This window comes from Candidatus Rokuibacteriota bacterium (assembly GCA_030647435.1).
Lineage (GTDB): Bacteria > Methylomirabilota > Methylomirabilia > Rokubacteriales > CSP1-6 > AR37.
Genome location: JAUSJX010000129.1, coordinates 1 through 56,101, shown reverse-complemented (window position 1 = coordinate 56,101; position 56,101 = coordinate 1). Strand labels below are relative to the sequence as shown.

Genomic DNA, 56,101 nt, shown 5'->3' with positions numbered 1-56,101 from the left:
CCCACCTGACGGCCGCCCTGGGCGTCGCTGTCCGGCTCGTGCTCGAGGAAGGGCTCGAGGCCCGGTTCCGCCGCCACGCCGTGGCCGGCCGCGCCTTCCGCGCGGGCATCGAGGCCATGCGCCTCGAGATGTTCCCCGACACGTCCGTCCGGTCCGACACCGTCTCCTGCATCAAGACGCCGCCCGGCATCGAGCCCGCGGCCATCGTCAAGCGGATGCGCGAGATTTACGGGATTCTCATCGGCACCGGCCTCGACAAGATGCGGACGACGACGCTGCGCGTCGGCCACATGGGCATCACCGCGAGCCCGCTCTACATCCTGCCGACGCTGTCGGCGCTCGAGATGACCCTCCGCGAGCTCGGCTACAGAAGCGAGGCCGGGGCCTGCGTCGGCGCGGCGCAGACCATCTTCGCGGACGCCACCGCGTGATCGTCATCCCAGACGACTTCCCCTCGGTCTTCGAGGGCACCCCCGCTCACGAGCGGGCGAAGAAGCTCGGCGACGTCACGGTCTTCACCGAGCGCGGCGCCGACGCGGAGCAGGAACTGATCCGGCGCATCGGCCGCGCGGAGGTCGCCATCAACATCCGGGCCCACGCGCGGTTCAGCGAGGCCGTCTTCACCGCCTGCCCCGCCCTCAAGATGATCTCCGTCTGGGGCACGGGCACCGACAACGTGGACCTCAACACGGCCGGCATGCGCGGCGTCACCGTGTGCAACACGCCGGGCGTGAACGCCTTCGCCGTGGCCGAGCACGCGCTGGCGCTGATGCTGGCGGTGGCGCGGAAGATCACCACGCTGGACGCCGAAATGCGGAAGGGCAAGTGGCCGCGCGAGCTGCTGACCCAGCTGCTCGGCAAGACGCTCGGCGTCTTCGGCATGGGCACGATCGGCTCCCGCGTGGCGGCGCTCGGCAAGGCCATCGGCATGGACGTGCTCGGCTGGTCGGCGCTCGGCGAGGAGGCCCGCATCAGCAAAGCGGGGGCGACGCCTGCCTCCAAGGAGGAGATCCTGGCCCGGGCGGACGTCATCAGCCTGCACGTGCGCCTCGACCCCGAGACCCGCGGCTTCATCGGCCGGAAGGAGCTCGGCCTGATGAAGCCCACGGCCATCCTGGTCAACACGGGGCGCGGCGTGCTCGTGGACCGCGACGCGCTCCTCGCCGCACTCAAGGAGCGCAGGATCATGGGCGCGGGCCTCGACGTCTTCCACCAGGAGCCGCTGGCGCCGGACGACCCGATCCTCTCGCTGCCGAACGTGGTCTGCTCTCCGCACAATGCCGGGCAGACCCCGGAGGTCATCCGTGACGGTCTCCTTCGCGCCGTCGAGAACGTGGAGCACTTCCTCCGGGGCAAGCCCCGGGACGTGGTCGTCGCCCCGATCCGCTAGGCCGTTCGGCCCGGGAGGGACCGCAATGCGCAACGGGAGGGCGGTAACCTCCGCGCCCGGCCGGCGGATGGCAGGGTCCTGGCGGCTGCGATAGACTCGGACATCCGGGGCCGCGCTCCGGCACGTAGGAACCGAAGAGGAGCTCAGATGTCGCCGTCCTGCTCGCACACGAATCCGCCCGGGGCGAAATTCTGCTTCGAATGCGGCACGCGGCTCGAAGCGACGTGCGCCGCCTGCGGCGCGCCGCTCGCACCGGCCGCGAAGTTCTGCAGCCAGTGCGGCGCTCCCACCGCGGCCCCTGGCGTAGCCCCGTCGAGCCCGGAGCGGTTTACCTCGCCCGAGGCCTACACCCCGCGGTACCTCGCCGAGCGCATCCTCACCTCTCGCGCCGCGATGGAGGGCGAGCGCAAGCAGGTGACCGTGCTCTTCGCCGATCTGCGTGGCTCGATGGAGCTCCTCGCCGACCGCGATCCCGAGGAGGCACGCAAGCTGCTCGATACGGTGCTCGAGCGGATGATGGAGGCCGTCCACCGCTACGAGGGCACCGTGAACCAGGTGATGGGCGACGGCATCATGGCACTCTTCGGCGCGCCCCTCGCTCACGAGGACCACGCGGTGCGGGCCTGCTACGCGGCGCTTCGGATGCAGGAGTCAGTCGCGCAGTACGCGGAGGGTGTGTTCCGCTCGCACGGGGTGCCCATCCAGATCCGCGTGGGGCTCAACTCCGGCGAGGTGGTCGTCCGCGCCATCGGGTCCGATCTGCACATGGATTACACGGCGGTCGGTCAGACGACCCACCTGGCCGCCCGCATGGAGCAGATGGCGACGCCGGGAACGATCCTGCTCGCCCCCGCGACCCTCCAGCTCGCCGAAGGCTATGTTCAGGTCGCGGCCCGGGGACCGGTCGCCGTCAAGGGCCTGCCGGACCCGGTGGAAATCTACGCGCTCACCGGAGCGAGCGCGCAGCGGACCCGGCTCCACGCGGCCGCCGCGCGGGGACTGACGCGGTTCGTCGGCCGCGACGCCGAGATCGAGCAGCTCCGCCGGGCGCTGGCCCTCGCGCACAATGGCCACGGCCAGCTCGTCGCCCTCGTGGGGGAACCCGGCGTGGGGAAGTCCCGCCTCGTCTACGAGTTCACCCACTCCCACCGCACCCAGGAGTGGCTCATCCTGGAAGCGGGCTCGGTGTCCTACGGCAAGGCAACCAGCTACCTGCCCGTCATCGATCTCCTCAAGGCCTACTTCAACGTGCACGACCGCGAGACCCACCGCGAGGTACGAGAGAAGGTCACCGGCAAGCTCCTCACGCTGGACCGGACCCTCGAGCCGATCCTGCCAGCCCTACTGGCGCTCCTGGACGTGCCCGTCGAGGACACCGAGTGGCAGGCCCTCGATCCGCCGCAACGCCGCCGGAGAACCCTCGACGCCGTCAAGCGCCTCCTGCTGCGCGAGTGCCAGCTGCAGCCCCTCCTCGTGGTCTTCGAGGACCTCCACTGGATCGACTCCGAAACGCAGGCGCTCCTGGACAGCCTGGTCGAGAGCCTGCCGACCGCAAGACTTCTCCTCCTCGTCAACTACCGGCCCGAGTACCGCCACGGCTGGGGGAGCAAGACCTACTACACCCAGCTCCGTCTCGACGCCCTCCCTCCCGAGAGCGCGAACGAGCTGCTCCTGGCCTTGCTGGGCACCGACGCCACCGTCGAGATGCTCAAGCCCGTTCTCATCGCCCGGACCGGCGGCAATCCCCTCTTCCTCGAGGAGAGCGTGCGGACGCTGGTCGAGACGCACGCCCTCACGGGAGAGCGCGGGGCCCATCGCCTCGCCCGGCCCCTCGACACGATCGACGTGCCCGCCACGGTGCAGGCGATTCTCGCCTCGCGGATCGACCGGCTGGATCCTCAGGACAAGCAGCTCCTCCAGACCGCCTCCGTCATCGGCAAGGACGTGCCGTTCGCCCTCCTGCTCGCCATTGCCGAGCTCGGCGAGGAGGACCTGCGCCGCGGGCTTGCCGGCCTCCAGGCCGCCGAGTTCCTCTACGAGACGAGCCTCTTCCCCGACCTCGAATACACCTTCAAGCACGCGCTGACCCACGAGGTCGCATACGGGAGCCTGCTCGGCGACCGCCGCCGCGCGTCCCACGCTCGGATCGTGGAGGCCATCGAGGCCGCCCATCCCGACCGGCTCGCCGAGCACGTCGAGCGGCTGGGCCACCACGCCTCCAGAGGCGAGGTGTGGGACAAGGCGGTGGCCTATCTGCGCCAGGCCGGCGCCAAGGCGGTCGGGCACTCAGCGTATCGCGAGGCGCTGACGTTCTTCGAGCAGGCGCTCGAAGCCCTCCGTCACCTCCCCGATAGTCGCCACACCCGCGAGCAGACCATCGATCTGCGGCTCGACATGCGTTTCCCGCTCTCGGCGTTCGGCGAGTTCCGGCGGATCCTGACCCTGCTGCGCGAGGCCGACGCCCTTGCCACGACGCTCGACGACTCCCATCGACTGGGACGGATCGCTGCCTGGATGTCCCAGTATTTCGACTACGCGGGTGACTACGAGCATGCCGTTGCGGCGGGCCAGCGGGCGCTTGCCCTGACGACTATCACCGGCGACGTCCGCACCCGGCTCGACGCGACCATAATGATCGCGGGGGCCTACTTCAGCCTGGGCGACTATCGGCGGGCCCTCGACTGTTACAGGGAGAACGTGACCTATCTGACCGGCGACTCTGCTCGTGAGCGCTTCGGTGGGCACAGCTTGCCTGCCGCCCTCAACCGGAGTTGGTTGGCCTGGTGCCTTGCCGAAGTGGGCGAGTTTGTCGAGGCGACCGCCTGGGGCGAGGAAGGCGTCCGGCTCGCCGAGACGGTCGATCAGCCCTGGAGCCTGGTCCTCGCCTGTGGCGGAGCTGGCCTGGCGTCCCTCCGCCACGGGGACCTGTCGAAAGCCATCCCCGTGCTCGAACGCGGCCTGCGCCTCTGGCAGTCCGCGCAGCTCCCCCTCTTTTTTCCGAGGCTGGCCTCGGCCTTAGGACTTGCGTATGCGCAGTCCGGACGGCTGGCCGAGGGCCTGCCGCTCCTGGAGCAGGCGGTGGAGCAGTCCGCCGCCATGCAGATCGTGTTCCTGCATACCCTCTGGCTCATCCATCTCAGTGAGGGCCATCGGCTGGCTGGCCGGCTGGACGAGGCCGCCCACGGTGCCATACGTGCGCTTGAGCTGGCGCGCGCTCACCAGGAACGAGGCCACCAGGTCTATGCTCTGCGCCTCCTCGGCGAGGTCGCAGCGCATCGCGAACCCCCGGAGATCGAGCCTGCCGAAACCCATTACCGCCAGGCCACGGCGCTCGCTGAAGAGCTGGGTATGCGCCCGCTCGTCGCCCACTGCCACCTCGGCCTCGGCAAGCTCTTCCGGCGTTCCGGCAAACGCGAGCAGGCCCGTGAGCACCTCACGACCGCAATCACGATGTACCGCGAGATGGATATGCGGTTCTGGCTGGAGCAGGCGGAGGCGGAGATGCGGGAGCTGGCATGAGAGTCGTTGCGCTCACCGCCATCCTCGGACTCAAATGGCCGACGCCATGACCGCTCCGCGCTTCCACGGCGACCCGCCCACCCACTTCGTTTCGCAGTTGCTCGAAGGCGCGGGAGTGCCGCATCTCTTCACCACGCGCAACTTCCCGGGCGTGACGGCCTTCAGAGACCCGTTCCCGCCTCTCGGTCCCGACGCCACGCCCTTGCTCGCCGAGTGCGGCCTCGCTGCGGAGCCTGCGGCCTTTCTCAAGCAGGTCCACGGCGCTGATGTCCTCCGCGCGACCGTGGGTGGCCTGGCGGGGAACGCCGACGCTCTCATCACTGACAGGCCGGGGCTGCCTATCGCGGTCTTTTCCGCCGACTGCGTGCCGATCCTGATCTACGACGCCGACGGGCGGCGGCTCGCGGTCGTCCACGCGGGCTGGCGCGGCACCGCCCAGTCGGTGGCGCGGGTGGCCGTCCTGGCGCTGGTGGAGGCGGGTGGCCGGCCCGAAGGCTTCCTGGCGGCCGTCGGACCGTCTATAGGGCCCTGCTGCTACGAGGTGGACAAGCCGGTGATCGCGCGGCTCGACGCGGCCTTTCCGGGGCGCTGGGGCGCCTGGGTCAGGTCGGTGGGCCTCGGCAAGTGGATGCTCGATCTCTGGGCCGCCAACGAGGAGCAGCTGCGAGGCGCAGGGCTTCGCGGCGACAGGATAGATAACCCCCGGCTCTGCACGGGCTGCCGCACCGACCTTTTCTACTCCTACCGGCGCGGCCACAAGGGACGGCTGGTCAGCGTTGCAGCCGTGCCTCTTACGCCCCCTCACCCTACCCTCTCCCCCGCTGGGGGAGAGGGAGCCGAGAGCAACCCTCTCCCATTTGGGAAGAAGGGAGCCGAGAACAACCCTCTCCCCTCTGAGGACAGGGAGCCGAGAACAACCCTCTCCCCTCTGGGGAGCGGGCCGGGTGAGGGAGCCGAGGAGAACCCTCTCCCCTCTGGGGAGCGGGCAGGGTGAGGGAGCCGAGGAGAACCCTCTCCCCTCTGGGGAGCGGGCCGGGTGAGGGGGCCGAGGAGAACCCTCTCCCCTCTGGGGAGAGGGCAGGGTGAGGGGGAGTGCTGCGTGCTAGAATCGGCCAACCGGACAGGCATTTATGCTCGACATACGGGGCAACTTGGAGAGGGTCCAGCAGGCGGTTGAGCGCGCGTGCCTGCGCGCCGGGCGCAAGGCCGGTGACGTGCTGGTGATCGCCGTGTCCAAGACTGTGGAGATCGAGCGGATCACGCTCGCGCTCGAGGCGGGAGTCAAGGCGCTCGGCGAGAACCGCGTGCAGGAGGCGAAGGAGAAGGTCGCGGCGCTCGGGCGGCCCGTGCCCTGGCACCTGATCGGATCGCTCCAGACCAACAAGGCCAAGGAAGCCGTCCACTGCTTCGACTGGATCCACTCGGTGGACCGCGAGGAGCTGGCCCGGGAGCTCGACCGCCGCGCTCACCAGGCTGAGCGCGTGGTGCGGGTGCTGGTGCAGGTGAACGTCGGCGAGGAGCCGCAGAAGGGCGGTGTGCAGCCCGCCGAGCTCAAGCGGCTGCTCGACGCCATGACGGGCTGTCGCAATCTCGACGTGCGCGGGCTCATGTGCATCCCGCCCGCGGCGGACAGCGCGGAGGCGGCGCGTGTCTGGTTCAAGCGGCTGCGCGAGCTGCGGGACGCGTCGGGCCTCGAGCACTGCTCCATGGGGATGAGCGGCGATTTCGAAGTGGCGATAGAGGAGGGGGCGACCATGGTGCGCGTGGGCACGGCGATCTTCGGCCCCCGCGCGCCGAGGGCGGCCGTCACGGAGGGCGGGGCGTGAGCATCAAGGGCAAGCGGGTCGCGTTCCTCGGCGCGGGCAACATGGGCGAGGCGCTGATCAAGGGCCTGACCCAGACGGGCCTCGTGCCCGCAGGCTCCATCACCGCCGCGGACCCCCGAGCGGATCACCTGGGACAGGTCGCGACGCGCTACGGGATCCGGGCCGTCACGGACAATTCCGCGCTCGTGAGCGGCGCCGACGTGATCATCCTGGCGGTCAAGCCGCAGATCATGGCCGCCGTCCTCAAGGAAGTCGCCTCCGCCGTCGACGAGGGCAAGCTCCTGATCTCGATCGCCGCGGGCGTGGCAACGCGCAAGCTCCGGGACCAGCTGGGCAAGCCCGCGCGCCTGATCCGGGTCATGCCGAACACCCCGGCCCTCGTGCTGGAAGGCGTCACGGCCATCGCGCGCGCCGAGGGCCTCCGTCCCGGTGACCTCGAGGCCGCGCAGGAGCTCTTCGCCGCCGTCGGCAAGGTCGTGGTGCTCGACGAGAGCGCCATGGACGCCGTCACGGGACTCTCCGGCTCCGGCCCGGCCTACGTCGCCATCGCGATCGAGGCGCTGGCTGACGGCGGGGTCAAGATGGGGCTCGACCGCGCCACGGCGACGCTGCTCGCGGCGCAGACCGTGCTCGGCTCCGCGCGCTTGATCCTCGAGACGGGCGTGCACCCCGCCCAGCTCAAGGACATGGTCTCTTCGCCGGGCGGCACCACCATCGCCGGCATCGCCGCGCTCGAGGACGGCGGGCTCCGCCGCGCCTTGATCCAGGCCGTCGAGCGCGCCACGCTGCGCTCGCGCGAGCTGGGGGCAGGGTAGCCGTGCTGTCGCTGCAGCCTGCCGATCTGATCATGGATGTGCTGAACATTTACACCTGGATCATCATCGCGGCGGCCGTCATCTCCTGGGTCACCCCGAACCCGTACAATCCCGTCGTCCGCCTGCTCCGCCGACTGACCGAGCCGGTGCTGGCGCCGATCCGCCGGCTCCTGCCGCCCTGGAAGACCTTTGGCCTCGACTTCTCGCCGATGATCGTCATCCTTCTGATCCAGTGGGTCGTCCCGGTGCTGCTCCGGGCGCTGATGAACTAGCCGCAAGAGGAGACACCGAACCGTGCGCATCACGCCCATGGACATCCGCCAGCAACAGTTCACCGTGAAGATGTTCCGCGGCTTCGACACCCAGGAGGTGGACACCTTCCTGGAGGACCTGGCGGAAGACTACGAGGCGCTCCTCAAGGAGAACTCGCTGCTCAAGGAGCAGCTGCAGGCGCTCGAGGAGCGCACGCGCGGCCTCGAGGAGCGCGAGAAGGTCCTGCAGGAGACCCTCGTCACGACCCAGCGGCTCGTCGAGGAGATGAAGGACCAGGCGCGCCGCGAGGCGTCCGTCATCATCCGCGAGGCGGAGGTCCAGGCCGACAGGATCATCGGCGCCTCGCGCTCCGCGGAGGGGAGCCTCCAGAGCGAGATCATCGCGCTCAAGCGGACCAGACGCCAGCTGGCGGAGGGGCTCCGCTCGACCGTGGAGATGTACCAGCGCCTGCTCGAGCAGGACCTCAAGGCCGTCGCCGCGGATGAGCCCGCGAAATCCTGAGGCCGTCCTGCTCCACGTGCGCGTCCAGCCCAAGGCCCGCGCGAACGCGGTCAAGGGCTGGCACGGGGCGGCGCTCCGCGTCAGCGTCACGGCCGCGCCGGAGGACGGCAAGGCCAACCGCGCGGTGATCGACCTCCTGGCCGAGACGTTCGACGTCGCCCCCTCGTCCATCAACCTCGTGCGCGGCGCCGCGTCGCGCGACAAGTGGTTCCGCCTGCCCCAGGGCGTGAAGATCCCGGGATGATCGCGCCGATCCGCTGGGAGCGGCACCGCCTCCTGCTCCTCGACCAACGTCTCCTTCCCGTCGAGGAGCGCATGCGCGAGTACACCCGCTGGCGGGATGTCGCCGACGCCATCCGCACCCTCGTCGTCCGCGGTGCGCCGGCGATCGGCTGCGCCGCGGCCTTCGGCGTGGTGCTGGCCGCCCGCCAGAGCGCCGCGCCCGACGGCGACGGGCTCGTGGCCGAACTCGAGGAGGCGATCAAGGGGCTCGCGGCCACGCGGCCCACCGCGGTCAACCTCTTCTGGGCGCTCGACCGCATGCGGGGCGTCGCCGAGGCGCACCGCGCGCTCCCGGTGCCCGCGTTGAGAGAGCGCCTTCTCGGCGAGGCGCAGGCCATCCTCGACGAGGACCTGGCGGGCAACAAGGCGCTCGGCGCCCACGGCGCGGCGCTCGTGCCGGAGCGGGCCCGCATCCTCACCCACTGCAACGCGGGCGCGCTGGCGACGGCCGGGTTCGGGACGGCGCTGGGCGTGATCCGCGCGGCTCACGAGCAAGGGCGCGTCGCCCTCGTGTGGGTGGACGAGACGCGGCCGGTGATGCAGGGCTCGCGGCTCACCGCCTGGGAGATGGTCAAGGAGGGCATTCCGCATCGGCTGATCTCGGACGTGGCGGCGGGCTTCGTCATGAAGCAGGGCGAGGTGGACCTCGTCATCGTGGGCGCGGACCGCATCGCCGCGAACGGCGACACGGCCAACAAGATCGGGACCTACTCGGTCGCGGTGCTGGCCAGCCACCACGGCATCCCGTTCTACGTCGCGGCGCCGTTGTCCACCATCGACCCGTCGATCCCGTCGGGAGCGGCCATCCAGATCGAGGAGCGCGGCGGCGACGAGGTCCGCCGCATCGGCGGCTGTCAGACGGCGCCCGCCGAGACGCCCGTCTACAACCCCGCGTTCGACGTGACGCCGGCCGAGCTCATCGCCGGCATCATCACCGAGCGGGGAGTCTTCCGCTTCCCGTACTCCTTTACGTAGGGCCGTGTCCGGCAACCGGCACCCGGAAGCCGCCCGGCGCTACCACGACGCCACCGCGCATTCGCCGCAGTCCGTCCGCGCAGGCTCCCGCGGGCTCGACTGGGACACCAAGCCCGAGCCGTTCAAGATCTACCCCGGCCTGCCGGTCGTCGGCCTGCCTCGCGACTTCCCCGTGCCGGCTCTCGATGCGCTGGCGGCCATGTCGACCGAGCCTGCCGGCGCGACCCCGCTCGACCTCGAGCGCCTCGCCGCGCTGCTCTTCTTCTCTGCCGGCGTCACCAAGCGCACGAGCTATCCGGGCGGCGGCGCCATGTACTTCCGCGCGGCGCCGTCAACCGGGGCGCTCTATCAGACGGAGGTCTATGTGGTCGCGGGCGACGTGGCGAGGCTCGAGCCCGGGGTCTACCATTTCTCGCCCGGCGACTTCGCGCTGCGGCGCCTGCGCGAGGGAGATTTCCGCGGCGCGCTCGCCATCGCCGCTGCCGACGACGACCTGGCCTCGCGTCCCGCGACCCTGATCCTCTCCGCCATCTACTGGCGCAACACCTGGAAGTACCAGGCGCGGGGCTACCGTCACCTCTTCTGGGACTCGGGCAGCATGCTGTCCAACCTGCTCGCCGCCGCGACGGCGCTCGACCTGCCCGCGCGCGCGATCACCGGGTTCGTGGACCTCGAGGTCAACGGGCTGCTCGCTCTCGACGCGGAGAAGGAAGGCGCGCTCCTGCTGGCGCCCGTGGGCGGGCAGGGGAGGCCCGCTCCCGTGTCTCCCGTCATCGCGGCGATCACGCCCGCGGTGATCCCGCTGGGGTCCTCCGAGGTGGACTATCCGCTGCTTCGCGATGCGTATGAGAACTCGTCGCTCGACGGCGAGAGCGAGGTGCAGGCCTGGCGGGAGGCGTCGTGGCAGCGGCGGTCCCCGGCGGGCGCCCTCGTGGCGCTGCCCACGCCGCGCCCGTCGGCGGGCCGCGCGCTCGCCGAGACCATCATGGCGCGCGGCTCCACGCGCCAGTTCTCCGGCGAGGCGATCGGCGCAGGCGAGCTCTCGATGGCCCTGTGGCATGCCACGCGGGGCTGGCCCGCCGATGCGCCCTGGGACCTCGTGGATCTCTACCTGACCGTGCACGCGGTGGACGGGATAGAGCCCGGCGCCTACGCCTACCGTCCCGAGTCCCACGCGCTGGAGCTGATCAAGCGGGGCGATTTCCGTGAGCGGTCGGCGTTCCTCTGCCTCGAGCAGTCGTTGGGCGGCATGTCGAGCGCGACGGTCTTCTTCCTCGCGGACCTCGACGCGCTCCTCGACGAGTACGGCAACCGCGGCTATCGCCTGGCCAACCTCGAAGCGGGACTGCTCGGAGGGCGCCTCTACCTGGCCGCCTACGCCCTGCGCTTCGGCGCGACCGGCCTGACGTTCTACGACCGCGACGTCGTGGACTTCTTCTCTCCCCACGCCGAGGGCAAGGACGCCATCTTCGTCACGGCCCTCGGCCGCTCGGTCAAGGGCCCCGCGCAATCGCCGGCGCCTTTGCAGATCAAGCGGTGAGACGGCGCGCGTTCAGTTCTGGGTCACGTCGGCGGGTTTGACGCGTCCGGCGACGGTGAAGTCGCCGCCGCGAGGCGTCAGGACGATCATCTCGCCCTCGGCGGGGTAGAGGCCCGTCAGCGCCGTGATGTTCACCTGGTGGGTGACGAGGATGAGCGTCCCGCCGCGGTGACGGCTGACCAGGTTGCGCACCGCGCCCGTCTGGCCGGGCTCGCGGTCGCGGTTGCGGAAGAAGGAGTTGAGCGGGAGCCACGGGTTCGCCATGCCGAAGGCCAGCGTGGCGTGTCGAGGCAGCGGCACCAGACGCCCGAGCGTACGTCGTCCACCGCGATGCCGCGCGCCCTGAAGGCGTTGCCGATGCGTCTGGCGTCGTCGCGTCCCGAGGGGGAGAGATTGCGCTGGGTGCTGCAGTCCTCGGGACGCATGGTGTCCGGGTCGCCGGCCGTCCCGTCCGTGGATGCATGGCGCATGATCACGACCTGGCCGCCTGACTTGAGAAGAGCCCACAGCGCCTCGCTGGCGTCGGCCTGGGCGGGAAGCGCCAGGAGCGCCAGGGCGAGGACCCCTGCGCGAGGGAGCATCACGCGGGAATCGGACGCACCTCGACGCGCGCGTCGTAGGCGGACTGGCCGCCCGGGATCCGCGGGTCGAGGCCGTCGCTGGCCTCGGGCCCGAGACACGCCTCGCCGCTCGTCAGCGTGTTGAGCCCCGGCCAGCCGTCGCGCGCCCACACCACGCCCGGCAGGACGTCCTCGGTCACGCGGGCGACGGCCTCGAAGCGGCCGCGCTGATTCACGAGCTCGATCCGGCTCCCGACGGTGATGCCGCGGGGCAGGGCGTCGGCGGGATGAATCCAGACCTCCGCGTGAGGCTCAGCCCGGGCAAGCATCGGCAGGGCGCGGCCGTTGTCGTAGAAAGAATGGAAGGCCGTCAGGACGCGACCCTGGCGGAACTCGAGCGGGAAGCCGGCTGAATCCGGCTCGGGCGGCGTGTAGTCGGGGAGAGGAGGAAGGCCGAGGGACTTCGCGCGCTCGGAGTAGAACTCGACCTTGCCCGATGGGGTCGCGTAGCCGCCCTCGCGGTACGGCACATGCGAGAGCTTGCTCCTCTCCGCCATGCCGCCCAGCTCTCTCAGCCGCGCCACGGTCAGCGCCCCGTCCTGCTGAGGGGCCAGCAGCGCGTCCATATACTCCTCGAGCGAGTCCCAGGGGAAGAAGTCGTTGATGGACAGTCGCTCGGCCAGCTCCCTCAGCACGGCAATCAGGGGCCGGCACGCCCCGGCGGGGTCGAGCGCCCTATCCATTAAGTACAGGTGGGTGGCGGTCTCCTTGATCCCCAGGTCCTCCAGCCAAACTGTCCCGGGCAGGACGATGTCCGCCACGCGCCTGATCGTGTCGTTGGCGAAGATGTCGTAGGCCACGATCAGGCCCACGCGCTCGAGGTCCCGCTCGATCGCGCCCGCGTCAGAGAACGAGTTGAGCATGTCGGTTCCGGCCGTGAGGAGCACGTCGAGCCGGCCCTCGCGGATGCACTGCGCGATCGAGGCCATGTGGCTCGGCACCCAGGGGCCCGCGGGGCGGCGGTCGAGGGCCGTCAGATCGGCGAAGTGATCTCCCGTGGGGAACGATCGATGGCGCGGACCGAAGCCGCCTCCCGCCATGCCCAGCTGGCCCGTGAGCGCGGGCAGGGTGGCGATGGCGCGTCCGGGCTGCCAGCCGTGCCGGTGCTTGTACATGCTGGCGCCGCCCACGATGATCATGGCCGGCTTGCTCGCCGCGTACTCGCGCGCGAGCCGTCTGATGTCTTCCGCCGCGAGCCCCGTTTCCGCCGCGGCCCATTCGGGAGTGAAGCGCTCGAGGTGCTTCGCATACGCCTCGTAGCCCACCGTCTGCCGCGAGATGAAGTCGCGGGCCACGAGCCCCTCGGCGACGATGACGTGGGCCATCGCCAGCGCGAGCGCGGCGTCGGTGCCTGGGCGGATGAGCCACGTCTCGTCCGCGTGGCGCGAGGCCTCGGCCCGCCTCACGTCGATGGCGATGACGCGCGCCCCCCGCCGCCGCGCCTCGATGAGATGCGGCGCGGTGGTCGGATGGCTCGCGAGGTTCGCGCCCCAGAGGATGACCTGGCGCGAGTGCGCGGCCATGTCCTCCTTCGTGTTGGCCTCGATGACGCCCGTGAGCGCCAGCCCGTAGGCGCCCATGGCCCAGCAGACGATGGCCGGGTTCCAGACCTGCATGCCGCCCAGGTGACCGAAGCGCATGATGAGCGGCCGGTTGATGCCGGTGACGTGGGCGCCGTGGCCGAACCAGAAGCCGACACGCTCGCGCCTGGACGCGTCGATGGCGGAGATGATGCGCTCGAGCGCCTCGTCCCATGAGACGGGCCGCCAGCGGTCCTCGCCGCGCCTGCCGTCGCGCACGAGCGGCTGGGTCAGCCTGAGCCCGTTGTGGGGGATCTCGGCTGCGGCTCTCCCGCGGATGCAGAGGAAGCCCCGGCTGTCCGGATTGTCCTGGTCGCCCTTGACGCCCAGCAGCCGGCCCTTCTCTGACACCTCCACCAGCATCCCGCAGAAGGTCGGATGGCAGTTCATGGGGCACATGGTGCGGACGGTCCGAGGCGGCATAGCGGAAATCATACCTCTCCGTTGCCTCGGGCGCGCGCCTTCTGCTAGTGTGGGAACAGCGCACACACCACGCCAGCGCACTACTGACGAAGAGGAGCGGCGAATGAAGAAGTACCAGCTGATGGCGCCGGGCCCGACGCCCGTCCCGCCTCATGTCCTGCTGGCCATGGCCCAGCCGATCATCCATCACCGGACGCCCGAGTACGAGGCGCTCTCCGTCGAGGTGCGCGCGGGGCTCAAGCGGCTCTTCCAGACCTCCCACGACGTCATCGCCATGGCCTCCTCGGGCACGGGCGCCATGGAGGCCGCGGTGGCGAACACGCTGTCGGCCGGGGACACGGTGCTGGTCCTCAAGGCGGGCAAGTTCGGCGAGCGCTTCCTGGAGCTTTGCGCGGCCTACGGCGTCAAGACGATCGCGCTCGAGGCGCCCTTCGGCAACACCGTGCCCGCCGCGCGCTTCGCGCAGGCGCTCACGGAGCACCCGGGAGTCCGGGCCGTGCTGATGCAGCACAGCGAGTCGTCCACCGCCGTGCTCCACGACGTCAAGGGTATGGCCGCCGTGACGCGCGGCACGGACAAGATCCTGATCGTGGACGCCGTGTCCTCGCTCGGCATTGCCGATCTCCAGATGGACGCCTGGGGGGTGGACATCGTGGTCTCGGGCTCGCAGAAGGGGTTGATGCTGCCGCCGGGCCTTTCCTTCTGCGCCGTGTCAGAGAAGGCCTGGGGCCACATCAAGGCATCGCGGCTGCCCAAGTACTACTTCGATCTCCAGGCTGAAAAGAAGTGGATGGACAAGAACGAGCCGCGCTTCACGCCGGCCGTCAGCATCATGGTCGGGCTGCGTGAAGTCCTGCGCATGATCGACGCCGAGGGTTTGGCCCAGGTCTTCCAGCGCCACGAACGTCTGGCCCGGGCCACGCGCTCGGGTGTCGAAGCGCTCGGTCTCGAGCTCTTCGCCAAGGCGAACCCGAGCCCTGCGCTCACGGCCGTGGTCTCGCCCAAGGGCATCGACAGCGAGAAGATCCTGGCGACCTATTCGACGTCCCACAACATCACCATCGCGGGCGGGCAGGGGGAGATGAAGGGCCAGGTCTTCCGCCTCGGCCACATGGGCTACGTCAGCGACTTCGACGTGCTGACGGCGCTGGCCGCCCTCGAGCAGGTGCTCCACGAGCTCGGCCATCCCGTGGACTTCGGCGCGTCGCTCGGGGCCGCCCAGAAGGTTTTCGTCGAGCGGGGGTAGCCGCGGTTCAAGGCCCTACGCTGCCTTCCGCCTGGTGTATTACTTCTGAGACTCTGGGACGGCCACTTCAGATCCTATACAGTACCGGGACTATGGCTATTCCCGATTCCGGCGTCGGCCGCGAATTGCCGCGCCCTGTCCTTCAGGCGATGCTGGTCTCCGATCAGGCAATTCGAGAGGCCGAGACGAACAAGGTAAGTCTCGTAGGCATCTTCGATCAGATTCGCGGCGCCGAGTTTCCGCTCGCCTGGGCTCGGCCGACGGCCGTGTACGCTCGGGTCACAGACGCGGAGGGCCACTACCAGATCCGGCTGGAGCTGGTTCGCCTGGAAGACGAGCTATCCGTTGGGCGCGTGGACGTCGAAATGACGGTCGGAGACCGCATGGGCTTCAGCGAGTTGATCTTCAATCTTGACCGCCTCATCTTCGAGCGCCCAGGGCGCTATGAGTTCCGGCTCTTTGCGGGCGATCGGTATGTTGGCGGCGTGGTCTTCACTGTGATACAGATGGATGAGCGGTAAGGAGGTTCACATGAACGACAAACGCGTAGCGTCCTCCTCGAATAAGGCGTCCCGAGTTGAGGTGATGAAGAAGCCGTTCATGCTTCCAAAGCCGGTTCCGGCGACCCCCAAGAAGTAGTCCGGAACCACCCTCCTTGCCATTTGCGGAATTGTCGCCCTCCGGGGGTAAGATACTGGCTTGGCCATGTCACTGAGACTCCTGCTCCTACGTCACGGGGAAACGGCCTGGAACCGGGAACGCCGGTACCAGGGCTGGACGGATACCCCTCTATCCGCGGAAGGCCTCATCCAGGCCGAAGCCGCCGCCCGCGAGCTCAAGGAGCATACCTTCGCCGCCGTCTACGCGAGCCCGCTCCGGCGCGCGCGCGACACGGCCGCGGCGATCGCGGCGCCCCACGGCCTCGAGGTCGAGACGGACCCGGCCTTCAAGGAGCTGGGCTTCGGCCAGTGGGAAGGCCTGACGCTCGACGAGGCGCGGGCGCGCGACGCGGCCCTCTACGAGGGCTGGGCCAAGACGCCGCACCTGGTCTCGCCGCCCGGCGGTGAGAGCCTCGTCCAGGCGCGCGAGCGCATACTTGGCGGCCTCGAGCGGCTGCGCGCCGGGCATCCCGATGCGGTCGTCTGTCTCGTCGCCCACGGCATCCCCGTGCGCATCCTGATCCTGGAAGTGCTCGGGCTCGGGCTCGAGCGCATCTGGTCGCTGCACTCGGCGCCGACGGGCATCTCGGAGCTCGAGTTCCGCGACGACTGGACGGCGCTGCACCGCATGAACACCCTCGTCCACCTCGACGCCGTCCCGGCGGGCCGGTAAGAGCGGGGACGCATGGTGGACTTTCGAGCCGACACTCGTCTGCCGCGCCGCAGGCGCGGACCGGGGGGAGGCGAGGGCTGAGATGGACCGCAGGATCCAGCAGACCCAACTGCCCAAGGGCGCCAAGATCTACCTGCCCGACGAGGCCGCGCAGAAGCGGCGCGTCGAGACCGAGCTGCTCGGCGTCTTCCGCAAGTGGGGCTACCGGGACATCGTCACGTCCGCGTACGAGTACTTCGACGTGCTCGCCCAGGGAACGGACCAGGAGCTCCAGGAGCGGATGTTCAAGATGGTGGACCGCGAGAGCGGCCGGCTCCTGGCCCTGCGCGCCGACGTGACGCCGCAGATCGCGCGCATCGTCGCCACGCGGATGCGCGAGGAGCCCAAGCCGCTGCGCCTGGCCTACCTGACCAACGTCTTCCGCTACGACGAGCCGCACGTCGGGCGCTACCGCGAGTTCTACCAGGCGGGCGCGGAGCTGGTCGGCCTGCCCAACCCCGAGGGCGACGCCGAGCTGATCGCCATGGCGGTGGAAGGCCTCCGCGCGCTCGGGCTCGAACGATTCCAGCTGGATGTTGGACAAGCGGATTTCTTCCGCGGCATCCTGGAAGACCTAGGCGCCGACGAGGCCACGGCGCGCGAGCTGCGCTCGGCCCTCGGCCGGAAGGACGTCTCCGCGCTGGAGCGCATCGTGGCGGGGCTGGGCGCACCCGCGGCCGTGGGTGAGCTCCTGCTGGCGCTGCCGGACCTCTACGGCCGTGGCGACGTCCTCGAGCGCGCCGAGCGCCTCGTCAAGAACCCGCGCTCAGAGGCGGCGCTCGCCAACCTGGCGGAGGTGTACCGGCTGCTCACCGTTTACGGCCTCGCCGACGCGGTGCTGCTCGATCTGGGCGAGGTCAGCGGCTTCGACTACTACTCGGGCGTGCACTTCGAGGCCTACGTCTCCGGGCTCGGGGCGCCGCTGGCGGGCGGCGGCCGCTACGATCACATGCTGGCGCGCTTCGGCTACGACTGCCCCGCCACGGGCTTCGCCTTCGAGGTGGGCCGCGTGCTGCTGGCGATCGAGAACCAGGGCGCGGCCGCGCCGGTACCGGGTCCGGACTTCTTCATCATCGACTTCACGGCCGACAAGGTCCGCGCGTTGGCTCTGTCGCGGCGCTTAAGGGACCTCGGAGCGGCAGTGGCGAGGGACATTTTGAGCCGCGGGCTCGACGCGTCGCTCGCCTACGCGCGGCAGCAGCGCGCCCGGTGGGCGCTCGTGATCGGCGAGCCGGGAGCGGACGCCGAGCAGGTGCGGGTGATCCCGCTGGACGGCAAGGGCGGCGAGCGGCGCGCGGCGGCCGCCGAGATCCTGGCCGACCCCGCCCGCCATTTTCCGGACATGGGAGGTACGCGTCATGCCTAACATCGTGATCGTCGGAGCCCAGTGGGGCGACGAGGGCAAGGGCAAGGTGGTGGACGTGATCACGCCGCACTTCGACGTGGTCGTGCGCTACCAGGGCGGCAACAACGCTGGCCACACCGTGGTCGTGGGGCGCGAGAAGTTCGTGCTCCAGACCATTCCCTCGGGCATCCTCCACCCCGGCCGCCGCAACATCATCGGCTGCGGCGTGGTGGTCAACCCGGCTTCTCTCATCGACGAGATGGAGTCGCTGGTCCAGCGCGGCGTCTCGCTCGACGGCAACCTCTACATCTCGAAGAACGCGCACGTGGTCATGCCGTACCACCCGGCCCTCGACCGCGCCAGCGAGTCCAAGGCCGGCAAGCACCGGATCGGCACGACAGGCAAGGGCGTGGGCCCGGCGTACGCCGACAAGACCGGGCGCGTCGGCATCCGGATGGCCGACCTCCTCGACGAGCGGCTCTTCCGCGAAAAACTCGAGTACAACGTCAAGCAGAAGAACCGTCTGCTCCGCGAGATCTACGACGCCGAGAGCTTCACCGTCGAGGGCATCCTCGGCCCCTACCTCCGGTACGCGGGGTGGCTCGCGCCCTATATCACGGACACGGCGCTCCTGCTCCACCGCTGGATGGAGGCCGGCTCCTCCGTGCTCTTCGAGGGCGCGCAGGGGACCATGCTCGACATCGACCACGGCACGTACCCCTTCATCACGTCGTCGAGCACGACGGCGGGGGGCGCGTGCACGGGCTCGGGCGTGCCGCCGACCAAGATCGACGGCGTCATCGGCATCTCCAAGGCCTACTGCACGCGCGTGGGCGACGGCCCCTTCCCGACAGAGCTCCGAGGCCCCATCGCCGATCTCCTGCGCACGCGCGGCAAGGAGTTCGGATCGGTCACGGGCCGGCCGCGCCGCTGCGGGTGGGTGGACGCCATCGGGCTCCGCTACGCGGCCCGCATCAACGGGCTCGACACGCTCGCCATCACCAAGCTCGACGTGCTCGACACCTGCGAGACGATCAAGATCTGCGTCGGCTACAACTACGATGACGAGGTGCTGACGGATTTCCCCGAGGAGGAGCGCATCTGGCACGAGGCGGAGCCCGTGTACGAAGAGCTCTCGGGGTGGAAGACCTCGACCGCGGGGTTGCGCGACTACGAGGACCTGCCGACCAAGGCCCGCGAGTACCTGGCGCGGCTGTCCGAGCTCTGCGGCGTGGGCATCTCGCTCGTCTCGACGGGCCCCGTGCGCGACGAGACCATCCTGGTCAACGACTCGACGCTCGCCCGCTGGATCCCGGGCCTCCGTTCCTCCCTGCCGCCCCACTAGGCTGTCGGTGTATCCAATCGGCGACACACGCGCCCAGTTTTGACATACGTACGTCGCCTGCGTATGCTGTGAACGTCATGATTCCGAGGGAAGCTATTCGTCGGAACCGCAGCCGCGTCATCGTTGAAACGGTGAAGCACGTCGTCCACGAGCGCGACGGCACTCAGATCAAGCGACTTCTCAAAGAAGGTGCCCAAGAGCGTGCGGCACGGGACTTGGCTCTGGCCAAGGAGTGGTTCAGCGTGGACGAGCAGGCATGGCAAAGGCGGCGGAGGTAAGGAGGCCGCGGAGAGGCGACGTCTACCTGGTCAACTTCGACCCGACGATCGGGGCCGAGGTGAAGAAGACCCGCCCTGCTGTAGTGATCCAGAACGACATCGGGAATCGTTGGAGCCCGATCACGATTGTCGCGGCGATGACATCCAGGTTTGAGGACCCACTTATCCGACGGAGGTCCTGGTGAGAGCGTCGGAAGGGGGGCTCGCGGTCGATTCCGTCGTGCTCTTGAATCAGCTCCGCTCGGTAGACAAAGCGCGGCTGGTCCGTCGTCTCGGGGCCTTGAAGGCCCAGACGGTGAGGGAGGTCGACCGCGCCCTCCTCCTGAGTCTCGGTCTGGTGACGGTGTGAAGAAGGATCGCGTGAGCCGTTAGCTCAGTTGGTAGAGCACCTGACTTTTAATCAGGGGGTCGGTGGTTCGATCCCACCACGGCTCACCATTCACTTCGTCCGTCCCGTGGTGGGAATCTCTGGCCAGCGGAAGGAGGCGTGCATGAAGCCGAACAAGCTGATGGCGACGGCCGCCAAGGGCGTCAAGGACTCAAGCGGGCTCTACGAGGTCGAGCGGCGTGCGCGGCACGCAGAGCGGCCGGGCTTCCGGATCTCGGAGCTCCAGATCGGCCCGAAGCAGCAGGTGCCGTGGCACTACCACACCACGGTCCAGGACACCTTCTACGTCCTCGAAGGCAGGCTCCGGCTCTTCCTGCGCGACCCGAAGGAGGAGATCAGGCTCGGCCCGGGGGAGACCTACGCGGTCCGCCCCGGCCGGCCGCATCTCGTGACCAACGGCGGCGACACCTCAGCGACCTTTCTCGTGCTCCAGGGCATCGGCGAGTACGATTACGTCCCGCTGACCTGATCCGCCGGCCGTTCCGGCCTCGAATCCCGCGTCCGCCAGCTCCAACTTGTCATCCCCAACGGGCTCTGCTACTCTCGACTTCGGTTTCGCAATGTGTCACAGAGGTTTAGACCCCGTCGTCTAGCCTGGCCCAGGACGCGACCCTTTCAAGGTCGAGACCGCGGGTTCAAATCCCGCCGGGGTCACCATCTGATTCAAAGGGGGCGTATGGAGCCTCAGGGTTTCCGCGACCTGGTCGGGCGGATCATGATCGATCCGGATTTCCTCGGCGAGCTCGTGCGTGACCCTGCGGCGGCCCTGGCCGAGTTCACGCTGTCGGCCGATGAGCGCAGCACCGTGCTCCAGGCCGTGGGGCGGGCAGGCGAGGCGCCGAGCCCCGAGCGCCTCCGGGCCGTCAAGGCAGTGATGATGAAGCGCTGGGCGATGTAGGGCGGGTACGACCCTGGCCAAGCCGGCCGACATCGCCTTTCTCCGCCAGGTCGACCTCCTCCGCGACCTGGAAGAAGCGCAGCTCGTCGCACTCTGGCCGCGCCTCCGCGAGCGCCGGCTCCGCAAGGGCGAGGTGCTGTTCCGCGAGGGCGACCCCGGAGAGGAGATGTTCTTCATCCGCTCGGGCGCCATCCTGGTCTCCAAGAAAGTCAGCGGGCGCGTCGAGCAGATACTGAGCCGGCTCGAGTCCGGAGCGATCTTCGGCGAGATGACCGTCTTCGGCGACGAGCCCAAGCGCACGGCCACGATTCAGGCCGACGTGGAGACCTCCCTGCTTGCCCTCGACCGCGAGAGCATCAACAACTTCATCAGGGACAATCCGCGGGATGCCGCCCACTTCTTCCAGGAGATGGCCCGCGTGCTGATCCGCCGGCTCGTGCAGTCGAGCGACCTCGTGCGAGAGGTGACGCGCTGGGGCCTCGAGGCGACGGGGCTCGACGCCGAGCGCAAATCCGGGGGGCCGCCCAAGTGAGCGAGCCCGTCCCCAGCACGCAGACGGGCGCCCCGGGCACTCAGCAGCGGCGCCCGCCGGCCAAGCTCAACCTCCTCGTCCGATCGGAGGACGGGGAGAGCTTCGAGATCCGGGAGATCACGAGTCCGGCCGCCTACCTTCAGCTCCGCCCGCAGCGCCTCCCCGACGCGCAGTGGGAGCTGGCGCAGCTGCCCTCGGGCGTCCCGGGCACCAAGCGCTACGTCCTCAAGAGCCGCCGCACCGAGAACTACCTCGCGCTCGACGACGAGGAGCGCTTCCTCTGGGAGCAGATGAATGGCCGCGCGAGCATGCAGGACATCGCCGTCGCCTACGTCATGCGCTACGGTTCGTTCGACTTCGAGAAGATCCCCCAGCTCATCAGCAAGCTCCTGCAGGCCGATCTGCTGACGCTGCGCCCGATGAACACCCTGCGGGACATCCTCGAGCGCAACAAGCGGAACCCGGCGGCGCGCGCGATGGTGGCGACGATCCACGCCATCGAAAAGCTCAACGTCTCGAGCCGGCGGTGGAACGATCTCTTCGAGCGGATCCACCGCTGGGGCGGTTGGCTCATCTTTACTCCGGCGGCGGTGATCGGGCTCGCCGTGCTGACGGCCTTCGGCACCCGCGCGCTCTTCCGCCTCTGGGCGGATTTGGGCGCAATCAGCTCGGCGCTGGAGCACCACGCCATTGTGGCGATCATCGCGCTGAAGCTGGCGTTCTTCTTGACGGTGGCGCTCCACCAGCTCGTGCACGCGCTGGCCTGCGCCCACTACGGCCGCCGCGTCAAGGAAGTGGGCTTCATCGTCCACCACATGGTCGTGCCGACGTTCTATGCGGACGTCACCGACCTCTTCATGGCCTCGCGCCGCGCGCGCGTCATCAACGCGCTGACGGGGCCCACGGTGCACCTCGTGCTCGGCATGCTCGGCGTGCTCTGGGCCGACCTGCTCAGCCCCGGGCTGCTCCAGGCCGGCGTCGCCGCCTCGGCCGTGCTCCAGCTGCAGTCCTTCCTCATCTGCATCTACCCGTTCTCGTTCCTCGAGATGGACGGCTACCACGTCCTCGAGGACGCGGTCAGCATGCCGCGCCTCTCCCAGGAGTCCTCGCACTTCGTGCGCGGCACCCTCTGGAAGCGGCTTGCGACCGGGCGGGGGTTCAGCCGGCAGGAGATCGTCTACCTCTCCTACTTCGCGCTGTCGCTGCTCTCCGTCGTCGGCTTCGTCGGCCTCAACGCCTGGCTGATTTTCTCCGCAAGACACGCGTAACCTTGCAGGCTGCTTAGCCCCTCGCAGGCTGCTCAGAAAGGTCCAGATGCGAGGCGGCGCCCGACGGCCGCACGCGAGGCGTACGAATTGTCTCAGCCCTCGCCTCGGGGCTCCGCCCCTCAGCTCGAACGGCCACGAGCGTGCGGCCGAGGGTGCCAACGAAGCAGATGGGCCTTTATCAGCAGCCTGCGCGGGTGAGGAGGGCGATCAGGCGCCCCACCGATTCGTCGAGCGCCTCGGATTCCTCCGCGGCCGCCTCGACCCGCCGCGCCTGCTCTTGCTGCGGCAGTGATTCCAGGAGCGCCTGGGCACGGCCGCGCATCTCAGGCCCCAGGAGCCGCGCCACCTCGAGTACGAACCGGAGCGCCTGTTCCGCGCGCTCCCGCCCCGGCGCGGCGCTCCCGAGCGAGGCGGCCATAGCCTCGCGGAGCCGCGCGCTCAGCCTGATGCGCTTGTCCCATGCCCGCACGAGATCGCCCGGCACCGCGCCCCATTCGAGCGCAGTGTGGCTGAGCACTTCCCTGATCGCGGGACCCAAAGCCGGAGCGCTCTCGCGCGCGATCAGGTCGCCCAGCGCCGAATTCCACACCGGGGGGAGGGGTGCCGGAGGCACCTCCCGGGCGCTCGCCGCCGGCGCCTCGTGGATCTCGCCCGAGCGGTCGAGGACGAGCCGGTCCTCGAGCGGACCTCCCAGCGCCCAGAGCGAGCAAACGACGCGCTCGCCGTCGTCGCGGATCACCCGTGCTTCCCGCCGCGCGATGCCCTGCCACTCCGGCCGGTAGAACGTGACGCCGTCGGCGACCACCTTGTCGATGTCCTGGCGCAGCTGGACTGTCGCCCACGCCGCGACACGGTGGCTCTCGTAGGGCGCCGGCAGCCAGTCGAGCCCTCCGTCGGCAAGGAAGCGCTCGAGCGGCAGCGCCTGGCCCGGGTCGTAGCGGAAGCACTCGAGCAGCGTCGTGAAGAGCTGCTCGGAGGGGAAGGGGCCGCGGTAGCGCACGCGCGCGACGCCCTGGTCCTTCATCAGGGACGCAACCAGGTTCAGCACCGCGCTGCCCGCCCCCGGCGGCAGGCGCCGCGGCTCGGCCAGCGGCGGAATGTGGTCGAGCGCCGCCCAGTCGAGCGACCGAAAGACGGTCAGCGGCTCGACGGGGCGCCAGGGTTCATCCCCCCAGGTTTCCTCTCTATGGAGAAGCCATATGCGATCCGAGCGGCCCCAGGCCGGGTGCTCGATGGCGCCGGGCTCCACGCCGATCCACCGGCCGTCCGCCGCGCGGCAGCGCGCCCAGTCGAGCGCGCCGTCGGGGTCATAGCGGCAAGCGGTGATCAAGTGACCGTGGCGGTCGAACTGGACGAGCCGGCGGCGCGGGGGCCCGGCCTCGTAGCCCACGACCGTGCCCCAGCGCTCGACTCGCACGGGCGGATCCGAGCCGGTGAGCGCGGCGGCGAGGGCCTCGATGCGCCGCGGGTCGAGCGAGGCGATCTCGGGGCGCTCGAGCCACTCGCGCAGGCGGGGCAGGGCGCTCGGGTCCATGGACCCGATGATGATACAATCCGCGCGTGCGCGTCTCCCTGATCGTCGCGAGTCTTCTCTGCGCCGCCTGCACGGTCGGGGGCGCGCCGTCCAACCAGCCCTTCGCCGACATCCCGGTGCCGGCCGGCTGGCGGGCCTACACGCGCGACTCCGTGGTCATCCAGTCGCCCAAGGTCACGGCGGGCAAGCTTGTCTATTTCGCCGAGTCGCCGGTGGACGCCACGCTGGATCAGGCGCGCGCGCTTCTCCGCGGCGCGGGCTGGACGGAAACGAAGAGCGAGCGCTTCGTCAACGCCAACAAGTTCGCGGTCGTCTGGGCGGATTTCGCCAAGGGCCAGGACTACTGCCGGATCACGGTCACGGAGGGCTCAGGCATGCAGCAGGTGGACATCACCGTGGCCCGGCTCAACGCCCCTCGCTGATGGCCGCCCCCTGATGGCCACCCAAGATCTCTGCTGGCTTCCCGCGCTCGAACTGGCCGCGCTCGTCCGCCGGAAGAAGGTCTCTCCGGTCGAGGTGACGGATGCCGCCCTCGCGCAGATCGAACGCGTGAACCCGACGCTCAACGCCTACTGCGCCGTCACGGCGGAGGAAGCCTGCGACGCCGCCCAGGCGGCCGAGGTGGCGGTGATGACCGGCGAGGAGCTGGGCCCGCTCCACGGCGTGCCGGTTTCGGTCAAGGACCTGGTCTTCACGCGCCGCGTGCCGACGACGGGCGGCTCGCGCCTCTTCGCCGACCACGTGCCGGAGGAGGACGCGGTCGCCGTCGAGCGGCTCAAGGGCGCCGGCGCCATCATCCTCGGCAAGACCAACACGCCCGAGTTCGGCCACAAGGGCGTCACCGACAACCCGCTCTTCGGCATCACGCGCAACCCGTGGAACCCCGCGCTGACCCCGGGTGGATCCAGCGGCGGCGCGGGGGCGGCCGTGGCGGCGGGCATGGGTCCGCTGGCGCTGGGCACCGACGGCGGCGGCTCGATTCGCATCCCGGCCTCCTTCTGCGGGATCTACGGGCTCAAGCCCTCCTTCGGCCGCGTGCCCCACGGGCCGGGCTTCCCCGGCTGGCAGCACGTCTCGGTGACGGGGCCGATGACACGCACCGTGCGTGACGCCGCGCTCATGCTCGACGCGCTCGCGGGGCCGGATGACCGCGACCGGTGGTCGCTCCCCGCCGACGGCGGGCCGCCGTTCCTCGCGGCCTGCGAGGGCGGGCTCGAGGGGTGGAGCGTCGGCTGGTCGGCGGATCTGGGCTACGCGCGCGTGGATCCCGAAGTCGCGGAGCTCTGCGGCGCGGCGGCCGAGCTGTTCGAAGGGCTGGGCTGCCACGTCGAGGTGGTGACGCCGAGCTGGGAGAACCCCGAGGAGATCTTCCGGACGTTGAGCGCCGCCGAGAGCTACGCGGCCTGGAGGGAGCGGCTCGAGGACAGCGCCGACCAGCTCGACCCGAGCTTCGTCGCGGTGCTCAAGTACGGGCACACGATCACGATCGACCAGTACATGGACGCCGCCCGCCGGCGGAAGGAGCTCTGGACCGACGTCCAGCGCTTCCTCGCCCGCTTCGATCTGCTGATCACGCCGACCGTGGCGGTGCCGCCGTTCCCTGTCGCGCGCCCGTCCGTCACGGAGATCAACGGCGAGCCCGTCTCGCGGCTCGGCTGGATCGCGTTCACCTTCCCGTTCAACCTGACGGGCCAGCCCGCGGCGACCGTGCCCGTGGGCATGACGGCGGGCGGACTGCCCGTGGGGCTCCAGATAGTCGGCCGGCGCTTCGCCGAGCGCACCGTGCTCGCGGCCTCGGCAGCCTTCGAGGCGGCGCAGCCGTGGGCTGCGCGGCGGCCATCCGCCGGGTGAGCCTTGCCCAAGGTCGCGCGGATCATTGATAGGGCCGCCGTCGCGCGGTGTAGAGTACACGCGTAGACTGACACGAAGGCGATGGGGTTCGCCTGAAACCGCCCGGCCGTGGCCGGGCTGATGACCCCTACCGGTGGGCGCCGGTAGGGGTCTTTGCTTTTCTATTCCGAGCGCTGAGGGCGAGAGGAGAGGTGCTTGGACAACACGTGGTTCCTCGCGGCCCTGTGGACCGGGCTGGCGCTCGTCGCCACGCTGCTGGCCATCTGGTTCAGGGTCTCGACGGCGCTCTCCGAGATCGTGGTCGGCACGGTGGCGCAGCTCATCGTCGTCGTCCTCATCGGCGGCACGGGGCTCGGCGCCCAGACGCCATGGATCGGCTTCCTCGCGGGGACCGGCGCGATCGTCCTCACCTTCCTGGCGGGCGCCGAGATCGACCCGGCCGTCTTCCGCGTCAAGTGGAAGGAGGCGACCGTCGTCGGTCTCGTGAGCTTTATCGCCCCGTTTCTTGGCTCGGCCGCCGTCGCCTACTACCTTCTCGGCTGGGCACCGATGGCCGCCTGGCTTGCAGGGGTGGCGCTCTCGACGACGTCGGTCGCGGTGGTCTACGCGGTCATGCTCGAGCTCGGCTTCAACACGACGGACTACGGCAAGGTCATCCTCGCCGCCTGTTTCATCACTGACCTTGGAACCGTGATCGCCCTCGGCATCATCTTCGCGCCGTTCACGGTGCGCACCCTGGTTTTCGTCGCCCTGTCGCTGGCGATCTTCGTGGTCCTGCCGTTCGTGACCCCGGGGGTCTTCCGCCGATACGGGGGCCGGGTGTCGGAGTTCGAGACGAAGTTCCTCCTGCTGGCGCTCTTCGCGATGGGGGGCCTCGCGCTCTGGGCGGACAGCGAGCCGGTGCTGCCCGCGTACATCATCGGCATGGTCCTGGCCGGGACCGTCGGCAAGGACCATGCCCTGATCCGGCGGTTGCGCACGCTGACCTTCGGGCTCCTGACGCCCTTCTACTTCCTCCGCGCCGGGTCCCTCGTGTCCGTGCCCGCGCTCGTCGCCGCCCCCGGCACCCTCGTCGTGCTCTTCTTCGCCAAGATGGTGAGCAAGCTCGCGGGAGTGTTTCCCTCGGTACGGATCTTCGGCCATCGGGAGGGGGCCGACGTCTACTACACGCTCATGATGTCCACGGGCCTCACCTTCGGAACCATCTCCGCCCTCTTCGGGCTCAGCCACGGGGTCATCACGCCGGCCCAGTACTCGCAACTGGTCGCGGCCGTCATCGGCAGCGCCGTGATCCCGACCATGATCGCCAATGCCTGGTTCATGCCGCGGCATCTGCTCCCGAACCCCGCGGAGATTGGGGAGCCGGCGGGCGCCGCGGCCCGGCCCTCGGGCGCGCCAACGTCTTGAGACAGGAGGACGCCATGTTCAGGAAGATCCTCGTCGCGTACGACGGCTCGGAGGGCGCCAAGGCCGCCCTCAGGATCGGGATCGGACTCGCGAAGAGCCTCGGCACCGAGCTCCGGAGCATTTCGGTCGAGGAGCATCTGCCCCACTACGCCGCTACCATCGGTGAGGTCCAGGACGCCAAGGAGCGCGTGGACGAGTACTTCCGTGTGCTGACGAAAGACGCGCGGGACCAAGCCGCGCTCGCGGGCGTCGAGCTCCAGACGGCGATCCGGCAGGGGCACGAGGTCGAGATCATCGTCAACTACGCCAAGGAGGGGGGCTTCGATCTCCTCTTGGCGGGCTATCACGGTCACAGCCGCATCTTCGAGCGCGTCATGGGCAGCACGGCCCAGAGCATCATCCGCCTCTCGCCCTGCTCCGTGCTCCTGGCGAAGTAGGCGACGCGTCCCGCGCCCCTGCGCCGTCCGGCTAGCGCTGAATCGTCTTCTCCGAGCGCATCTGCTGGTCGCGGTACTGCTGGAGGACTTGGTCGTAGCGCCGCAGCATGTCCTCGCGCTTGGCGTCCAGCCTGAGCCGCTCGACGAGCATTCCAGCGAAAAATGCCATCGCGACGATGGTGAGCACCGCCAGCCCCCGCAGCACGCGGTGTGAGCGCGTCGCCCCCGATCCAAGCATCGCCCGTATAATACCAAGCATGTCGCGCGCCCGTCTCTTCCTCGACCGTGTGGCCCGCCGCATCGGCGGCCCGCGCGTGCTCGCGCTTCCGCTGCTGCGCTGGCTGGCGGTCATGGCGGGGCTCGTCTGGATCCTGCTCGCGCCGCCCGCGCACGAAGGCTGGCACGCGGTGCACAGCGCCATGCTCGGCTTCTTTCTCTACAGCGTGGCGATCACGGGCGCCCTCTGGCGCTGGCCCGGCCGCATGCTCCGGCTCAACCTGCTGGTCCTGGCAACCGACCTCGCGTTCGCGCTCCTCCTGATCCGGCTCACCGGCGGGGCCCCGAGCACGCTCTTCCTGGCGCTGCTCCTGATCGCGGGGCTGCAGTCCTACTACTACGGAATGGTGCGGGGGGTCGCCGTCGCCATGGCGGCAGCCGCGGCGTACGTCGCGGTGGTCTGGCCGACCATCACGGAGGCCGAGTGGTCCAACATCGCCGTCCGGCTCGCGGTCCTGCTCGGCACGGCCGTGGGAGTCGGGGTCCTGGGCCAGATCGAAGAGCGCGAGCGCCTCGAGGTGGTGGCGCTCACCACTGCTGCGAGGCAGCGCGAGCGCTTCATCCAGAGCGTAGTCGAGAGCCTGCGCGAGGGCGTGGTGGTGCTCGACCGCGCGGGCGGGATCGTCGCGTTCAACCGAGCGATGGAGGCGCAGACGGGGCTTGCCGCCCGGGACGTGGCGGGCCGCCCGTTCTTCGACGTCTTCCCGGCGTACCGTCGCAAGGTGCTCCGGGCGCCGCTCGAGCAGCTGCTGCGCGGCGAGACCGAGGGGTTCACGCTGGAGGCCGTCGAGCACGAGCGCATGGGGGGAGGGCGCGCGGTGGAAAACCTCAAGGGCAGCCTCCTGCGCCAGCACGGCGAGCCGGCGGGCCTGGTGCTCCTCGTTCAGGACATCACCGAGCAGGTGGCGCTCGAGCGGGGCGCCCGGCAGTCTGAGAAGCTCGCGGCGCTCGGGACGATGGCGGCGGGCCTGGCGCACGAGCTCAACAACCCCATCGGGGTCATCTCCTCGCGCATCGAGATCATGCTGCTCGACGCCGAGGCGCAGCCCGTGTACGGCCGGCTCGCCGAGGACCTGCGCGTGCTCCACCGCCACGCCCAGCGCGTCGCGCGCATCGCCCAGGGCCTCCTGTCCTTCAGCCGCCAGTCCTCCGGGCTCCACGGCCCCGTGGACCTCAACCACCTCGTCGAGGAGACGCTCCTCCTGGTCGAGCGGCCCATCGGCAAGCAGGGCGTGACGGTGACGCGGCGGCTCGCGCCCGATCTGCCGCCGCTCTGGGGCGACGGCAACACGCTCCAGCAAGTCGTCCTCAACCTGTTGACCAACGCGCGGGACGCCGTCGACGGAGGAGGCGAGATCACCGTCGAGACCTCCCGCGCAGCCGGCGAGCCGGACGCCGTGCGCCTTGTCGTGCGTGACACGGGCCCCGGCATCCCGCCCGAGGCCCTGCCGCGGATCTTCGACCCGTTCTTCACCACCAAGGCCGAGGGCACGGGCCTGGGGCTCTCCATCTCCTACGGCATCGTGCGCGATCACCACGGCACGGTGGATGTCGAGTCGCGCCCGGGAGAGGGCACCACCTTCACCTTGACCTTCCCCGTCTCGGGCGCGCGGGCCGCCGTCGGGGGGCAGCCGTGAGCGCGACGCGCGTGCTGATCGTGGACGACGAGCCCGACATGCTCGAGAACTGCGCGCGCATCCTGGGTCGCGTCGGATACCAGTGCTTCACCACGACGGAGCCGGGCAAGGCCCTGACGCTGCTCGAAGAGGAGCGGCCGGACCTGCTCATCACGGACCTGAAGATGCCGGGCATGGACGGCATGGCGCTGCTCAAGCGCGCGCACGAGCTCGACCCGACGCTGCCCGTCATCGTCATCACGGCCTTCGCCACGATCGAGTCGGCCGTGGCCGCGGTGAAGGAAGGCGCCACCGACTACCTGCCCAAGAACTTCTCCGTGGAGCATCTCCGCGTCGCGGTCGAACGGGCACTCCGCCAGCGGAACCTCCAGGTGGAGAACAAGAATCTCCGCGACCAGCTGCAGGAGGCCTTCGGCCTCGAGAGCATCATCGGCCGCAGCGAGTCCATGGCGCGCGTCTTCGACCTTGTCAAGAAGGCGGCGCGGTCCGAGGCGAACATCCTCGTGCTGGGCGAGTCCGGCACCGGAAAGGAGCTGGTCGCCCGCGCCATCCACGCCAACAGCCCGCGGGCGGCGCAGCCCTTCGTCCCTGTCGACTGCGCCTCGCTGCCGGAGCACCTGCTGGAGTCCGAGCTCTTCGGCCACGAGAAGGGCGCCTTCACCGGCGCGGTGCGCAGCAAGCCGGGCCTCATGGAGGTCGCCCACCGCGGCACGCTGTTCCTCGACGAGATCGCCGAGATGCCCGTGGGGCTTCAGGTGAAGCTGCTGCGCGCGCTGCAGGAGCGCCAGATCCGGCGCGTGGGCGGGACGGCGCTCGTGGACGTGGACGTGCGCGTGGTCTCGGCGACCAACCGCGACCTCCGTGAGGCGACCGTCAAGGGGCAGTTCCGCGAGGAGCTCTACTACCGCGTCAACGTCATCGCGATCCAGCTGCCGCCGCTGCGCGACCGGGCGGGGGACGTGCGTCTGCTCGCCCACGCGTTCTTGAAGCGCTACGGGCAAGGGCGCATCCGCGGCATCGACGACGACGCCATGGCCGTGTTCGAGCGCTACCGCTGGCCGGGCAATGTGCGGGAGCTGCAGAACGTCATCGAGCGCGCCTGCGCGCTGGCCGACGGCGAGACGGTGACGCGGCGGGACCTGCCCGACCAGGTGCTCGGTACGGGCGCGGCCGCGCCGGCCGCGCCGGGGGCGCCCGCCGCCTCGCCCGACACGGCCGCCGACCTGCCGCTCAAGGACGCCAAGGAGCGTTGGATGGCGGTGCTCGAGGCGTCGTACCTGCGCGAGCTCCTCGAGCGGCACGACGGCAACATCTCGGCGGCGGCCAAGGCCGCGGGCATCGACCGCAAGACCTTCCACCGCCTGGTGAACAAGCATCAGCTGAGATAGGCTCTCTGGCGCGACTGTGGATTGCCTGCCAGGATCCGCGGTATACGGGAGGTACCGATGCGCTTGGCCCGACTCCCCGCCGCTCTGCTTCTTCCCGCGCTCCTTGCCGCCGGCTGCGCGGGCGCCCGGCCCGTGGCACCCGCGCCCGCGGCGGCCCTCGCGGAGCCCACCCAGACGGAGCGGAGCGCCTGCCTCGATAGCGCCGCCGGCTCGGTGAGCCTCAAGCCGCTGGGGCAGGCGGCTGGTCTCGGGCTGATGAGCGGCCTCTGGCTGGCGGCGCAGGGCGCGGTCGATGGGGTGTGGTGGGGGGTACTCGCCGGCGGGAGAGCCGGCGATGGCGCGTGGATAGGCGCGGCCGTCGGGGCGGGGCTCGGGCTCACGATAGGCTTGGTGGCGGGCGCCGTGGAAGGGGTGAAGGCGCACCGGACCTATGTCGGAGCCTATGAGAGGTGTCTCTCGGAACAGACGGCCTCCCTCGCCAAGCCGTATCCAAGTCCGGACATTGACGAGGTGAAGCCCGCGCCCTAGCCTGCCGGGGCATGAAGCCCCACCTCGCGGCCCTGTGCCTCGCTCTGGCGCTCGCTTCTCCCGCCGAGGCGGGCGATCCCGTGGTCGTCGTCCAGGAGACGCGCACCCCCGTCGTCAGCAAGAAGCACCGCTCGTTCCAGCACGTGGTCCTCCTGAAGAACGTCTCCCCGTACCCCGTGCGCGGGCTCCGCGTCACGGTCGAGTTCTACGACTTCTTCGGCAAGCTCCTGTTGGTGCGCACCGGCACGCCGGTTCCCGCCTCGCTCGGTCCCGGCGACACCGCCACGCTGTCGCTCTCGACCCCGACCCTCGAAGCCGCCCGACAGACCCGCTACCGCGTCCAGTACGCGGGTGGCCCTCCGCGGCACGCCCGGCCGAGACCCAGGCGAGGCGGGCGTGACCCAGCGGGGAGGGGACGACCCATCCCGCTCGAGCGTGCTCCCGCCTAAAGCGCCGTTTTCCTTTGCCTCCCCCGGTGGCACCCCGGTTGCACCCTCTCGATGGCGCAGAGGCCCCGCAACGACAGGGCCGAGAGGAGGCAGACATGAAGACCGAGAGGATCCTCGTTCCGCTGGACGGATCGGCGCTGGCTGAGGCCGCCATCGAGGCCGCCATCGACCTGGGGCGTGGCACGCCGTCCAAGCTGATCCTGCTTCGCGCCGCCGAGGCGCATACGCTGCCCGGCGCCGATCCCACGGACGAGCAGGTCGCCGTGGTCCGCGAAGCGGAGCAGTATCTCGCGGCCGTCGCCGACCGTCTGGCGAAGCGCGGAGTCAAGGACGTGGACACGGGCGTCTGGTACGGGCCCGCGGCCGCCGCCGTCATCGAAGCCGCCAAGCTCAAGAAGGCGGACCTGATCGTCATGAGCACCCACGGCCGGAGCGGCCTGGGGCGCCTGATCCTCGGCAGCGTCACCGAGTCGGTGCTGCGCGGCACGACGACGCCCATCTGCGTCGTGCGGGCGCCCGGGGCGCCGATCGCGGCGCCCAAGGGTGCCGCGACGCCCCAGGAGAAGAAGGAGGTTTCCCGTGTATAGGCGGGCGGTCGTGGCGCTCGATGGATCGCCCGTGGCCGAGGCGATCATCCCCTTCATTCTCGAGATCGCGGGCCCGCTCGACATGGAGGTGGTGCTGGTGCGGGTCAACCGGCCCGTCGCGCCCGAGGTGATCGAGGGCTCGCGCCACGTGATAGTGGAGGACCCGGAAACGAGCCGCGTGGACGCCGAGGAGTACCTGGCGCCGCTGGCCGTCGAGCTGAGGAAGAAGGGCGTGCGCGTGCGCACCCAGGTACGCCGCGGCCAGCCCGCCGAGGAGATCGTGCTGGCGGCCCGCGAGACCGGCGCCGACCTGGTCGCGATGACGACGCACGGGCGGAGCGGCCTCGGGCGCCTGCTGTTCGGCTCAGTGGCCGAGGCCGTGCTGCGCGAGAGCCGCCTGCCGGTCTTCCTGATGCGCGTGACCGAAGCGCAGGTGGCGGCCCGCGCCACCCAGGTGGCTGTGCGGTGAACGCGCTGGCCACCGAGACCCCGCCGCTGTCCATCGCAGGGATCCGGCGACGTCTGCGGGCGCCTGTCGTCGGCCGCCAGCTCTACCTCTGCGGCCAGGTGGAGTCCACGAACGCCACGCTCAGCCGGTTGGCGCGCTCGGGAGCGCCCGAGGGCACGGTGGTGCTCGCCGAGTCGCAGACCGCGGGGCGGGGGCGGCTCGGGCAGCCGTGGTTCTCGCCGCCCGGCGTCAACCTCTATGCTTCCGTGCTCTTCCGCGGATCGCTCGCCATCAAGGAGGCGCCTCTCTTCTCCTTCATCGGCGGGCTGGCGCTGGCCGATGCCGTGCGGGAGGCGGGCGCGATCCCGGCAATCAAGTGGCCGAACGACGTGCTCGTGGACGGCCGGAAGGTGGGGGGCTCGCTCATCGAGTGTGGGGCGCGCGGAGACGAGGTCGAGTACCTGGTCCTCGGTGTCGGTGCCAACCTCAATGTGGATCTCGACGCGCTGACCGAGGCCCTCGGGCCCGCGGCGGGCGGAGCGACGTCACTTCGCGCCGCGACCGGTCGAGAGGTGGACCGCGATGCGTTCGCCGCCTCCTATCTCAACGCCCTCGATGCCTGGGCGAGCTGCTACCGCGGCGAGGGGCCGTCGGCCGTCCTCGAGGCCTGGTGTGAGCGCGACATCCTCACGGGCCGCCGGGTCGAGATCCGCGGCGCCGGCTCCCGCTTCATCGGTCGGGTCGCCGGTGTGGACCCATGCGGCCGGCTCGTCGTGCAGGACGCCCTTGGCGAGCGCCGCACAGTGTCCACGGAGGAGATCTGTGTCTGTGATTGAGTCACGAACCCCAAAGGGAGGCCGTTCATGAGCCGACTGCGCCGCATTCTCCACCCGTCCGATTTCTCTCGCGCCTCCGGCGCCGCCTTTGCGCGGGCCGTCGCCATGGGCAAGGCGGACCACGCCCAGCTGTTGCTCGTCCACGTGCTGGCGCCGCCGGTTCCGATCGCGGGGGAGGGGTACATCTCGCCCAAGGTCTACGACGACCTCGAGGCATCGGCCCGCAAGTACGGGCAGAAGCACTTGGGCGCGCTCCAGGCCAAGGCGCGCAAGGCCGGCGTCAAGGCGGTCACGCTCCTCCTCGACGGCGTGGCGCACGACCAGATCGCGCGGGCGGCCAAGTCGAAGAAGGCCGACCTGATCGTCATCGGCACCCACGGCCGCACGGGCTTGGCCAAGTTCTTCCTGGGCAGCGTTGCCTCGCGCGTGGTCGCCGCGGCGCCCTGCCCCGTGCTGACCGTGCGCGGCAAGTAAGCTACATGGCCGACGCGGGCCCGATCGGGCAGGATGCGCTGGCGAGCTACCTGGAACGGGTCTGCGGCGGCCCGGTCGAGCTGTTGGCGCTCCGATCGCTGGGCGATACCGGCGCCGCCACCGATCCCAAGGGCCTGGGGTACGGCGTGCCCTTCGAGGTCGAGTGCGTGGCGGGCGGGCGGCTTCGGTCCTTTGTCGTATCGCGCACGCGACCCGTGCAGGGGTTCGGCCACGACTACCCGGCCGACCGCGCGTGGCAGGCGATCTACGCGCACGGCGCGTACAATACGTTTCCCCGCCACGTGCGAAGCGTGGACGTGGGCTTCGTCCGCGAGTCGGGCGAGCTCGTCTCGGCAGGCGAAGCAGTCGAGTACTTCCAGCTGGTAGAAAAGGCGCCGGGGGCGCTGTACTGGCTGGACCTCGATCGCATGCTGGCGGGGCCCGCGCGGGATCTCGATTACGAGCGCGCCCGGGCCCTCGGCCGGTTCCTCGCCGAGGCGCACGCCGCCAAGCGCGACGAGCCCACGCTGTACCAGCGGCGCATCCGCGAGCTGGTGGGCCACGGCGAGTGCCTGATGGGCATCCTCGACAGCTACCCGCACCCCTATACCCTCCTGCCGCCGGCCGACTGCGAGGCCCTCGAGCGCGCGGCCGTCACGTGGCGCTGGCAGCTCCGCGGGCGGGCGCACCGGCTCTCGCGCGTCCACGGCGACTTTCATCCCTGGAACCTCCTCTTCGAGACGGGGACGGAGTTCGCCGTCCTCGACCGGAGCCGGGGCGAGTGGGGCGAGCCCGCCGACGATGTTTCTGCGCTCGGCATCAACTATCTCTTCTTCGGTCTCAGGAAGGGCGGCGTCGCGGAGGTGGCCGAGCCCTTCTCCGGCCTCTTCCGCGCCTTCTTGGACGCGTACCTCGCCGAGAGCGGAGACCGGGAGCTCCTCGAGGTGCTTCCGCCGTTCTTCATGTTCAGGGCGCTCGTCATCGCGCATCCGCGCTGGTACCCGACGCTGACGGACGCGACGCGGCGGGCGCTTCTCGACTTCGCGCGCGCCATGGCGGGGACGGCGGCCTTCGATCCCTGCAACCTGCCGTCCTGCCTCGGAGGCACGGCGTGAGCTGGGCGATCTGGATCACGGGCCCGCCGGGCAGCGGCAAGTCGTCCGTCGCGCGCGCCGCCGCCGCGCTCCTCCGCTCCCGTGGGGAGCCGGTGACGGTGCTCGAGCTCGACGCCATCCGGAAGAAGATCACGCCGGCCCCGCAGTACACGGACGCCGAGCGCGACCTCGTGTACCGCGCGCTCGGCTACATGGCGGCGACCCTCGTCGAGGCCGGCGTGCCGGTGATCGTGGACGCGACGGCCCATCGCCGCGCCTGGCGCGACGCGGCGCGCGCGGCCATCCCGCGCTTCGCGGAGGTGCAGCTCTCCTGCCCGCTCGACGTCTGCCGCGAGCGCGAGCGCACGCGCCCGCGGGGCCACGCGCCGGCGGGCATCTACGCCCGCGCGGGGCGGCCCGGCGCGACGGTGCCGGGCGTGGACGTGCCCTACGAGCCCGCGCTGGCGGCCGACCTGACCATCGACACCACGGTGGACGACGTAGCGACCGCGGCCGCCAAGGTTGCCGCGCTCGCCGGTTGCCTCGCCGCCTCGGGCGCGTGCGCATCGAGGGCGTCGTGAGCTGGGCGATCTGGATCACCGGCAGGCCGGGCAGCGGCAAGACCACGCTGGCTGTTCATGTAGCGGAGGCCGTCCAGGCATGGCCCGTGACCCTCAGGGTCCTCGACCTGGCCGACGCCCGGACTCTGGCCTATACCGCCAAGCTTCTGACCGACGCCGGCGTGGCCGTGGTCGTGGACGCGACCGCGGCGCGCCGAGCATGGTGGGATGCGGCGCACGAGTGGATCGAGCATTTCGCCGAAGTCCAGCTCGTCTGCCCGCCCGAAGTCTGCTTCGAGCGCGAGCAGGCCGCCCGCTGGCGCGTGGGCGGCGCGCGCGGCTCCGCCGCCGTGGAGGCGGCCCCCGACATCGCGCTCGATTACGAGGAGTCGCTCCACCCCGAGCTCCAGCTTCACACCCACGCCCCGGACTTCCGGAGCACCGTCGAGGACGTGCTGCTCCTGGCCCGCCGGCACCATCGCGCGGCGGCCGCGACCGTCACCCAAGCCGGGAGGAACGTTCCATGAAGGTACGCGAGCTGATGACCGGCTCCCCGATCACGGTCGGCCCCGACACCCCCGTGTTCGACGCGCGGCAGACCATGCTGAAGGAGCGGATCCGCCACCTGCTGGTGACCGAAGGCACCCGGCTGGTCGGCATCGTCACCGACCGGGACATCCGCCTCAACCTGCCGTCGCAGGCCACGAGCCTCTCGGTGTGGGAGGTCAACTACCTCCTGGCCAAGCTGACGGTGAGCAAGGTCATGACCAGGAGCGTGATCATCACCGGGCCCGACCAGGACGCCGCCGACGCGGCGCGCCTCCTGCTCGAGCACAAGATCGGCGCGCTCCCGGTGCTCGAGGGCGAACACCTCGTCGGCATCGTCACCGAGACGGACATCCTGCGCGCCTTCGCGCGGAGCCAGCACTAGGGCCCCGGGAGTCGACGTGAACCGCATCCTGGTTGTCGAGGACGAGGCCGACCTCGCGGTTACCTATGACCGCCTGCTGCGCCGCCAGGGCTACCGCGTGGTGACGGCCGCCTCGCGCGCCGAGGGGCTCAAGGCCATCGAGTCGGCGCCGCCGGCTCTCGTCATCGCCGATCTGCGGTTGCCGGACGGCGACGGGCTCGACATCATCCGGGCGGCGCGGGCGCGCGACCCGAAGGTCCCCGTCATCGTCGTCACCGCGTTCGCCTCGCGGGCCGCCAGGGATGCGGCCCTGGCCTTGGGCGCCTCGGCTTTTCTCGCCAAGCCCTTTCCCGCGTCCGCGCTGCTGCAGCTCGTTCACGACGAGCTCGAGCGCTCCACCCGCTGAAGCCGGAAGGAGGAAGCCGCCATGCCATCCGACTCCCTGACACTCACCGACAACCGCACGGGCAAGACGTACGAGCTCCCGATCACCAACGGCGCCATCCGCGCCATGGACCTCCGCCAGGTCCGCACGGGGCCGGAGGACTTCGGGCTCCTCTCCTACGATCCGGCCTTCATGAACACCGCGTCGACGATCAGCCGCATCACGGAGATCGACGGCGACCGCGGCATCCTGCGCTATCGCGGCTATCCCATCGAGGAGCTGGCGGAGCGCTCCAACTACCTCGAGGTCGCCTACCTCGTGCTCCACGGCGAGCTGCCGACGCTCACCGAGATGGACCAGTGGATCTACGACATCACCCACCACACCTGGGTCCACGAGAACCTCAAGAAGCTCATGGAAGGGTTCCACTACGACGCCCACGCGATGGGCATGCTGGTGTCGGGGGTGGCGGCTCTCTCGACCTTCTACCCCGAGGCGAAGAATGGCGGCGACCCGGCGACGCGGCGGCTGCAGGTCGTCCGCCTGATCGCCAAGATGCCGACCCTCGCGGCCTTCGCCTACCGCCACAGCCTGGGCCTGCCGTACAACTACCCGGACAACGAGCTGTCCTACACGGGCAACTTCCTCAACATGCTGTTCAAGGCGACGGAGGCCAAGTACCAGCCGAACGCCACGCTGGAGCGGGCGCTCGAGGTGCTGTTCATCCTGCACGCCGACCACGAGCAGAACTGCTCGACGAACGCCGTGCGCGCCGTTGGCTCCTCGCAGGTCGACCCCTACTGCGCCCTCGCGGCGGGCGTCGCCGCGCTCTACGGTCCGCTGCACGGGGGCGCCAGCGAGGAGGTGCTGCGGATGCTGGCCGAGATCGGCTCGACCGACCGCATCCCCGCCTTCATCAAGGGCGTCAAGGACGGCGAGGCCAAGCTCATGGGGTTCGGCCACCGCGTGTACAAGAACTACGACCCTCGGGCGAGGATCATCAAACGGATGGCCGACGAGGTCTTCGAGGTCACGCGCCCGAGCCCGCTCCTGCCCGTGGCGCTGGAGCTCGAGCGGATCGCCCTCGAGGACGACTACTTCGTGTCCCGCAAGCTCTACCCCAACGTCGACTTCTACTCGGGGCTGATCTACCAGGCGATGGGCTTTCCAGTCGAGATGTTCCCGGTGCTCTTCGCCATCGCGCGGACCAGCGGCTGGTTGGCCCAGTGGCAGGAGCTGCGGGCGGACCCCGAGCAGAAGATCGCCCGGCCGCGCCAGCTCTACCTGGGATCCGGGCAGCGCGCGTACCGCGAGATCGGCAGGCGCGAGGAGGCGCCGGGGGGCCGGGGATGAACGCGAGCCTGCGCTTCGACAGGGCGCCCCGGCGCATCTACTGGGAAGTGACGCGGGCGTGTGACCTGGCCTGCCGCCACTGCCGCGCCGAAGCCGCGCCCGAGCGCGACCCGGCCGAGCTGGACGCGGCGGAGGGGCTCCGGCTCATCGCGGAGCTCGCGGGCTTCGGCGCGCCGCTGCCCCACCTGATCCTCACGGGCGGCGACCCGCTGAAGCGCGCCGACCTGTTCGCCCTCATCGCCGCGGCGCGGGGGACCGGCTTCGGCGTATCGGTGGCGCCCAGCGCCACACCGCTGCTGACCGCCGACGTCATCGCGCGGCTCAAGGCGGCCGGCGTGGAGGCCGTTTCGCTGAGCCTCGACGGCTCGCACGCGGCCCGCCACGACGCCCTGCGCGGGATAGACGGCTGCTTCGATCGGACCCTCGTCGCGGCGCGGGCCTGCGTCGCGGTGGGGCTGCCCTTCCAGGTCAACACGCTCGTGAGCGAAGAGACGCTCGACGACCTCCCGGCGATCCACCGGCTGGCGACCGATCTGGGCGCCGCGCGCTGGAGCCTCTTCTTCCTCGTCGCGGTCGGGCGCGGCACCATGCTCAAGCCCATCACGGCCGAGGCCTGCGAGCGGCTCTTCGAGCAGCTGCTCGATCTGGGCGGCAACGGGGGCGACGCCAAAAACACCAATGGGGGCCCCATCATCACGACGACCGAGGCGCCCCACTTCCGGCGCGTCGTCCTCGAGCGCGCACGGCGCGCCGGGCGCGGCGAGGCGGCGCGGCCGCGGGGCCCCATGGGCCACGGCGCGGGCATCCGCGACGGCAACGGCATCATGTTCATCTCCCACACGGGCGAGGTGCATCCCTCCGGATTCTTCCCGCTGTCGGCGGGCGACACCCGGACGGCGGACCCGGTCGCCCTCTACCGTGACTCCGACCTCTTCCGGACGCTGCGGCGCCCCGAGCTCTTGACCGGGCGCTGCGGGCGCTGCGAGTACGCCGAGCCCTGCGGCGGCTCCCGCGCCCGGGCCTTCGCCGCAACCGGCGATCCCATGGCCGAGGACCCTCTATGTCTCTACCAGCCCGCCCCCCGTCTGCAGACCGCGTAGGCGCGGTCGCCGCGCCGGCCGCGGCCCCGTACCCGGGGCTCAGGACCACGGCCGACGGCTCGGAGGCGGTGGTCTGGGTGGAGACGCACATCACCCAGGGCGCCTGCGCCTACCCAATCACGCCCTCTACCAACATGGGCGTGGGCTACCAGACGGCGCAGGCCCGCGGACAGAAGAACCTCTGGGGCGAGCCGCTCTTCTTCGTCGAGCTCGAGAGCGAGCACTCCTCGGCCTCGACCTGCGAGGGTTTCGCCGCCGCCGGCGGCCGAGTAACCAACTTCACGTCGGGGCAGGGGCTCGTCCTGATGAAGGAGGTGCTCTACACCATCGCCGGCAAGCGCCTGCCCGCCGTCTTCCACGTGGGCGCGCGGGCCTTGACCTCGCAGGCCCTGAACGTCCACTGCGGCCACGACGACGTCATGGCGGTCACCGACTGCGGCTGGGGCATGGCCTTCGCCAAGAACGCCCAGGACGCGGCCGACCTGGCCCTGATACTGCGCCGCGCGGCCGAGGAGGGCGAGACGCCCTTCCTGTGCGTACAGGACGGCTTTCTCACTACCCACACGGTGGAGAACGTCCGGCTGCCCGAGCCTGAGCTCATGGCCGAGTTCGTGGGCGACCCCTACGCGCCGACGCGGCTCCGGAACCTCATGAACCCCGAGCGGCCGATCATGTCGGGCGTCGTCCAGAACCAGGATGCCTACATGAAGGGCAAGATCGCGCAGCGGTACTTCACGGACCGGCTGCCGGGGATCCTGCAGGCTTCCATGGCGCGCTACGGCGAGCTGACGGGGCGATCTCGCGGGCTCGTCGAGCCGTACCGGCTCGAGGACGCCGAGTACGCGCTGGTCGGCATGGGCAGCCTCGTCGAGACGGCCATGGCGACGGCCGACTGGCTGCGCGACAGGCGGGGTCTCCGCGTGGGTGTGCTGGGCGTTACCGTCTTCAGGCCGTTCCCCGCGCGGGAGATCGTCGCCGCGCTCCGCGGCGTGCGCGCGGCCGCCGTGATCGAGCGCATGGACAATCCGCTCGCGGCCGGCAACCCGCTCGCCACCGAGATCAAGGCCGCCTTCGCCGACGCGGCCGCGGGCGACGGCGGCGCAATCCGGATCCCGATCATCCACGGCGCGTCGGCGGGGCTCGGCAGCCGCGACGTGAGGCCGGGGGACCTCGTGGCCGCGGTGGGCGAGATCGCGAAGGGCGGCAGGCGGAGCTTCGTGCTCGGCATCCCGCACGAGGCGGCCGTGCCGCGGATCGAGGACCCCGACGTGCGGCCTCCGGGCGCCTTCTCGATGCGCGGGCACTCGGTGGGGGGCTTCGGCTCGGTCGCGACCAACCGCGTGATCGCCACCCTCCTGGGCGATCTCCCCTTCGAGCTGTGGGTGCAGGCCTATCCGCTCTACGGATCGGAGAAGAAGGGGCTGCCGACGACCTACTACCTGACCGTGGCCGAGGAGCGGATCCGCACCCACTCCGAGCTGGCACAAGTGGACTTCGTGCCGCTCAACGACATCAACGCGTTCAAGCTCGGCGATCCGCTCGCCGGGATCGCCGCCGGCGGCACGGTGTTCGTCCAGAGCGCGGAGACCGACCCGGCTCGGATCTGGGCGCAGATGTCCGATGCGGCGAAGTCGGCGATCCGGGACAAGGGACTGCGGCTGCTCGCGCTCGACACGGTGAAGATCGCCCGGGAGACGAGCACGAACCCGGCCCTGCGGCAGCGGATGCAGGGGGTCGTGCTCCTCGGTATCTTCCTCCGCGCGACCCCGTTTCTCGAGCGCCGGAAGGTCGGCGTGGAGCAGGCCTTCGCCGCCGTAGAGACGTCGGTGCGGAAGATGTTCGGTAAGCGGAGCGAGACGGTGGTGCAGGAGAATCTGCGCGCCGCGCGGCGGGGATACGACGAGGTCATGGAGGTGCTTCCGCAATGAGCGAAACGCTGGTGCGCGACTGGATGCACACGGGCGTGGTTGCCTGCCGGCCCGACACCCCGGTGACCGACGTGGCCCGCACGATGCAGGCCGAGCACGTGAGCGCGCTCGTGGTCACGGACACCGCGGGGCTCGCCGTCGGGGTGATCTCGCGCACCGACCTCGCCAACTCGACCTTCGTCGAGGCGTACCTGTCCCACTGGCGGGGCATGGAGGCGCGCCATCTCATGACCTCTCCCGCGGTCAGCGTCGCGCCCGACACGCCCGTGGCCGTGGCCATCCACATGCTGCGCGAGCGGAGGATCCACCGCCTCGTGGTGACGGAGCCCGCGGGAGCCGGCCAGCGGCCCGTGGGTATTCTCTCCATGACGGACGTGGTGGCCCATATGGAGGTGCCGCGCCATGGCTGAGCCCGTCGCCGTCAACCACTTCGAAGACGAGGGCGAGGCGCCCGAGGTCCTGACCAAGACGCCGGGCCTCAGCAAGGACGAGCACGAGTCCCACCTGCCGCACGCGAACGTCCTCGACCTGGACGTGGAAGCGTACGTCACCGACTTCAACTCGCGGATCATCGGCGCCTATGCCGCGGGGACGGGATCGCAAACCCTTCCCGCGGACGTCGGCGTGGCGCGAAGCCTGATCCCGCCGGGGACGGCGGCGCTCCGGGACTTTTCGTACCTCGCGCTTGAGATCCCGGAATTCATCGCCGAGAAGTGCGTCGGCTGCATGAGCTGCGTCACCGAGTGCCCCGACACCGCGATCCTGGGCAAGGCCGTGCCCGAGGCGGCGATCGCGGCCTGCGTCGAGGCGGTGCCCGGCGATGAGCGCGCCTTCGTCGCATCCCAGTGGGTGCGCACGCGAAAGTACTTCGAGGTGCCAGAGCGCAAGGGGCTGCCGGGCGCCATGTTCGGCATCTTCGTGGACCCGACCAAGTGCAAGGGGTGCGCCGAGTGCGTCGAGGTCTGCCACGATCTGGGCTACGACGCCCTCCGCATGGTGAGAAAGGACGAGGGGACGCTCGGGCGGTACCGAACCGCGTTCACGTTCTTCCGCCGGGTCGGGCCCACGCCCCGGGAGTACATCAACGACAAGGCGCTCGCCGACATGATGCTGGCCGAGGCATCGGCCCTCCTCTACGTCGGTGGGGCCGGCTCGTGCATGGGCTGCGGTGAGGGTACGGCGCTCCGGATGATGGTCGCGGGCACGGGTTTCGTCCACGGCCCGCAGGGCATGGGGATCGTCGCGGCCACGGGCTGCAACACCGTCTACTCCTCGACCTATCCGTACAACCCCTTCCTCGTGCCGTGGATCAACTCGCTCTTCGAGAACGCTCCCGCCGTGGCGATGGGGGTCCGCGCGAAGTGGGACCAGCGCGGCTGGCAGTCCAAGCGCCTCTGGGTCGTGGGCGGCGACGGCGCCATGTACGACATCGGCTTCCAGTCGCTGTCGCGCATGCTCGCCTCAGGCATGGACATCAAAGTGCTGGTGCTGGACACGCAGGTCTACTCCAACACCGGTGGCCAGGCGTCCACGGCGTCGTTCCTCTCCCAGGACGCCAAGATGGCCGCCGTCGGCAGCGCGGTCCCCGGCAAGGTGGAGCGGCGCAAGGAGCTGGGGCTCCTGGCCCTCATGCACCCCGACGTCTTCGTCGCGCAGACGACCGCCGCGCACGTCAACCACTTCTACCGCGCCATCCTCGATGCGAACAGCTACCCCGGCCCGGCCGTGGTCATCGCGTACACGACCTGCCAGCCCGAGCACGGGGTCGGCGATGACCGCGCCGCCCACCAGGCCCGGCTCGCGGTGGACTCGCGCGCCTTCCCGCTCTTCGTCCACGACCCGAGGCGCGGAGCCGAGTTGGCGAAGCGGCTGTCGCTCCAGGGTAATCCGGATCCCAAGGAGGACTGGACGAAGACGCCGGGCACGGACGAAGTCGTGGACTTCGTCGCCTTCGCGCGCACCGAGGGCCGCTTCGCCCGCCAGTTCGACGCCGAGGGGCGACCGTCCGCCGCGCTCCTGAAGGGGCAGGCCGACCGCCTCGCCAACTGGCGCCTGCTGCAGGAGCTGGCCCACGTGCGGGGGACGGCCGGGTGATGGCAGCGTGCGCATCATCTCCACCCGCCAGGCGCAGGCCGCGGACGGCGGAGTGGGGTGCGGGAACCTCAGGGCGGGGAGCCGACACCCCGGCCGTGCGGTCAGCCGTGGATAGGGCGCCCGACTTTTCAGCGACTTGCAACCGGCGTGATCTGGCACAGGCGATGCTCCGTCTTTAAATGATACAAGTGCCAACCGACAGAGAGGGGTGTCATGGTTGAGAATGGGCAGCGGGCGTCGCGGTCCCGGCCGGGCGTCACGCGCTACTGGTGGCCGGCGCTCTGGGCCGTCATCGCGCTCTCCGTCGCAGTGGCGCTCGTGTGGCGTGGCGAGGCGCCGCCCGCTGCCCCGGCCATCTCATCGTCTTCGGCGGCGGGTCCCACAACGGCCCGCCGCGAGACCCGGCCGACGCTCGACCCCGCGCAGTTCGTGGGCAAGGCGGCGGCGGCCCACCGGGTCGCGCGCGAGATCCCCGACGTCCTCGACCAGCTCTACTGCTATTGCGGCTGCGACAAGCACCAGGGGCACAAGAGCCTCCTGTCCTGCTACACGGACGGCCACGCAGCCACGTGAGACATCTGCATGGACGAGGCGCTGGACGCGTCTCGAATGCAGAAGGCGGGGTATTCCGCCGACCGGATCCGCGCCGAGATCGATCGGAAGTACGGGCAATGATCGCGCGCCTGCTCGGGACGCTCCTGCTCGCGCTGCTGCCGGCCGCGGCTGCGGCGGACGGCGGGCACGAGAAGCACGGGGGCGCGGCACCTCTCGGGACGACGGGCACCGTCACCGTCCAGGGGTACCAGGTCGAGTTGCTGACCTATCCGAGCCCGCTGGCGCCGGACCGGTCGGCTCATCTCGTGGCCAAGGTGTTCAGGAGCTCGGACCTCGCCCCGGTGCCGGGGGGACGGGTGCTTGTCGGCTTTGCCGCCGCGGGCGCGGCGCCGGACCCCGAGCCGGCCACTGAGCAGACATGGGCGGGTCATTACGCGGTTGCCGCCAGCCCCACGAAGCTCGGGGCACACCAGGTCCGCGTCGTGCTGGCCGAGCTGGAGGGCCGGCGCTTCGAGCCGCCGCTGGTGGTGGATTTCCCCATCAGCGTGGCGCGTGCCTCCTCCGGGATGGGAGCCGTCGCGTGGACGGTGATCGCGCTCGTCGCGGGCATCGGCGTCCTCGCGATGTACGCCGTTCGGCTCCGCGCCCGCACCGGCGCGCCGGCCGGCGAGGCCCTCGACCTCCTTCGGGTGCAGTGGCTGCGCCGGCTCCTGACGTCGCGCGCGCTCCAGCCCTCGCTGCAGATCCCGCTCCTGGTCCTCATGGCGGTCGTCGTGCTGCTGGGCTTCTACGACGTGCAGGACGGCGGCGCGAACCTGGCCACCAAGCTCACGTGGACGATCTGGTGGGCCGGGATCATCTTCACCTTCGTCCTCGCCGGCCGCGTGTGGTGCCTGGCCTGCCCCTTCGGGGCCCTCAACGAGTGGACGGCGCGGCTCGCCGCCCCGCTGCGCCGGCTACCCAAGCCATTCAGGAACATCTGGTGGGCGACGGGCATGTTCGTCCTGCTCACCTGGGCCGACGAGCAGCTGGGCGTCGTCCGCTCCCCGCGGGTGACGGCGTGGATCGTGCTGTTCTTCGCGGCGGCGGCCGTGGCGGTCGGGCTCTTCTACGAGAGGCGGAGCTTCTGCCGCCACCTCTGCCCCATCGGCGGGCTCATCGGCATCTACTCGATGACGGCGCCGCTCGAGCTCCGCTCCAAGAGCGGGGGCGTGTGCGCGGCGGACCCCGACAAGAGCTGCTATCGCGGCGGCGCCGAATCCCGCGGCTGCCCGATGTTCGAGTTCCCGGCGTCCATGGACCGGAACAACTACTGCAACCTGTGCGGCGAGTGCGTCACCAGCTGCTCGCGGGACAACCTGGTCCTGCGCTTCCGCGCCTTCGGCAAGGATCTCTGGGCGTCGGGGCGCCGGGTGCTCGACGAGGCCTATCTCGCGGTCGCCCTCGTGGGGCTGACCTTGGTGGTCACCGCCCAGATGCTCAGCGCGTGGCCCGGCTGGACGTGGGCGCTGTCGGGCTCGCTGCCGCACTGGGTGCGCGCCACGCTCAAGCCCGTCACCTATCTGGGACTGGTCGAATCCGCGATCCTGCTGGGCGGCTCGCTCGTCGTGGTCCCACTCCTCGTGCTGTGCGGGGCCGTCGCGGCCGACAGGCTGGCGGGTGCCTACGCCATCGGCGTGCGCCGCAGCTTCGTGCTCTTCAGCTACATGTTCATCCCGGTCGGGCTCGCCGTCCACCTCGCTCACAACCTCTCCCACCTGCTCACGGAGGGGGGCGGCATAGTACCGGTCGTCCAGCGCGCGGTCGGGCTCTATATGCCGTGGCCCCTGGGCGAGCCCGACTGGCAGCACGCGCCGCTCGCGCCCGAGGCCGTGGTCGCGTTGCTCCAGGTCGTCATCATCGTCGGCTTCTTCGTGCTCTCGCTCGTCGCCGGGCACCGGCTGTCGGCCGGCGCCTACGCTGACCCTCGCGCCGCCAGCCGCGCGCTGGTGCCGATGGCGGCGCTCTCGTGCGTGTTCACCGTGGCCGCCATCGTCCTGCTGAACCTGCCGATGGGCATGCGCCACGGAATGTAGATTCACTGCCGCACCGTCCGAGCGACGGTGCAAAAAGGAAAGGGAGGTTGTCATGAAGCGATCGTGGAGGTGGACCCTTCCGGTGGTCGTGCTGGGCCTGGCAATCGGCCTGGCGCTGACCGTCGGACAGGGCGACGCGCAGCAGAAGAACGTGGTGGTGGCCCAGAAGGTGGCTGCCGCTCCGGCGCTCGACGGCACGCTGGACGCCGCCTGGCAGAAGGCCCAGCCGCTCACCGTCAAGGCGGTCGGCGGGCGCAACCTGCCCGGCGGTTCCACGGAGGTTTCGCTCCGGGCCGTCTACGCGGGCGACACGATCTATTTCCTCATGCAGTACAAGGACGAGACGGACAGCGTGCGCCGGGGCCCCTGGCAGAAGCAGGCCGACGGCTCCTGGAAGATGCTCAAGGACCCGAGCGACAAGGGCGGGGACAACAACCTCTACTACGAAGACAAGTGGGCGATGATCTGGAACATCAACTCGCCGGCCTTCGAGCAGAAGGGGTGCTTCGCGGCCTGCCATACCGGCGAGGGGAAGCCCGTCGGCAACAAGTACCTGCCTAACGCGGGGGAGAGGGCCGACATCTGGCACATGAAGCGCGTGCGCACGGGGAGCATCGGCCAGGTCGACGACCAGTACCTCGACAACACCCCCTACGACAAGGACAAGGCGCCCGAAGCCGGCCGGAAGAGCGATCCCAAGACCGGCGGCGGCTACGCCAACAACCTGAACGACGCCAAGAACGGTCCGAAGTGGGCGCTCAAGGGCAACAAGCCCGCGCCGCCCTTCTGGATCGTGGACGCCGAGAAGGAGCCGTTCGACGACTCGAAGTACAAGGGCGGCGACGAGGTGCCCGGCATCGTCGTGGCCCCCTTCACCGGAGATCGCGGCGACATCGGAGCCAAGATCGTCTACAAGGACGGGGTGCGCACGAGCGTGTTCTGGCGGAAGCTCGCCACCGGCAGTGAATACGACGTGCAGTTCAACGATCTGAAGAAGGAGTACGCCTTCGGCGTGGCGGTGTTCGACAACGCCCAGGTGCGGCACGCGTACACACCGGGCGTGCTCAGGCTCAAGTTCGAGTAAATCTTGTGATCGCGCGGTGATTCGCGTAGCATCGGCGGCCGTTGGGAGAAATCCATCCCGGCGGCCGCCGGGACTACGACAGAAAGGATCGTCAATGGCCCGATCCGTGAGGTTGGCCGTCGCCGTTGCCGGGTTGCTCTTGATGGGGTCGCTCGACGCGGCGTGGGCCCAGCCCGTGTTCAGCCCGAGCCAGGATCCGCTGGCCGGCTCGCGTGTCTTCGGGGCCAAGGGCTGTGTCAAGTGCCACTCGATCAACGGAGTCGGCGGCAAGGTCGGCCCCGACCTCGCGCGGCGTCTCCGGCCGCGCTCCTTCTACGACGTCGCCACCGCGATGTGGAACCACCTGCCGCGCATGGTGGACCGGATGAAGCAGCTCGGGATCACGCGCCCGCAGCTCACCGCGCAGGAGGCGGGCGACCTGGTCGGATTCCTCTACACCCTCAACTACTTCGACCGGCCGGGCAACACGGCCGCGGGCCGCCAGCTCTTCTCGGAGAAGAAGTGCATCGTCTGCCACCAGGTCGGCGGCACGGGCGGCGTCGTGGGGCCGAACCTGGACTCGCTCAAGCAGTTCGCTTCGCCCATCTACGTGGCCTCGGCCATGTGGAACCACGGCCCCGCGATGGCGGAAGTCATGAAGGCGAAGGGCGTCGAGCGGCCCACCTTCACGGCACAGGAGCTGCGCGATCTCGTCGCGTTCCTCGCGCCGGCGACGGGCGGAGCGCCGGAAGGCCCGCTCTACGTCCTGCCCGGCCGGCCCGAGCTCGGGCGCGAGCTCTTCGTGGAGAAGAGGTGCATCCAGTGCCACAGCGTGGGCGGGGTGGGCGGACAGGTCGGGCCGGAGCTGGTGGCGCTCGGCGTCCGGCGCAGCCCTGTCGAGTTCGCCGCCACGATCTGGAACAAAGCCCCGGCCATGATGGCGGCGATGGCGACCCGCAACATCACGGTGCCCCAGCTCCGGCCGGAGGACATGGCCGATCTGGTCGCCTATCTCTACTCGGTCCGGTATTTCGCCAGCGGCGGCAGCGTTCCCAAGGGCTGGGTGGTGGCATCGAAGAAAGGGTGTCTCCAGTGCCACGGGGTGTCCGGCGAGCGCGGCAAGCCGGCGAGCGACCTGACCCGAGCGAAGGGGCTCGACTCCTCTGCCGCGGTGCTCGCGGCACTCTGGAACCACACGGTTGTCACCCCGAGGGTCGCGGGCCAACGGCTCGAGTGGCCCGTGCTCAAGGCCGACGAGATGGCGGACCTCGTCACGCTCCTCGAGTCGATCAGTCAGCCGCGAAGGACGCCCTAGCCTTGGGGTGAGCGCGTCCGGACTGGCAGGCCTCCTCCTGCTCGCCCTGCTGGCTTGGCCCGGGGTCGCTACCGCCCAGGCGCCGGTGGACAAGTGCGCCGCATGCCACCTCGAGACGGGAGACGAGCGCCTGGCGGCGCCCGCCAAAGCATTCGACGGCGACATCCACAAGGCCAAGGGCTTCGGGTGCGTGGCATGCCACGGTGGCGACGCCAAGGCGGCCGGCATGGAGGCCATGGATCCCGCCAAGGGGTTCGTCGGCAAGCCCCCGCGCCAGCAGATCGTGCAGTTCTGCGGCCGCTGCCACGCCGACGCGGCCTTCATGAAGCGCTACAACCCCTCGCTGCGCGTGGACCAGGTCGCCGAGTACGCGACGTCGGTCCACGGCCGCCGCCTGCGCGAGCTGGGGGATCCCAAGGTCGCGACGTGCGTGAGCTGTCATCCCGCCCACAACATCCGGCCGCCGTCGGACCCCAAGTCGAGCGTCTATCCGCTGCAGGTGGCGGACACGTGCGGCCGATGCCACGGCGACGCCAAGTACATGGCCAGCTACAAGATCCCGACCGACCAGGTGGCGAAGTACAAGACCTCCGTCCACTGGAAGGCCATGACGGCCAAGGGCGACCTCTCGGCGCCGACCTGCAACGACTGCCACGGCAACCACGGCGCCGTCCCCCCGGGGATCAACTGGGTGGGCAACGTCTGCGGACAGTGCCACTCTCTGACGGCCGATCTCTTCAAGAAGAGCGTCCACGCCAAGGCCTTCGTCGAGATGGGCAACCCCGGCTGCGCGACCTGCCACGAGAACCACGGCATCCAGCCCCCCGGCGACTTCATGCTGGGACTCGGCGACAAGGCCGTGTGCTCCACCTGCCACACCGCCGGGGACAAGGGCGGCAAGGTCGCGGTGGAGATGCGGGCGCTCATCGAGTCGCTCAGCGCCGAGACCCAGAAGGCCGGCGCCATCCTGCTCCAGGCGGATCACGCCGGCATGGAGGTCAGCCAGGCGAAGTTCGATCTCAACGGCGCCAAGGAGGCGCTCGTCAAGGCCCGGACGGCCGTCCACAGCTACATGGTGGCGCCCGTGAAGCAGGAGATCGAGGCCGGGCTGGCGATCAGCGCCAAGGTCTACGCGCGCGGCGTGCGCGCGATGGAGGAGCTGCGCTTCCGCCGGGTCTGGCTCGGCGTTTTCCTGGTGGTGATCCTTGGGCTCATCGCCGGCCTGGTGATGAAGATCCGGCAGACGGACCGCCGGCCGGTCGCCGGGTCAACGCCAAAGCACTGAGGAGGGATTTCATGGCCGAGCATCTGCTGGAGCCCGATTCGTCGCGCCGGGGGTTCGTCAACTGGTTCCTCGGGCTGAGCGGGGTGGCATTTTTTCTGTCCGCGGTTTATCCGCTGACGCGGTACCTCGTCCCGCCGCAGGTCGCGGAGTCCACGGCCGGCACGGTGACGCTGTCCATCAAGCCCGGGGACGTGAAGGCCAACAGCGGGCAGATCTTCAAGTTCGGCAGCCGCCCGGCGATCCTCGTCCGGACGCCCGCCGGCGAGCTCCGGGCGTTCTCGGCCATCTGCACCCACCTCAACTGCACCGTGCAGTACCGGACCGACCTCAGCCGGATCTGGTGCGCCTGCCACAACGGCCACTACGACCTCAACGGCAAGAACGTCGAGGGGCCGCCGCCCCGCCCGCTGGACGCGTACGTCGTCAACGCGCGCGGGAACCAGATCGTGGTCAGCAAGAGCGCCTGACGATGGAGGGCGGCGCGCAGCGGCTCGACAAGCTCCGGGCGTGGCTCGACACGCGTATCGGGCTCAAGGACCTGGAGAAGCTCGCGCGGAAGAAGGAAGTCCCCGTCCACCGGCACACGGTCTGGTACTACCTGGGCGGCATGACGCTCTTCCTGTTCATGGTCCAGGTCTCCACGGGCATCCTGCTCCTGCTCTACTACCGCCCGAGCGCGGAGGAGGCGTTCGAGTCCGTCCAGTTCCTGATGGCCGAGGTGCAGTTCGGCTGGCTGATCCGCTCGGTCCACGCGTGGGCGTCGAACCTGATGATCTTCACGCTGTTCGTCCACCTCTTCAGCGTGCTGTTCCTCAAGGCCTACCGGCCGCCGCGCGAGGTGACCTGGTTCTCCGGCGTGGCGCTGATGGGGCTGGCGATGGGCTTCGGTTTCACCGGCTATCTCCTGCCGTGGAACGAGCTCGCGTACTTCGCCACCAAGGTGGGCACGGAGATCACCGGTGCGGTGCCGGTGATGGGACCGTTCCTCGGCCGGCTGCTCCGGGGCGGCGACGACGTGACGGGCGCCACGCTCACGCGCTTTTACGGGATCCACGTTGCGATCCTCCCGTTGGCGGCGACCGCCCTCGTAGGTCTCCACCTCTACCTCGTTCAGAGGCACGGGATGAGCGTGCCCCTCGACGTCGAGCGGTCGGGCGGCGCCGGTCGGCGCATGCCCTTCGTGCCGAACTTCATGCTCCGCGACCTCGTGGGCTGGCTCGCGGCGCTCGCGGTGCTCGCCGCGCTGGCCGCCTTCTTCCCGGCGGAGCTCGGCAAGAAGGCCGACCCGTTCCTGTCGGCGCCGGCAGGCATCAAGCCGGAGTGGTATTTCATGTTCATGTTCCAGAGCCTCAAGTACCTGCCTGCCCATATCCTCGGCATCGAGGGTGAGATCGTGGGCATCGTGGGCTTCGGCCTCGGGGGGCTCTTCCTGCTGCTGGTCCCGTTCCTCGACCGCCGGACGGCGCGCGGCGAGCCGAGCCGTCTCTTCACGTGGATCGGCATCGCCATCATCGCCTACATGCTGCTGTTCACGTACCTGGGCTACACCGCGAGCGCGACGAAGTGATGCGCTCACTCCGACCGGAATGGCCGATGCTCGTCGCGACGCTCGCTGGCCTCCTGGTCGCGGCGACACCGCCGGCGGCTGCCCAGGCCCCCGGGGACGCAGAGCGCGGGCGCGCCGTCTTCTCGGCCAAGCAGTGCGTCCGCTGCCACGCCTCTGGCGGCCAGCAGGGCGTCGGGCCGCCGGTCGAGCAATTGAGACGGCCACAGGGGGCCTACGAACTGGCGGGCCGGCTCTGGAGCCACGCTCCGGCCATGTTCACCACACTCAGGCAGGAGGGTTTGGCGTGGCCGGAGATCAGCGCCGCGGAGATGGCGGACCTCATGGCGTATCTGCAGGCCGAGCCCGCGCGGGACCCAGCGCCGGACATCTCCCGCGGGCAGGCGCTCGTGCTCCGCAAGGGATGTCTCAAGTGCCACCGCTTCCGGGGGGAAGGGGGGCAGGTCGCCGTCGAGCTGAGCCAGCCCCGCGCGGGCTACGGGTCCGCCGTCGTCTGGGCGGCGGCCATCTGGAGCCATGCGCCGCGCATGGCGGAGGAAGCCAAGCGGATGGGCCTGCTGTACCCGCGCTTTTCCGGCGAGGAGATGGGGAACCTGGTCGGATTTCTTCGCAACAGTGCGAAATTGCCGTGACCATCGCAACCGAGGAGGGAGACACGATGCGCTACACCGGGTTGGGGAGTCTCGCTGTCACGATCGTCTTCGCGCTCGGCCTCATGGCGGCGTCGCCGGGGTTCGCGCAAGTCAAGCCGCCGCCCGACATGAGCTTCGACAAGGGCAAGGACAGCCCCGGCACCGTGACGTTCAGCCACGAGAAGCACGTGGCGGCGGGCAACAAGTGCACGTCCTGCCACGTCAAGGTCTTCAAGATGAAGAAGGGACAGACGGGGCCCTTGACGATGGAGAAGATGAAGGCCGGGGAGCAGTGCGGCGCCTGCCACACCGGCAAGGCCATGGCGGAGGGCAAGACCCCGTTCGCGCTCGCCGACACGGCCAACTGCGAGAAGTGCCACAAGAAGTGAGCTAGGCCGTAGGTGATATAGGAGAGGCGCGCCCCGCGCGCCCGTGACGCATGGCGCGACTTCTGACCGGCCTGGGCGCCCTGCTGCTCTTGGGCAGCGCTGTCTGGCCCCTCGGGAGCGCGGAGGCGCAGCCCAAGCCGGCCGAGCCCAAGCCGTCATCGCAGGACTGCCTCGCCTGCCACGGTGACAAGGACCTCAAGCGCGGCGCCCCGAAGCCGGGGCGCCGCGACTCCCTCTTCGCCGACGAGGCGGTCCTGAAGGCTTCGGCGCATGCCCGGCTCGAGTGCGCGGCCTGCCACCGGACCGCCACGGCGCCTCACGACTCGCCGCTGCCGCCGGTCCAGTGCGCGGCCTGCCACGACAAGGCTCGCGCCGAGCTCGGCGGCGGGGTTCACGCGAGCGCGCGCGGCCAGGCGGGAGCTCCGGCATGCGCCTCGTGCCACGGGACTCACGATGTCCGTCGGGCGGCGACCATGACCATCGAGGCCTGCGCGTCCTGCCACGCGAAACAGGTCCAGGTCTATCGCGACAGCGTCCACGGCCGCTCGCGCCAGCGCGGGGATTCCGAGGCGGCGACCTGCCGCTCGTGCCACGGCGCGGCCCACGGCGTCCTCGCGAAGTCGGATTCCCGCTCGTCCACCTACCACCTGAACCTGCCGCGGACCTGCGCCCAGTGCCACGCCGATCCCGAGCTGGCGAAGCGCCACAACATCCCGATCGCCAACGTGTACCAGCTGTACATGGACTCGATCCATGGCCGCGCGGTCACGAAGAGCGGCCTGCTGGTTTCCGCGAACTGCTCGGACTGCCACGGCTCCCACGAGATCCGGCCGCATACCGATCCCAGATCGCGGGTCTTTCCCGCGAATGTCCCGAAGACCTGCGGGGCCTGCCACGCGGGAGTCCTCGCGCAGTACGCCGAGAGCGTCCACGGCAAGGCGGCAGCGATTGGGGTGAGCACGGCGCCCGTCTGCACGGACTGCCATTCCGCCCACCAGATCCGCCGCGTGGAGGGGGCGCCGTGGCAGCTCGACGTGATCCGCGAGTGCGGCAGCTGCCACCAGGAATCGCTCCGGACGTACCGGGACACCTTCCACGGCAAGGTCACGGCGCTGGGCCTGACGCGCGTCGCCAAGTGCGCCGACTGCCACGGTGCCCACACGGTGCGCGCGGTGGCCGATCCGGCCTCGTCGGTCTCGGGGGCCAATCTTGTCGCGACCTGCGCCAAGTGCCACCCGGGAGCGACCGCCCGGTTCGCCGAGTTCCACCCCCACGCCGACCCTTCGAGCAGGGCGCGATTCCCGATCCTCTACTACTCCTACGTCTTGATGACCACGCTGCTGATCGGGACCTTCGCGTTCTTCGGCCTGCACTCCCTCCTCTGGCTGCCCCGCTCGCTGGTCGAGCGGCTGCGCCGGGGACGGGGGCGGGGCGGGGAGGGTCCCGAGCCGTGAGCCAAGGCCGGTACTACTTCCGCTTCAACCTCTATCACCGCATCCTCCACGGAATGGTGATCGTGAGTTTCCTTGGTTTGGCCGTCACGGGCCTGCCGCTCAAGTACGCCCAGACCGGCTGGGGGCTCTGGCTCTCCCACGCCCTCGGCGGGCCGTTCACGACGGGGTATCTTCACCGCTTCTTCGCCATCATCACGTTCACGTACTTCGCCCTGCACCTCGGCTACATTGCGCGGCTCGTCCTCCTCCGTCGCCCGGGGGTCTTCTGGGGTCCCGACTCCATGGTCCCTCAGCCCCGCGACCTGCTGCAGCTCGGCCAGCACGTGCGCTATTTCTTCGGGCTCGGCCCGCGCCCGCGTTTCGGACGCTGGGCCTACTGGGAGAAGTTCGACTACTGGGCGGTGTTCTGGGGGATCTCCATCATCGGCGCCTCGGGGCTCCTGCTCTGGTTCCCGACGTTCTTCGCGCGCTATGTGCCCGGCTGGATCTTCAACGTGGCCATCATCGTCCACAGCGACGAGGCCCTGCTGGCCGTCGGCTTCATCTTCACCATCCATTTCTTCAACGGCCACCTCCGCCCGGAAAAGTTCCCCATGGACCCGGTCATCTTCACGGGCCGGCTGGAGGAGGAGGACTTCCGGCGTGACCACCCCGAGGAATACGAGCGCCTCCGCGCCGATGGGAGGCTCGAGGCCCGCCGGGCGGACCCGCCACCGCTCTGGCTGCGCAACTTCTCCCTCGTCGTGGGCCTGAGCTCGCTGGCCGTCGGACTCACCCTGATCTGGTTGATCGTCGCCACGGCGCTGAAATGAGCCCAGAGGCGCCCATTGAGAACGTCCCGAAGCGGCGGCGCTGGTGGCGCGGCCGGACCGTGTTGATCGTGCTGGGGGCGCTGGTCGTGGTCGGCGGGGCCGCGCTGGTCGGGCTCTGGAAGGTCAGCACGAGCCCGCTCCTGTGCAACTCCTGCCACATCATGAAGCCCTACGTCGCGGCCTGGAAGTCGTCCAAACACCGCAACGTGACCTGCGTCCAGTGCCACTATCCGCCGGGATTCCGCGACACCATCTGGGTCAAGTACCAGGCCATCTCCCAGGTGGTGAAGTGGGCGACCCAGACCTACAGTTCCAAGCCCTTCGCCGAGGTCGAGGACGCGAGCTGCCTCCGCTCGGGCTGTCACGACCGCCGCCTCCTTGACGGCAAGGTCACCTTCAAGCGCGGCATCATCTTCGACCACAAGCCGCACCTGGGAGAGTTGCGGCGCGGCCGGCAGCTCAGGTGCACCAGCTGCCACTCACAGATCGTCGTGGGCACTCACATCGAGGTAACCGAGTCCACGTGCTTCCTCTGCCACTTCAAGGGGATGAGGACCGGGCGGGCGCTGACGCCCATCGCCGGCTGCACCGGTTGCCACCAGGCGCCGAAGGGCGACATCGTCGTGGGCTCGATCAAGTTCAACCACGACGACGTCGGGCGGCGCGGCGTCGCCTGCCAGCAGTGCCACCTCAACGTCGTCGAGGGCGACGGGGCCGCCCCCCGTGAGCGCTGCTTCACCTGCCACAACCAGCCGGAGAAGCTCGCGCGCTACACGGATCTTCCCTTCGTCCACGATTTCCACGTGGCGAAGCACAATATCGAGTGCGCCCGCTGCCACACTCCGATCATGCACAAGCTGCCGCCGCGCGTCGGCCCGGCGGCCGCGCTGCCCCACCCGGTTGGACCGGCCGCGCTCCGTCTCACAGCGGAACGGGTGGACAGATGAGCACACCCTTGGGTTCCCTCGCCGTCCTGGTGGTCGCTCTCAGCTGCGTCACCGGCCAGGCTTGGGCTCAGGTGGGTGCGGAGCGGCCGTCCGGCCGGATCTTGCTCGCCCAGCGCCCCGCGGGCCCGTTGCCGATGCCGTCGGCCGGCCCACAGGAGCCCCGGGGGTCCGGCGCGCCGGGTGCACGTCAGGATTGTGAGATAAGGTCATGCGGCCACCGCCCTGGCGACGGATCGCCGCTCCCAGAAGTCCTCGAAGCGCCCGCTCAGCGTGCAGCACCGCAGCGCGATGATGGCGTCGGCGCCGGCCACCGTCCAGT

58 protein-coding genes, 2 tRNA genes, 1 pseudogene and 1 riboswitch (1 of these 62 cut by a window edge) are annotated in these 56,101 nt (G+C 70.1%); of the genes and pseudogenes, 57 read left to right on the top strand and 4 right to left on the bottom strand.

Annotated elements, in window-relative coordinates:
• From Q7W02_22400 to Q7W02_22350, 11 genes are all read left to right on the top strand, one after another.
• Window positions 1–431: the final stretch of an alanine--glyoxylate aminotransferase family protein gene (locus tag Q7W02_22400; GenBank protein MDO8478895.1), read on the top strand. The gene continues 808 nt to the left of window position 1, outside the view; the window shows 431 of its 1,239 coding nt (coding positions 809–1,239); its start codon lies beyond the left edge, outside the window; it ends in the stop codon at window positions 429–431.
• The gene (locus Q7W02_22395) at window positions 428–1,390 is read left to right on the top strand and encodes an NAD(P)-dependent oxidoreductase (GenBank protein ID MDO8478894.1); all 963 of its coding nucleotides are present in this window, start codon (window positions 428–430) and stop codon (window positions 1,388–1,390) included. The genes Q7W02_22400 and Q7W02_22395 overlap by 4 nt, the downstream gene beginning before the upstream one ends.
• A gap of 147 nt (window positions 1,391–1,537) precedes the next feature.
• Entirely contained in the window at window positions 1,538–4,909 is a 3,372-nt protein-coding gene (locus Q7W02_22390; GenBank protein ID MDO8478893.1) for an adenylate/guanylate cyclase domain-containing protein, read from the top strand.
• 46 nt (window positions 4,910–4,955) lie between these two features.
• A complete protein-coding gene (gene pgeF / locus Q7W02_22385) occupies window positions 4,956–5,903 on the top strand; it encodes a peptidoglycan editing factor PgeF (protein ID MDO8478892.1) in 948 nt (315 codons plus the stop codon).
• 136 nt (window positions 5,904–6,039) lie between these two features.
• Window positions 6,040–6,735, top strand: a complete 696-nt coding sequence (locus tag Q7W02_22380) for a YggS family pyridoxal phosphate-dependent enzyme (protein ID MDO8478891.1) — start codon at window positions 6,040–6,042, stop codon at window positions 6,733–6,735.
• A 2-nt stretch (window positions 6,736–6,737) separates the two neighbouring features.
• Window positions 6,738–7,550 carry a pyrroline-5-carboxylate reductase gene (gene proC, locus Q7W02_22375; protein MDO8478890.1) on the top strand — a complete coding sequence of 271 codons (813 nt, stop codon included), beginning with the start codon at window positions 6,738–6,740 and terminating at the stop codon, window positions 7,548–7,550.
• 2 nt (window positions 7,551–7,552) lie between these two features.
• Window positions 7,553–7,822 carry a YggT family protein gene (locus Q7W02_22370; protein ID MDO8478889.1) on the top strand — a complete coding sequence of 90 codons (270 nt, stop codon included), beginning with the start codon at window positions 7,553–7,555 and terminating at the stop codon, window positions 7,820–7,822.
• A gap of 22 nt (window positions 7,823–7,844) precedes the next feature.
• Window positions 7,845–8,324 (top strand): DivIVA domain-containing protein, encoded by a 480-nt coding sequence (locus tag Q7W02_22365; GenBank protein MDO8478888.1) that lies wholly within the window; start codon window positions 7,845–7,847, stop codon window positions 8,322–8,324.
• Window positions 8,305–8,568 (top strand): DUF167 domain-containing protein, encoded by a 264-nt coding sequence (locus Q7W02_22360; protein ID MDO8478887.1) that lies wholly within the window; start codon window positions 8,305–8,307, stop codon window positions 8,566–8,568. Before Q7W02_22365 ends, Q7W02_22360 begins: the two co-directional genes overlap by 20 nt.
• Entirely contained in the window at window positions 8,565–9,581 is a 1,017-nt protein-coding gene (gene mtnA / locus Q7W02_22355) for an S-methyl-5-thioribose-1-phosphate isomerase (protein MDO8478886.1), read from the top strand. Before Q7W02_22360 ends, mtnA begins: the two co-directional genes overlap by 4 nt.
• Window positions 9,582–9,585: 4 nt before the next feature.
• Window positions 9,586–11,121: a SagB/ThcOx family dehydrogenase gene (locus Q7W02_22350; protein MDO8478885.1), complete on the top strand. Its 1,536-nt coding sequence runs from the start codon at window positions 9,586–9,588 to the stop codon at window positions 11,119–11,121.
• A gap of 12 nt (window positions 11,122–11,133) precedes the next feature.
• Here the strand turns inward: Q7W02_22350 and Q7W02_22345 are convergent, their stop codons facing one another.
• Both Q7W02_22345 and Q7W02_22340 read right to left on the bottom strand, forming a co-directional pair.
• Window positions 11,134–11,421: a hypothetical protein gene (locus Q7W02_22345; GenBank protein ID MDO8478884.1), complete on the bottom strand. Its 288-nt coding sequence runs from the start codon at window positions 11,419–11,421 to the stop codon at window positions 11,134–11,136.
• Window positions 11,422–11,701: 280 nt separating this feature from the next.
• Window positions 11,702–13,744, bottom strand: a complete 2,043-nt coding sequence (locus tag Q7W02_22340; GenBank protein ID MDO8478883.1) for a molybdopterin-dependent oxidoreductase — start codon at window positions 13,742–13,744, stop codon at window positions 11,702–11,704.
• Window positions 13,745–13,847: 103 nt separating this feature from the next.
• Between Q7W02_22340 and Q7W02_22335 the strand changes: the two genes are divergently transcribed.
• From Q7W02_22335 to Q7W02_22280, 12 genes and pseudogenes are all read left to right on the top strand, one after another.
• Window positions 13,848–14,990: an alanine--glyoxylate aminotransferase family protein gene (locus tag Q7W02_22335; GenBank protein ID MDO8478882.1), complete on the top strand. Its 1,143-nt coding sequence runs from the start codon at window positions 13,848–13,850 to the stop codon at window positions 14,988–14,990.
• A 92-nt stretch (window positions 14,991–15,082) separates the two neighbouring features.
• A complete protein-coding gene (locus Q7W02_22330) occupies window positions 15,083–15,511 on the top strand; it encodes a hypothetical protein (GenBank protein MDO8478881.1) in 429 nt (142 codons plus the stop codon).
• A 184-nt stretch (window positions 15,512–15,695) separates the two neighbouring features.
• Complete coding sequence (locus Q7W02_22325; protein ID MDO8478880.1) at window positions 15,696–16,322, top strand: histidine phosphatase family protein; 627 nt, start codon at window positions 15,696–15,698, stop codon at window positions 16,320–16,322.
• Between the two features lie 82 nt (window positions 16,323–16,404).
• Entirely contained in the window at window positions 16,405–17,727 is a 1,323-nt protein-coding gene (hisZ, locus tag Q7W02_22320; GenBank protein ID MDO8478879.1) for an ATP phosphoribosyltransferase regulatory subunit, read from the top strand.
• Window positions 17,720–19,051, top strand: coding sequence for an adenylosuccinate synthase (locus Q7W02_22315; protein MDO8478878.1), 1,332 nt, complete (start codon window positions 17,720–17,722; stop codon window positions 19,049–19,051). The genes hisZ and Q7W02_22315 overlap by 8 nt, the downstream gene beginning before the upstream one ends.
• 256 nt (window positions 19,052–19,307) lie before the next feature.
• Window positions 19,308–19,678 (top strand): annotated as a pseudogene (locus Q7W02_22310) (type II toxin-antitoxin system PemK/MazF family toxin).
• A 13-nt stretch (window positions 19,679–19,691) separates the two neighbouring features.
• Window positions 19,692–19,767, top strand: a tRNA-Lys gene (locus Q7W02_22305).
• A 53-nt stretch (window positions 19,768–19,820) separates the two neighbouring features.
• Window positions 19,821–20,186: a cupin domain-containing protein gene (locus Q7W02_22300; protein MDO8478877.1), complete on the top strand. Its 366-nt coding sequence runs from the start codon at window positions 19,821–19,823 to the stop codon at window positions 20,184–20,186.
• A gap of 109 nt (window positions 20,187–20,295) precedes the next feature.
• Window positions 20,296–20,374, top strand: a tRNA-Glu gene (locus tag Q7W02_22295).
• Between the two features lie 19 nt (window positions 20,375–20,393).
• Complete coding sequence (locus Q7W02_22290) at window positions 20,394–20,615, top strand: hypothetical protein (protein MDO8478876.1); 222 nt, start codon at window positions 20,394–20,396, stop codon at window positions 20,613–20,615.
• Between the two features lie 67 nt (window positions 20,616–20,682).
• The gene (locus Q7W02_22285) at window positions 20,683–21,147 is read left to right on the top strand and encodes a cyclic nucleotide-binding domain-containing protein (GenBank protein ID MDO8478875.1); all 465 of its coding nucleotides are present in this window, start codon (window positions 20,683–20,685) and stop codon (window positions 21,145–21,147) included.
• Window positions 21,144–22,415 carry a hypothetical protein gene (locus Q7W02_22280; GenBank protein ID MDO8478874.1) on the top strand — a complete coding sequence of 424 codons (1,272 nt, stop codon included), beginning with the start codon at window positions 21,144–21,146 and terminating at the stop codon, window positions 22,413–22,415. Before Q7W02_22285 ends, Q7W02_22280 begins: the two co-directional genes overlap by 4 nt.
• A 178-nt stretch (window positions 22,416–22,593) precedes the next feature.
• Here the strand turns inward: Q7W02_22280 and Q7W02_22275 are convergent, their stop codons facing one another.
• Entirely contained in the window at window positions 22,594–23,949 is a 1,356-nt protein-coding gene (locus Q7W02_22275; protein MDO8478873.1) for a hypothetical protein, read from the bottom strand.
• Window positions 23,950–23,975: 26 nt separating this feature from the next.
• Between Q7W02_22275 and Q7W02_22270 the strand changes: the two genes are divergently transcribed.
• From Q7W02_22270 to Q7W02_22255, 4 genes are all read left to right on the top strand, one after another.
• Window positions 23,976–24,371, top strand: a complete 396-nt coding sequence (locus Q7W02_22270) for a hypothetical protein (protein MDO8478872.1) — start codon at window positions 23,976–23,978, stop codon at window positions 24,369–24,371.
• Between the two features lie 13 nt (window positions 24,372–24,384).
• Window positions 24,385–25,800 carry an amidase gene (locus tag Q7W02_22265; protein ID MDO8478871.1) on the top strand — a complete coding sequence of 472 codons (1,416 nt, stop codon included), beginning with the start codon at window positions 24,385–24,387 and terminating at the stop codon, window positions 25,798–25,800.
• A gap of 68 nt (window positions 25,801–25,868) precedes the next feature.
• Window positions 25,869–25,937, top strand: a riboswitch (Fluoride riboswitch).
• A gap of 58 nt (window positions 25,938–25,995) precedes the next feature.
• The gene (locus Q7W02_22260) at window positions 25,996–27,207 is read left to right on the top strand and encodes a cation:proton antiporter (GenBank protein ID MDO8478870.1); all 1,212 of its coding nucleotides are present in this window, start codon (window positions 25,996–25,998) and stop codon (window positions 27,205–27,207) included.
• A 14-nt stretch (window positions 27,208–27,221) separates the two neighbouring features.
• Complete coding sequence (locus tag Q7W02_22255) at window positions 27,222–27,644, top strand: universal stress protein (protein MDO8478869.1); 423 nt, start codon at window positions 27,222–27,224, stop codon at window positions 27,642–27,644.
• Window positions 27,645–27,675: 31 nt separating this feature from the next.
• On the opposite strand, the gene Q7W02_22250 is transcribed toward Q7W02_22255, so the two are convergent.
• A complete protein-coding gene (locus Q7W02_22250; GenBank protein MDO8478868.1) occupies window positions 27,676–27,882 on the bottom strand; it encodes a hypothetical protein in 207 nt (68 codons plus the stop codon).
• 19 nt (window positions 27,883–27,901) lie between these two features.
• Between Q7W02_22250 and Q7W02_22245 the strand changes: the two genes are divergently transcribed.
• From Q7W02_22245 to Q7W02_22100, 30 genes are all read left to right on the top strand, one after another.
• Complete coding sequence (locus tag Q7W02_22245) at window positions 27,902–29,557, top strand: ATP-binding protein (GenBank protein ID MDO8478867.1); 1,656 nt, start codon at window positions 27,902–27,904, stop codon at window positions 29,555–29,557.
• Window positions 29,554–30,945, top strand: coding sequence for a sigma-54 dependent transcriptional regulator (locus Q7W02_22240; protein MDO8478866.1), 1,392 nt, complete (start codon window positions 29,554–29,556; stop codon window positions 30,943–30,945). Before Q7W02_22245 ends, Q7W02_22240 begins: the two co-directional genes overlap by 4 nt.
• Before the next feature lie 57 nt (window positions 30,946–31,002).
• Window positions 31,003–31,473, top strand: coding sequence for a hypothetical protein (locus Q7W02_22235; protein ID MDO8478865.1), 471 nt, complete (start codon window positions 31,003–31,005; stop codon window positions 31,471–31,473).
• Window positions 31,474–31,484: 11 nt separating this feature from the next.
• A complete protein-coding gene (locus tag Q7W02_22230; GenBank protein MDO8478864.1) occupies window positions 31,485–31,922 on the top strand; it encodes a hypothetical protein in 438 nt (145 codons plus the stop codon).
• A gap of 95 nt (window positions 31,923–32,017) precedes the next feature.
• Window positions 32,018–32,509, top strand: coding sequence for a universal stress protein (locus Q7W02_22225; GenBank protein ID MDO8478863.1), 492 nt, complete (start codon window positions 32,018–32,020; stop codon window positions 32,507–32,509).
• Entirely contained in the window at window positions 32,502–32,978 is a 477-nt protein-coding gene (locus Q7W02_22220) for a universal stress protein (GenBank protein MDO8478862.1), read from the top strand. The genes Q7W02_22225 and Q7W02_22220 overlap by 8 nt, the downstream gene beginning before the upstream one ends.
• A complete protein-coding gene (locus Q7W02_22215) occupies window positions 32,975–33,793 on the top strand; it encodes a biotin--[acetyl-CoA-carboxylase] ligase (GenBank protein ID MDO8478861.1) in 819 nt (272 codons plus the stop codon). Before Q7W02_22220 ends, Q7W02_22215 begins: the two co-directional genes overlap by 4 nt.
• 27 nt (window positions 33,794–33,820) lie before the next feature.
• Window positions 33,821–34,267 carry a universal stress protein gene (locus Q7W02_22210; GenBank protein ID MDO8478860.1) on the top strand — a complete coding sequence of 149 codons (447 nt, stop codon included), beginning with the start codon at window positions 33,821–33,823 and terminating at the stop codon, window positions 34,265–34,267.
• Between the two features lie 5 nt (window positions 34,268–34,272).
• The gene (locus Q7W02_22205) at window positions 34,273–35,382 is read left to right on the top strand and encodes a phosphotransferase (GenBank protein ID MDO8478859.1); all 1,110 of its coding nucleotides are present in this window, start codon (window positions 34,273–34,275) and stop codon (window positions 35,380–35,382) included.
• A complete protein-coding gene (locus Q7W02_22200; protein ID MDO8478858.1) occupies window positions 35,379–35,942 on the top strand; it encodes an adenylyl-sulfate kinase in 564 nt (187 codons plus the stop codon). Before Q7W02_22205 ends, Q7W02_22200 begins: the two co-directional genes overlap by 4 nt.
• Complete coding sequence (locus Q7W02_22195; GenBank protein ID MDO8478857.1) at window positions 35,939–36,448, top strand: adenylyl-sulfate kinase; 510 nt, start codon at window positions 35,939–35,941, stop codon at window positions 36,446–36,448. The genes Q7W02_22200 and Q7W02_22195 overlap by 4 nt, the downstream gene beginning before the upstream one ends.
• A complete protein-coding gene (locus tag Q7W02_22190; protein ID MDO8478856.1) occupies window positions 36,445–36,852 on the top strand; it encodes a CBS domain-containing protein in 408 nt (135 codons plus the stop codon). Before Q7W02_22195 ends, Q7W02_22190 begins: the two co-directional genes overlap by 4 nt.
• Window positions 36,853–36,868: 16 nt before the next feature.
• The gene (locus tag Q7W02_22185) at window positions 36,869–37,237 is read left to right on the top strand and encodes a response regulator (GenBank protein ID MDO8478855.1); all 369 of its coding nucleotides are present in this window, start codon (window positions 36,869–36,871) and stop codon (window positions 37,235–37,237) included.
• 21 nt (window positions 37,238–37,258) lie between these two features.
• On the top strand, window positions 37,259–38,569 hold the full coding sequence (locus tag Q7W02_22180) for a citrate synthase (protein ID MDO8478854.1): 1,311 nt from the start codon (window positions 37,259–37,261) through the stop codon (window positions 38,567–38,569).
• Window positions 38,566–39,669 (top strand): TIGR04053 family radical SAM/SPASM domain-containing protein, encoded by a 1,104-nt coding sequence (locus Q7W02_22175; GenBank protein ID MDO8478853.1) that lies wholly within the window; start codon window positions 38,566–38,568, stop codon window positions 39,667–39,669. The genes Q7W02_22180 and Q7W02_22175 overlap by 4 nt, the downstream gene beginning before the upstream one ends.
• Window positions 39,630–41,597 carry a 2-oxoacid:acceptor oxidoreductase family protein gene (locus Q7W02_22170; protein ID MDO8478852.1) on the top strand — a complete coding sequence of 656 codons (1,968 nt, stop codon included), beginning with the start codon at window positions 39,630–39,632 and terminating at the stop codon, window positions 41,595–41,597. The genes Q7W02_22175 and Q7W02_22170 overlap by 40 nt, the downstream gene beginning before the upstream one ends.
• Window positions 41,594–42,007 carry a CBS domain-containing protein gene (locus Q7W02_22165; protein MDO8478851.1) on the top strand — a complete coding sequence of 138 codons (414 nt, stop codon included), beginning with the start codon at window positions 41,594–41,596 and terminating at the stop codon, window positions 42,005–42,007. The genes Q7W02_22170 and Q7W02_22165 overlap by 4 nt, the downstream gene beginning before the upstream one ends.
• Window positions 42,000–43,691 carry a thiamine pyrophosphate-dependent enzyme gene (locus Q7W02_22160; protein ID MDO8478850.1) on the top strand — a complete coding sequence of 564 codons (1,692 nt, stop codon included), beginning with the start codon at window positions 42,000–42,002 and terminating at the stop codon, window positions 43,689–43,691. Before Q7W02_22165 ends, Q7W02_22160 begins: the two co-directional genes overlap by 8 nt.
• A gap of 213 nt (window positions 43,692–43,904) precedes the next feature.
• Window positions 43,905–44,366: a CYCXC family (seleno)protein gene (locus tag Q7W02_22155; GenBank protein ID MDO8478849.1), complete on the top strand. Its 462-nt coding sequence runs from the start codon at window positions 43,905–43,907 to the stop codon at window positions 44,364–44,366.
• Window positions 44,363–46,321 (top strand): 4Fe-4S binding protein, encoded by a 1,959-nt coding sequence (locus Q7W02_22150; protein ID MDO8478848.1) that lies wholly within the window; start codon window positions 44,363–44,365, stop codon window positions 46,319–46,321. The genes Q7W02_22155 and Q7W02_22150 overlap by 4 nt, the downstream gene beginning before the upstream one ends.
• A gap of 52 nt (window positions 46,322–46,373) precedes the next feature.
• Window positions 46,374–47,405 (top strand): ethylbenzene dehydrogenase-related protein, encoded by a 1,032-nt coding sequence (locus Q7W02_22145; protein ID MDO8478847.1) that lies wholly within the window; start codon window positions 46,374–46,376, stop codon window positions 47,403–47,405.
• A 94-nt stretch (window positions 47,406–47,499) separates the two neighbouring features.
• Window positions 47,500–48,699, top strand: coding sequence for a c-type cytochrome (locus Q7W02_22140; protein ID MDO8478846.1), 1,200 nt, complete (start codon window positions 47,500–47,502; stop codon window positions 48,697–48,699).
• Window positions 48,700–48,706: 7 nt separating this feature from the next.
• Window positions 48,707–49,984, top strand: coding sequence for a cytochrome c3 family protein (locus Q7W02_22135; protein MDO8478845.1), 1,278 nt, complete (start codon window positions 48,707–48,709; stop codon window positions 49,982–49,984).
• 11 nt (window positions 49,985–49,995) lie between these two features.
• Window positions 49,996–50,451, top strand: coding sequence for a ubiquinol-cytochrome c reductase iron-sulfur subunit (locus Q7W02_22130; GenBank protein ID MDO8478844.1), 456 nt, complete (start codon window positions 49,996–49,998; stop codon window positions 50,449–50,451).
• A gap of 2 nt (window positions 50,452–50,453) precedes the next feature.
• Complete coding sequence (locus tag Q7W02_22125) at window positions 50,454–51,551, top strand: cytochrome bc complex cytochrome b subunit (protein ID MDO8478843.1); 1,098 nt, start codon at window positions 50,454–50,456, stop codon at window positions 51,549–51,551.
• A gap of 26 nt (window positions 51,552–51,577) precedes the next feature.
• The gene (locus tag Q7W02_22120) at window positions 51,578–52,180 is read left to right on the top strand and encodes a c-type cytochrome (GenBank protein ID MDO8478842.1); all 603 of its coding nucleotides are present in this window, start codon (window positions 51,578–51,580) and stop codon (window positions 52,178–52,180) included.
• Between the two features lie 26 nt (window positions 52,181–52,206).
• The gene (locus Q7W02_22115) at window positions 52,207–52,569 is read left to right on the top strand and encodes a cytochrome c3 family protein (protein MDO8478841.1); all 363 of its coding nucleotides are present in this window, start codon (window positions 52,207–52,209) and stop codon (window positions 52,567–52,569) included.
• 50 nt (window positions 52,570–52,619) lie between these two features.
• Window positions 52,620–54,023, top strand: a complete 1,404-nt coding sequence (locus Q7W02_22110; protein ID MDO8478840.1) for a hypothetical protein — start codon at window positions 52,620–52,622, stop codon at window positions 54,021–54,023.
• On the top strand, window positions 54,020–54,835 hold the full coding sequence (locus tag Q7W02_22105) for a hypothetical protein (GenBank protein MDO8478839.1): 816 nt from the start codon (window positions 54,020–54,022) through the stop codon (window positions 54,833–54,835). Before Q7W02_22110 ends, Q7W02_22105 begins: the two co-directional genes overlap by 4 nt.
• Window positions 54,832–55,782, top strand: a complete 951-nt coding sequence (locus Q7W02_22100; protein ID MDO8478838.1) for a cytochrome c3 family protein — start codon at window positions 54,832–54,834, stop codon at window positions 55,780–55,782. Before Q7W02_22105 ends, Q7W02_22100 begins: the two co-directional genes overlap by 4 nt.
• The last annotated feature ends 319 nt before the right edge of the window (window positions 55,783–56,101 follow it).

Bases quoted from the DNA above. Each gene is read 5' to 3' on its own strand.
- Q7W02_22330 (MDO8478881.1), top strand. From the start codon at position 15,083: ATGGCTATTCCCGATTCCGGCGTCGGCCGCGAATTGCCGCGCCCTGTC.
- Q7W02_22210 (MDO8478860.1), top strand. From the start codon at position 33,821: ATGAGCCGACTGCGCCGCATTCTCCACCCGTCCGATTTCTCTCGCGCC.
- Q7W02_22265 (MDO8478871.1), top strand. From the start codon at position 24,385: ATGGCCACCCAAGATCTCTGCTGGCTTCCCGCGCTCGAACTGGCCGCG.
- Q7W02_22205 (MDO8478859.1), top strand. From the start codon at position 34,273: ATGGCCGACGCGGGCCCGATCGGGCAGGATGCGCTGGCGAGCTACCTG.
- Q7W02_22120 (MDO8478842.1), top strand. From the start codon at position 51,578: ATGCTCGTCGCGACGCTCGCTGGCCTCCTGGTCGCGGCGACACCGCCG.
- pgeF (MDO8478892.1), top strand. From the start codon at position 4,956: ATGACCGCTCCGCGCTTCCACGGCGACCCGCCCACCCACTTCGTTTCG.
- Q7W02_22150 (MDO8478848.1), top strand. From the start codon at position 44,363: ATGATCGCGCGCCTGCTCGGGACGCTCCTGCTCGCGCTGCTGCCGGCC.
- Q7W02_22180 (MDO8478854.1), top strand. From the start codon at position 37,259: ATGCCATCCGACTCCCTGACACTCACCGACAACCGCACGGGCAAGACG.
- Q7W02_22255 (MDO8478869.1), top strand. From the start codon at position 27,222: ATGTTCAGGAAGATCCTCGTCGCGTACGACGGCTCGGAGGGCGCCAAG.
- hisZ (MDO8478879.1), top strand. From the start codon at position 16,405: ATGGACCGCAGGATCCAGCAGACCCAACTGCCCAAGGGCGCCAAGATC.
- Q7W02_22325 (MDO8478880.1), top strand. From the start codon at position 15,696: ATGTCACTGAGACTCCTGCTCCTACGTCACGGGGAAACGGCCTGGAAC.
- Q7W02_22300 (MDO8478877.1), top strand. From the start codon at position 19,821: ATGAAGCCGAACAAGCTGATGGCGACGGCCGCCAAGGGCGTCAAGGAC.
- mtnA (MDO8478886.1), top strand. From the start codon at position 8,565: ATGATCGCGCCGATCCGCTGGGAGCGGCACCGCCTCCTGCTCCTCGAC.
- Q7W02_22175 (MDO8478853.1), top strand. From the start codon at position 38,566: ATGAACGCGAGCCTGCGCTTCGACAGGGCGCCCCGGCGCATCTACTGG.
- Q7W02_22315 (MDO8478878.1), top strand. From the start codon at position 17,720: ATGCCTAACATCGTGATCGTCGGAGCCCAGTGGGGCGACGAGGGCAAG.
- Q7W02_22225 (MDO8478863.1), top strand. From the start codon at position 32,018: ATGAAGACCGAGAGGATCCTCGTTCCGCTGGACGGATCGGCGCTGGCT.
- Q7W02_22165 (MDO8478851.1), top strand. From the start codon at position 41,594: ATGAGCGAAACGCTGGTGCGCGACTGGATGCACACGGGCGTGGTTGCC.
- Q7W02_22335 (MDO8478882.1), top strand. From the start codon at position 13,848: ATGAAGAAGTACCAGCTGATGGCGCCGGGCCCGACGCCCGTCCCGCCT.
- Q7W02_22170 (MDO8478852.1), top strand. From the start codon at position 39,630: ATGTCTCTACCAGCCCGCCCCCCGTCTGCAGACCGCGTAGGCGCGGTC.
- Q7W02_22145 (MDO8478847.1), top strand. From the start codon at position 46,374: ATGAAGCGATCGTGGAGGTGGACCCTTCCGGTGGTCGTGCTGGGCCTG.
- Q7W02_22290 (MDO8478876.1), top strand. From the start codon at position 20,394: ATGGAGCCTCAGGGTTTCCGCGACCTGGTCGGGCGGATCATGATCGAT.
- Q7W02_22340 (MDO8478883.1), bottom strand. From the start codon at position 13,744: ATGCCGCCTCGGACCGTCCGCACCATGTGCCCCATGAACTGCCATCCG.
- Q7W02_22100 (MDO8478838.1), top strand. From the start codon at position 54,832: ATGAGCCCAGAGGCGCCCATTGAGAACGTCCCGAAGCGGCGGCGCTGG.
- Q7W02_22380 (MDO8478891.1), top strand. From the start codon at position 6,040: ATGCTCGACATACGGGGCAACTTGGAGAGGGTCCAGCAGGCGGTTGAG.
- Q7W02_22230 (MDO8478864.1), top strand. From the start codon at position 31,485: ATGAAGCCCCACCTCGCGGCCCTGTGCCTCGCTCTGGCGCTCGCTTCT.
- Q7W02_22125 (MDO8478843.1), top strand. From the start codon at position 50,454: ATGGAGGGCGGCGCGCAGCGGCTCGACAAGCTCCGGGCGTGGCTCGAC.
- Q7W02_22250 (MDO8478868.1), bottom strand. From the start codon at position 27,882: ATGCTTGGATCGGGGGCGACGCGCTCACACCGCGTGCTGCGGGGGCTG.
- Q7W02_22390 (MDO8478893.1), top strand. From the start codon at position 1,538: ATGTCGCCGTCCTGCTCGCACACGAATCCGCCCGGGGCGAAATTCTGC.
- Q7W02_22160 (MDO8478850.1), top strand. From the start codon at position 42,000: ATGGCTGAGCCCGTCGCCGTCAACCACTTCGAAGACGAGGGCGAGGCG.
- Q7W02_22110 (MDO8478840.1), top strand. From the start codon at position 52,620: ATGGCGCGACTTCTGACCGGCCTGGGCGCCCTGCTGCTCTTGGGCAGC.
- Q7W02_22235 (MDO8478865.1), top strand. From the start codon at position 31,003: ATGCGCTTGGCCCGACTCCCCGCCGCTCTGCTTCTTCCCGCGCTCCTT.
- Q7W02_22140 (MDO8478846.1), top strand. From the start codon at position 47,500: ATGGCCCGATCCGTGAGGTTGGCCGTCGCCGTTGCCGGGTTGCTCTTG.
- Q7W02_22360 (MDO8478887.1), top strand. From the start codon at position 8,305: ATGAGCCCGCGAAATCCTGAGGCCGTCCTGCTCCACGTGCGCGTCCAG.
- Q7W02_22275 (MDO8478873.1), bottom strand. From the start codon at position 23,949: ATGGACCCGAGCGCCCTGCCCCGCCTGCGCGAGTGGCTCGAGCGCCCC.
- Q7W02_22245 (MDO8478867.1), top strand. From the start codon at position 27,902: ATGTCGCGCGCCCGTCTCTTCCTCGACCGTGTGGCCCGCCGCATCGGC.
- Q7W02_22130 (MDO8478844.1), top strand. From the start codon at position 49,996: ATGGCCGAGCATCTGCTGGAGCCCGATTCGTCGCGCCGGGGGTTCGTC.
- Q7W02_22190 (MDO8478856.1), top strand. From the start codon at position 36,445: ATGAAGGTACGCGAGCTGATGACCGGCTCCCCGATCACGGTCGGCCCC.
- Q7W02_22115 (MDO8478841.1), top strand. From the start codon at position 52,207: ATGCGCTACACCGGGTTGGGGAGTCTCGCTGTCACGATCGTCTTCGCG.